Source organism: Candidatus Limimorpha sp., from assembly GCF_056203535.1.
This window is the reverse complement of the sequence record NZ_JBADWU010000009.1, coordinates 1-57,671: the sequence shown is the minus strand read 5'-3', so window position 1 is coordinate 57,671 and position 57,671 is coordinate 1. Positions and strand designations below refer to the sequence as shown.

The window sequence follows — 57,671 nt, the reverse complement described above, 5'->3', positions numbered from 1 at the left end:
TTCCAAATGGTTCAATTAAAAGTTTCCTTTTTGACTTCCTGAAATTGCCAATACGCAGTTTCAATTCCAAATGGTTCAATTAAAAGATGGTGGAAAAGTCAACCCTTGTGGCTTGCTCCCGTTTCAATTCCAAATGGTTCAATTAAAAGAAAACCTTGCAATTCTGTTTATCTTGCTGTTATAAAGTTTCAATTCCAAATGGTTCAATTAAAAGTGTTGAAAGTCAGGCTTTTTTGGTCGGATTACGGTAGTTTCAATTCCAAATGGTTCAATTAAAAGCTTGGGCTTCTTGCTTATGCTCGCATTTATTATGATGTTTCAATTCCAAATGGTTCAATTAAAAGGAAATTTGATTTCTTTACTCCTTCTGCTGATAACTGGTTTCAATTCCAAATGGTTCAATTAAAAGACTTAAAACGGCGATTATTGATTATGAATAATAGTGTTTCAATTCCAAATGGTTCAATTAAAAGCCCAAGAACGTGAATTTGCACAGCAGGAATACCTTAGTTTCAATTCCAAATGGTTCAATTAAAAGGACATAAATAGAATTTGTGACAAACTCATTAAATGAGTTTCAATTCCAAATGGTTCAATTAAAAGAAAATAACGAAACGAAATGACTATTCAACCATACATGTTTCAATTCCAAATGGTTCAATTAAAAGGAAACACTGGAAGCAGGAATATCAATGTTACGGCTGGTTTCAATTCCAAATGGTTCAATTAAAAGTGCAAACTGGGAGACTGTAAGCCCTAAGCTGGTGGTGTTTCAATTCCAAATGGTTCAATTAAAAGCGCGACAAATGGGCTTTTATTTAGTCCATTCAATTCGTTTCAATTCCAAATGGTTCAATTAAAAGCCGCCAAAATGAAAAACAAGCATTGCTGATTCTCAAATACTTGTTCCTCATTTTGACGGCACAAAACTATAGAAAAATCGTCAATGTGCAATAATAAAAATTCACTGGAGCTTCGACAATCATTTATTTCTCTGATTTTCAACATGTCAAAGAACACAGGTCTTTATTTTATCCTTTTTTAAGGCACAAAATAATATCTTCGACAACTTTCACCTATAGGAAATTGTCCAAATCATTCAGCTCCTTCCCCACTATTTCCTTGTTCATCCAATGGGTGTTCTGACTCGAAAAAACGATCATGCTGTCGCTCTTCTCGTCCATTATTTTTTTCGCTTTTCCCTTCAGCTCCATCAGCTTCACCTCGGTAATCTCGCCTTCGAAAACCGAATTCTGTATCCAGTTCAGATACTGTCGGCACAGCTTCAGCATCTTCCCCACCCTTTTCTCTCCTATGTCGTAAACCAGAATCACATACATCTTACCACCACATTTTGAAAGGTTTATATTCCTCGATGCCAAGCAGATGCTTGCTCAGCTTGTAACATTCCAACTTGATCAGATGACGGTAGCTGACGCTTCTGTTCAAGGTTCGGTGCTGTATGGTCTCGTTCAACTTGTCTTCAAAATTGCGGACAAAGATTTTCTTCCCTTCTTCGTTCAGAATGCAGCGGTTCAGTTTCTTGTCGAAATGCTTTTCCTGCAATTCCTTTTTGTTCAGCACCTTGAAAATGACCCTGTCAACGATTATTGGCTTGAAGATTTCCGATATGTCCAGACAAAGCGAATAGCGTCTTTCACCCGGCGTGTGTAAATAACTGATGGTCGGATTCAATTGGGTCTGATGGATGGCGCACAGACATTGAGTGTAGCACATCATGTTGCCAAACGAAATCAAGGCATTCACCTCGTTTTGGGGCGGCTGCTTGCTACGACCTTCCATCTGGAAATCATTCAAAATCAAGTCAAAAGCCTCGTAATAGCAGTTTCTGATGTTGCCTTCAATGCCCATCAGTTCATCGACTTCGGCAGTTTCCGCAATGCGTTCCGCCAGTGTTTCAATGCGCCCGATGAAAGGCTGCATGTCTTTTCCTCGCTTGTCGTAATATTTTAAGTTCTTGACCATGTTGAAAGCGGCACCTTCAATGAATTTCTGAGCAATGGCCACACGTTTTTTCTTGTTCTGGTAATGGCCGACCTGTTCAATCAGCATTTTGCCCGAAAGCAAGGCATCGCGCGGCATGAACGAACCGGTGTAGTTTTCGTAATAATCGAAGAAATGGACGGCAACGTCTTTCTGTCCAAGGAAATTGAACAAGGCACTGTTGGCCCGCAACGAACCGAAGGCATAAAACTCACCGACATCCTCAACGGGCAGATAGCGAGGTTGCCCCGGATTGACAAACTCGCCCATCGCATCTTCTTCGTAAGGCGTGAATTTCAAAGTGTTGTCACGGCGTTCCAACACGCCCGGATTGAACAGATAATAGGATTTCTTCATATTTCTTCCTCCCCTGAATAACAGAAATCGAAATAGCTACAGTTTTTGCAAATGCCTTTCTTGGCCGATGGCGGGCAGGTCTCGCTTTCGATAATCCGCTGAATTTCAGCCGACATTTCAACGATGGTTTCACGGTCGATGTCGCTTAACACGACTTCCTCGGTCTTGCGCAGTTTCGGATATTCCAGAATGCCAGTCACACCTTCAATGCCGTTTCTTTCAAAAACATAGAGGTAATATTTCAGTTGCCACTCATGGGCTTTCTCCACTTTGTCCGACTTCTTGATTTCGTGAATCACCTTGCTTTTCGCATCGTAATAATCGACCTTAATGCCTTCAACCTCAACTTCTTCGTAGCGGGCCGAGCGTTGCGGATAGCTTTCTTGGTGAATCAGTTTGCCTTCGTACACCAAATCGGAGTTCTGCTCCATGTTGATGCCATTGGCAAAAAGCCACAATTTGCGGTGACAAAGCTGATAGTAATTGAAATGTGTGCCGGTGATTTGCATATAACTAAGGTTTTAACAGTTTCCTTTGCTCTTCCTCAAACTGCTCAATAAAATGAATTTCAACAGCCGAAAGTTGGTATTGTGTTCTTTCCTTGAACTTTGCGTATTCCGAATCAGCCTTTTCTTTTGCTATTTCCGCCGAAATCGTTCCCGCATGAGTCAATAGGTCTTTACCCGACAGCTTCAGGAAATCATCGAGTTTGGCGATCCAATCTTTCATATACATTGGCTTGTGTTCCTTCGCCTGCAATTCGGCAAAATCGAGATATAAACTGACAATACGGTTCAACGTGTCGATTTCATCTTCCGACAGGTAATTCTTGGCAAATTCAGCATCACTTTTCTTGGGCATTACGCCAGTCCATGTGGTCAGACCCATAAAATCTTTCTGAGCATCCGCCCGATCGTAAATTATTTCTGCGGCCGTATGTCCGTGGACGGCATAGTGCATTTTGTTTTGTACCGTCTTGAAAAACAATCGGGTGTATTCTGCCCGAGGGTCATAATCGATGCTGAGTGCATATATTTCGAGCACTTTCCTGTAGAACACCTTTTCAGATGAACGTATGTCTCTTATTCGGGCCAGCAATTCATCGAAATAGTTGCCCCCGCCGGCACGTTTCAGCAACTCGTCATTCATGGCAAAGCCCTTAATCAGATACTCTTTCAGGACCTTGGTCGCCCACATTCTGAATTGCACGCCACGATAGGAATTCACCCGGTAGCCTACGCTGATAATCATATCGAGATTGTAGAAAGCAATCTGTCTTTCCACCTCCCTTCCACCTTCATTTTGAACTGTTGCAAAAAACGCAACGGTTGAACTTTCGTCAAGCTCTCCGCATTCAAAAATGTTTTTGACGTGCCTCGAAATGGTCGATTTGTTCCGTTGGAACAGCTCGGCCATCTGGTCAAGCGTCAGCCACACGGTTTCGTTCACCAAGGTCACTTCTATCTTCGAAACGCCGTCAGCGGTTTGGTACAATAGTATTTCTCCTGTGTTTGACATAAGTCTGATTATTATGAATATAGATTCAACACCACCCAAAAAGTGCGGAAAATAATGTTGTTGGTTAGTTCTGAAGTTTGAGAGTTAGTATTAGACATAATCAACAAAATCTTTATAATGAAACATCATCGAAATCACCTGCATCTTCTTCATCAACGAGAAGGCCTAATTCCTTATCGTACTTTCTCCTTATCACAAGTACGTTTTTCTCTCCATTTTTGTAATCAGCGTATTCATAGCAGATTCTCTGCGAAACAACATCTTCATTCCGATACATATATTTAAACTTACTTTCCCGAATCTGTACCAATAAGCCATCAGCTTTAACAAAAGCACTATTCGACAATCTTTCCCGATATTTTTTCAACTGTGAGATTGGCAACACCTTAACGCCATCAAATTGTCGATAAAAATCTTCTTCCCTTTGCTCACTATCACGCAAAGGTTTCAAATAATTATCGACATCATATCCTAGAAGACCTCTAACACTTTCAAATTCTTTTTTCTGTTTTTCATTCCAATCAGGATAAACAAAATCTATCAATTCCTGCCATTCATCTTCCTGAATTATTCCATCATTTCTGCTTTCAATTTTCCTGATGCTTTCCAAAGTGCGTTCAATTACATCTTCATCATCGTAAATGAATTTGTCTTTAGCACTTCTTTCATCAAAAACAAAACACGGACAAATGCCTTTTTTGCGTTTTCTATTGACGCGCCCAAACCTTTGAATCAAAGCATCCAATGGAGCCGGTTCAGTATAAATCACATCAAAATCAATATCAAGACTGACTTCCACCGCCTGAGTGCCAACCAACAATTGGGTCTGCTCTGATTGTAAATCTCTTTCTTTCTCAAATCTGTCATCAGCATTAAACGATCCATGAAGCAACACTTTGTCGGCACACGACAACTGTTTATAAACCACTTGTGAACGTTCAACGGTATTGCAGACAACTAACACCTTTTTGCCATTATCAATGTCTTTTTGTATGACTTCCAAAGAATCAAGCAATTGCCCTTTCAGGAGCCTAACAGAATGTCTTGCAAACGATTCATATAATTTCTTATCAGCAACAATAGATGTAAATTCGCCCAATGTCTTTTCCAATTCTTTTCTCAAAAAACTTGGCAATGTCGCAGTCATCACATACACTTTTACCCCAAGTTTCTTGACTGCAAAATCTATCAAGACAATTATTTGCGCAAACGTACTTGCGTCATAAGCATGGATTTCATCAAAAATAAAGTAGCCTCCCGACCATTCAAATACGCCTTTTTCAAAACCTTTCAAACAAAACAGATGTTTCAGCAATTGAAATGGAGTTACAATTTTTATTGGAGTGACTAAGGTCTTAAAATCTTCCATCAATTGTTTTTTCATCAAATCCGAATGAACAGAATCGTCAGAATCCATTTTGTTTTCCAAATACTGAGCCAACTTTCCATGAATCATTCCGACTTTCACATCATTCGAAGCCATATCTTTACTCAGTCTCTCATACATGGCATTGATTGAAGCTGTATAAGGCAAAATATAAAAAGTTCTGCCTTGACCATTTGTATCAATTTGATTTTTCAGCCACAAAAGCGACGATTCTGTTTTTCCAGAACCAGTCGGAGCAGTCAAAATCACATTTTCTGCCGTATGACACGATTTTTCCTGATGGGAATAAAATGGAAATTTGAATAAAAAATCGAAGTCCTTTTGCTCCAATTTGTGAATGGTTTTGATTCCTGCGGAAGCCAAATGGTCACATTCCTTCAAAGCACCAACCAACAATAATTCCTGTTGGTCATAAATCTGATTATTTTTGGAAATCGAAGAAACATATCTGACAATGTCAAAATCCGAACATTCATTCCTTCTATATCCAAACGATACTATCAAATCCCAAAGTTCCTTTTTGTCAATCTTACAAAATTCATCTTGGAAAGCGTTTTCTTCTCCAACTAACTTATAATTATCCCGAATAAAAGAACGCAATTGGTGAAAACATTTATGATGCCCAAAAACAGCAAACATCACTTGTTCCTTTTGCCTTTGAGGTATGTCAAGTTGATTTATAAAAGGAAGAGAAAATAACTCATGGCGTTGAAAACACCATGAGTTATTCACATGTAATAACATTTTCTGAAATTCAGGATGAGCTTTGCCCAAATCGTGAAATACAACGCTTGTCCGTAGCAAATCCCAAAACACGTTTTTTTCACCAATCGGAAGATTCGGGATGCTCTGCTTTAATTGATCATAGATTAACAGGCAATCTTTGACATGCTGTGCAAGCGTAATTTCAGGCTCAGATTTTGCCAAAATCGGTTTATCATTCAAAGCATTCATTTTTGAAATCCAATTTGTGAAAATAAATGTCAACTTCCCTTCCATCAATCACATCTCGATATGCAGTAAGATATGTCTGGAAATCATTTGAATTGTAAGGTATTACAGAATAAGCTTGTGTTCCAATGTTTCTACGCACTCGAGTATTAGTAAAATATTGAGGAAGAGGCTGTATTATTCCTGGCAAAAAATTCCCCATAAAAGGAATGATTTGTCCTTTTATTTTTGTACAATTCACTATTTGCTTCATCTCAACCTCACCCAAATAATGAATAGTAGCTAAATCCGAACTTCTGCCCAACAACAATTGATAATTGGGAGACAACAAGCTTCTAACAACTCTTTCATCAGTAAGATAAACAAACAGATTACAGTCGTATAAGAATTCTCTTCTGATTACATTTGACGTTCCATTTAATGAAGGAGCAGTGTTGTTCTTGCTAATCTTCTGAATTTGATATATTGTTTCTGTGTCAATAGCTTTTGTTGCAAATTTAAAGTAATAGCCGACAGATAAACCATTGTACTCTGAATACGAACCAGAAGCTGCATTAAACAATCCAAGAACAGTACTTAAAGGTGGAACTTCCAAAGTTGGTTGAAAACCAGAAATAACATTGGGGTATCGAAAACTTGATGTCCATGTTGTTATATGGAATTTTGATGCTTTCATTTAATCAATTTGCTAATCTCTTCACAAAAACTATCAATGACATTATTCACTGGTGAATAAAAGACCTTTTGACTTTCACCATTATACTCAAAACCATTGAGACTAATCAAATCACTATTGTATTCATTCCAAAAGCCACCTCTTTTCCCCACATACACATTTCCAATGAAATCATCTTTATATTCATTCAGCACCTCTTTAAAATCATCAATCCTAAAAATAGACTGATCATGATGAACAGGATCCGAAGAAACAATATGAGAAAAAGGATGATTCCCCGATTTCGTTATAGCAAGCACAATGAATTTCGGAGTAACATCAACCATATTATTTGTTTGCATTGCACCACCGCAAATGGTCTTTAATGCTTTTATGGTTTCAACAATTCTTTTCTTTCTTATCTCCCCATCCATTCTAAGAAGTTTTTCCTTATTTCCATCTTTATCAACGACAAAAGAATCCTCAATTGTGATGCAATCTTTTTGAATTTTCTGTGCCAAAGCGCTATTCAGGTTTTTGTACCCTGTTTTATTGTAATTTGAAAATGTTCCAACTTGTTCAATATCAATAGAGAACATTCCCTTCATTATCGCACTATATTCCTCCTTTCCGTATGGAACGGGAAAATCATTTTGTCTTGACATGCTGGAAAAATTTCTAGCGATCTGAGTATTTCCTATAGCAATCAAAGCAGAATTCTTCAAAGGTGCTATTCTTGTGACAGTTGCATCCTCCGTCTTTTCTTTTCCATTTTTTGCTTTTATAGGTTCTCCCTTTTCATCAAAAACGATTTCTTTGGCAGCTCGCATATAGCCAAACATATCATCATCAGGATACTTAAAAGGATTCGCCTCTGTATAGGCTACTCTTTTGTCCTTGTCATAAAACACTGGAGACAACTCCCAATTAAAATCATTTTGAAGAGTATTTCTCCACCAATAGCCCCAGGCTTGACCTGAAACATAAGGATACAACCTTCCTTCTTTGTTGATTTTTTTAGTTTCAACAGTGTTTTCAATTCCTGCGCGAGATACAACGCCAGCATTATTTAATGCAGCTGCATCAACATCAATCAAAATAAAACCTTGTACTTTCATCTTACTAATAATTAATTATTATTTTCTTCATTTAATTCTAACAATTCCTGTTCAGCAATATCAACCTTGATATTTTTTTCATGCAACTTCTGATATATGCAAATAAGAAACAAATCCCTGATTTCCGTCCACCCCGTTCCTTCGGGGAATAAATACTCCACAAACTCTCTCAACGTTACCAACGGAGTATTATTTTCATCCTTATAATTATGTTCTATTTGCTTAATGATAAAAGAACGTAATTCTCCACGATTCCCAACTTTTATTTTGGAAATCGTTGCACTGATATTATCATTATTATCAATGATATAATCTGACAATTTCTCAATTAATTCCAATGTTTTTGTATTCATATTTCTAATAATTATTTGATATTGTTTTACTATACGATAATCAAGAGGTTGACCAAACCCAGAAGGGTCCGTCCATTTAAGAATAAGCTGAATGATTGGCACACCCAACAACAAACGTTCATAAACAAGATTCTTCCACTTATATCTGACATTTTCAAATGAATAATCGAGAAAATAATCTCCGGTTTCCTTAATTACACCATTCTTTAACAATGATTTATTATTCGCAGACTCTTCCCATAACTTAAAAGCAGGATTTTTTTTCACATTATCGAACTCAGCCTTCTCAACTATATAACAATCCTGTTCTTTCTTATTCTTCTTTACGCCAAATTGATTTAATGACAGTTGAAGAGACTGATCCGACATTAATTTATCATATAACCGTTTTTCCAACAGATATACTTCTTTTGTATGTTCTTCATAATGCTGATTTTCGACATTGTACTTTGAATCATATTGATAAAACTTAACGTATTGAGCCTTCACAAAGCATTCCCATTGCCATCTATACTTTCTATTCATGCAAAAGCTATAAAAAGAGAAAACCCTTGATGGCAAATTATAAATATCAATATTTGGCTTTGCGGCAAAATTTGAAAAATGATATAAAGACAAAGAACACCCTTCATCATCCTCATCATCCAAAGCAGCAAGCGAATCATTAACAAAAGCAAAAAGAGCATTTGCAGGGTTTGAATATTTTGAACGAGGAGCAAATCTGAAATTAGTATTCGATAAAGCTTTACGGACATTCTCTTCAAAAAACAAATCAGAAACATTCTTTTTATTGCTAATTATCAACGCCATCTGATTTGAAACCAAACAACATGCCAGTGGTGCGAAAAAGAATCTTATTATCACTTCTTTTGAACAATACAATCCTTCTTCAAAATTGTGATGAAAATTCAAAAAAGTACTAGACCCCGTCAATATAGAATTATCTCTCCCTGCTTTGAATAGAACTGTGTATTTTCCAAGTATTCTACAAAACCCCTTGACAGAATCAGACTCTTCATTTATCAAACTTTTATAATATTTTCTAGTTTCTTCTTTTTTTTGTTGAGAATCAAACTGTCCCTGAGTAATTGTTGAATTCAAGAAAAACATATGCAGGCCTGCATTCCATCTATCAACATATATATCCATCGCCTTTTCTATCAATTGGAGAATATCATCATCCGGAAAACGCTTTGAAAACTCATTCAAGGCATACCCACCTGCATCAGCAAACGGATCACCCGTCGGGCAAGTCAACCAATCGTAATGTATCTTTTCTATTCTTTCATTCATATTTTATTATCTTTTTCGACTGCAAAAATAAATATATTTTCCAATATGTGATGAAGTTGAAAAAATTAATTTTTACACGCAAAAAAGCATCTATCAAAAAAAATGATTTATTTTTGCAATGCAACACCATTCACACACACATCTATTCAATTGAACCACAAGGAATTGAAAAATATGCGATGATGTTGCATTTTTCATTTACAAGCACTCCTAACGCACCCAAACCCCATACTGCACTCGCTCCCCACGCCACTTTCGTAGGCGATTTTCATCAGCTCCAAAGGTGCTTTCATAATGATACGGCACTGGTAGCCGATGACATAAATCGGGAACTGCGTATTGGCTTTCACTAAGACTTTCTTCCGTTTGGGTTCATTTACCAAATGGAAATCGAAATCTGCTACTGAGCCATCGAAAGGTTTGCCATAATAGGCTTCATACTTGCTTAAAAGAGCATTTAAAACCAAAGGCTTGGCATGCTCATCATCGGGCTGCAAGTATTCGTCGCCTTTGTCAGACTTGCTTTTCAGGCAAATCGGCGACATCGTTTCAAATGCCATCGTTTCGGCATACTCTGGCACCGGCATGACCTCAACATTGCACACCCAGAACTGAACCACATGCTGCTTGTCGCCAATCTCAAAAACCTGGTTTTGGAACAGACCTTCGATGAATTTCTCCGTAGTCTTTTCCGGCATGAACGAAATCTGCCATTCCACCGTATCCGACAATATCTGTATCAGATTCCGATCCAAAAGCACCCTCCGCTTTTCTATCTTGAACGGAGAATAAGTGAAAAGTTTAAAATGTTTGCCGCTTTCCGCGACAAATCCATTTTCGTGAAGCCATTGCGCATACTCCTCATTGGCACTCGCCAACAACCTATAAATCAATGCCGATTGCTCATATTGATAGTTAATAGGCAACAAGTTGCCAAAGGCTTTTCTGTTTACTTCCAATGTCAGTTTGAATCTCATATTCCAATTGTTTTTCAGGCTTCAAAAATACCAAAATTTCTTCAAATCAGCAAATCTGCAAAAAGGCTTCTGTTTTATGTGAGAATTAAAAAATAACCTGTAACGATAATAATTGTTTTTTCGCTTCGCTAAACGCAAATTATCGTAAATGAATCATAAATTATGAAAAGTTATAATTAAATGTATATCAGTTAATTCACACTAATTTTTGATAATTTGTGACAATTTGCGTTCAACAGGAAAACAATTGCTAACTTTGAAATGTGTTACAACTTATTTTTTTAGCGTTACTATATCTACATTCATAATTGATTGTTTCGTAAAAACTATAAACCAACAAAGGCTGACCAAATCGGCCAGCCTCTGTTTTTCATTTTGCAGGACAACATCAATGCATCACGGTGAAACGGCGTGAAGCGATGCCGTTAGCGGTACGGATAGTGGCATTGTAGATACCCGCTTCGTACTGTGTGGTGTTGATAATCACCTGATTTTCGGAGCAAGTGATGGTTCCGATAATCTGGCCCATCATGTTGCTGATGACGACTTCCGTCATGCCTTCGGCCTGAATGGTCAGGTTACCATTGGCAGGGTTCGGGAAAATGTTCATCTCAGCTTCGTTTTCGCAGACAGAAGTAACGGTTGCCGTCACATAGTCGTTGCCATCGTTAGCCCAAGCCGGAGTCGATTCGCAATGGTTGCGGTAAGCAGTCACCTTATAATAATAGGTGCCAGCTTCAACTTCATCGAAATATTCGTGAGCGGCCTTGTCGGCTTCGCCAACTTCCGTGTAAGTCACATTATCGGTTGAACGGTAAATCTTGAAGTTCTTAGGTTCGTCGGCATATTCCCAAGTCAAGAGGGTACCGAAAGCATCGCCTTCATAAACATATTCTGCAGCCAGATTGTCAGGAGGCAGGCAGCCGCTGCAATCGTTTTCTTCGGTGGTCAGCACGCTCGGAATGTTGGCTGATGAACCTGAGTAGGAATAGACTGATTCATTTGATGAGTTCTTAATGTTGATGGTGATGCTTTGCACCGTGCTTGATGGGGCGACCCACTTGAAGGTGACATTGCCTTCCGGAACACGCATCTGATAGCTGATAGGTGTTGATGAAGTCATGGTCAATTCCTCAACGACATTGCCAAAAGAGTTGACCAACTGAATCTTACCATCATTCCAGCCTTGGAAGTTGGTGGTCTGACCAACGATTTTCCAATAGCAGGTAGGACCATACTGGTATCTGTATTCAGCCACACGGCCTTTCATGTTGTTGGTGATGTAATAGACGGTGTAAACATAGCTGTCGAATTCCGGCACTTCATCGGTGAAAGACATGGTTGCGCCGGCAGCAACATTTTCCTGTGCAAACACTTGGACGCCATTGCGTTCGATGACAATCTTCTCGATGTTTTCAATGGTTTCACCACCATAATTCACCGAAGGATTTTCCCATGTGATGACACCTTGCTTTGAATTGGCATTGATGGCATTGATGTTCAGTTCAGGAGCTGCAACATAACCATCGTAGATATAATCAGGAATAAAGTTGAAGACAGCAGCATTGTACTCATTGAAATGGGAACCTGGAGGATTCACAGCATCGATGGCATAATAAGAATCGCCATAGCCGCTCCATCCGAAATTGAAGTGGAAATAGCGGTCGTCACGATAGCCGTCGCAAACGTAAGCGTGACCTTCGTTGCCATCAACACCTGAATAATAGAAAGGTATTCCACGATCCAAACTTTCGATGAGTTTGTCTTCCCATTGCGTTCTGCTGTATGAATCGCGGTAGAGAAGTTCGGCAGCCGAAGTGTATCTGAAATAGGTCGAAATAGCACCAGGGACATCACCCGACTGGGCACCGCTACCATTGTAACCATATTGCATGTCGATTGAAACGCCGCAATGCCACATCAGGCGTGCAACGGCATCAATCTGAACAGCCTGTGAGCCATTGGTGATTTGGATTGGCATGTTGTTCCAATCGTAATAGGTGTTTTCGAAATCGGCGGTCTGCATCGGGAAACCCTGTGGCGTGTAGGAATATGTTCCGGCACCATGATCAGGCCAGTTCCAGTATTTCATCACCATAGCCATGGCATCGGCAGCGCATCCGGCATAAACGTGGCCGCCAGGACCATAGTTGTGAGCCGGGCACAAACGGTTGTAAGGGCTGTCCTGGTTCCATTTCAGGTTAATCAGCGGATTGACGCCTTTTTCGCCTGACTTTTCGGAAACGCTGCCATCTTTGGCGAGACGCATCCACTGTTCAGCAATCTGAGTTTCCTGTTCCATACCGGTTTCAACGGCATAACTGATTTCTTTGGTGTAAAGACTCAGGAAATCGCGCATACCGTCAGGCATGTTGGCGGCATCGAAACTGCCCTCTTCGGAGAAAGCGAGGATAGGCTGCGCCACGTCATCGGCGGCGACAACCACAAAACCGCCTTCAAAGTTGAAGACATAGAGGGCTGCATTGCCATTGGCCTGCATGGAAGTGTAAGCCAAATTCAGGTTGCTGACTTGTTTTGCAACGGCGAGGTTGCGGTTGGCGAACTTCAAGCCGTATTCCTTGGCTTGGTTCACATCGACTGGTGAGGCCACGACTTGCGCAAACGAAAGCGCCAAGGCCATCACGAAAAATAATGTTTTTCTCATTTGTTATTAAGTTTGATATTGAATTTCCAATTTGTTGCTTTTGGCTTTTAGCCTTTAGCTTCTGGCTGATTATTCATTTAAACAAAACCATTATTTAATATAACGATTCATCATGCCAATAGCCATTTTGCATAAAACCCATATTTTCTAATTACTTCATCACAGAAACACGCTGTGTGGTTTCGCCGTATGCCGTGACAATCTTAACGAAATAAATGCCCGGCTGCTGCTGGCTAAGGTCAAGATTCAAGGCATCGCCTTCGCAAGCAATGGCATAAACCTGCTGACCGACAAGGTTGGTGACCGTCACCGATTTCATATCCTTTGCCTCAATCATGACGCTGCCGTTGGTCGGGTTAGGATAAATCTGGCAGTTGATTGTCAAATCAGCGACACCGGTATTGAAGTAACGGAGGAAATCTTCGCCCGTTGCCGTCAGTGCAAATTCCGATTCACATTCGGCATAAACGGCCTTCACCTGGAACTTGTAATCGAAGGCTTCTGTCATCGGACCAAAATCGAAACTGGTTTCGGCGAGGTTTTCGGTGACAACGACTGCCCCGCTTTGGGTGTCGGTAATGACCAAAGCATAACCGTCAGGAACTCTGTCAGCTGGAGCTGTCCATTCCAAATGGACTATACCGCTTTGCATAGTGCCATTGAAAGCAGTTGGAGCCGAGCAAGGCAAAACGGGTTCGCCCGAAACCGTGGCGCAAGCCTCATTAGTTGGTTCTGATTCCACCCCTTCCTTCATGGCGGTCACCTTATAACAATAGGTTTTGCCTTCTTCGACGGATTCATCCGTGAAGGTGTTTTCCGTAAGGTTTTCAGCAATGAGAACGCCATCGCGATAGAGCTTGTGGCTTTCAGCCAATGCAGCGTAATTCCATGCCAATTGGACACTATCCGTATTATCAACTACAACCAAACCATCAGGCGTGGCGGTCTTGTTATATTCCACAAAGAACTCATCCGGATTATACAAAGCCGCTGCATAGGCCGAAGTGCATTGAATGTCGGAATACATGGCTGTAATGGCATAATAGTACTTTCCTTCAGCAAGGCTGGCATTGTCCTTATATTCCAATGCCGTAGTAGGCTTTATCAATTGGTAGTTTTCACCTTCGGCCTTACGGTAAATCAGATAACCATTCGGTGTGCCGCCTTCAGGTGCTTCCCAATGGATAAATGGACGGCCATTGCTCTGGATTGTGAGATAGAGTCGCATAGGCGGTTCGCAACCCGAACCCGAATTGGCGCAATATTCGTTGGAAAGTTCCGATTCACCACCACTGCAAAGTGCCGACACACGGTAGCAATGGCCACCAATCGAAGTGTTTTCATCAAGGAATTGTTTCTCCGACGACATCTGGAAAATGAAGCCATCGCGATAGATGCAGTAACCAAATTCAGGCGTCACGTCTGATTCCCATGTAAGCAGAATGTTAGTATTGTCATCCTGTTGGGTGACAGCCTTCAAGTTGAAAGGTTCGGTGCAGATGTTTTCGTTGCCACAACCATTGTTGATATTGGCGATTTCGCCCGGTGCAAGTTGAGCAGAAGAACCGTTGTAACTGAACACCACATTACCATCGGCATCCTTGATGGAGAAACCGACTTTGCTGACAGCAGTTTCAGGTTCAACCCAAACAAACGAATTGCGACCCAAAGCCACCTGAATGTTCTCAACGGCGACCGATGACGAAACCATGGTCACAAAAGCCGTTTCGGTACCTGAACCATTTCTAACGGAGATGCCGCCACCATTCCATCCCTGAAAATCGCCGCCCGAAAGCACCACTTTCCACTGGCAATATGGACCGTATGAAACCGTATTATAGACAGGACGGCCATCCATGCCTCCATTGACCAGAATGACGGAATATTCAAATTGGTCGAAATACGGTACTTTGTCGGTATAGCTCATGTTAGCGCCGGCAGCCACATTTTCCTCTTCATGAATCACGAAACCATTGCGTTTGACAATGACCTTATCGAAAGTGGAAACCGTTGCACCACTGACCGTCACCGTCGGATTGACCCAAGAAAGCGTTCCAAACAGGGATTCATCGTTTTCAACAGTGATAACCAATGTGTCAGGTGCCACAGGCATTGCCGAATACAAATCTTTCGGAGCCATGTCAAGGATGACACCCTGGCCGCTGCTGTATTCAAAATCATCGCCATCGATGACAAAATAACCGTTACTGGCGCCGCCCCAACCCCAATTGAAATGGAAAAGATAATCAACGTCATAACCGTCGCAAATAAAAGCATGACCACCGTCGGCACCTGCATAGCCCGAGTAATAAATCGGCATATTCTGGTCCAAATTTGCACGGAGCATATCTTCCCAAACTCTTGTCGGTGTACCACCCTTTTCAACATAACGTGCTTCAGGAGCATAGCTGAAATATGTCGCCATGTCGCCTGGCACAGCTGGCGATTGAGCACCGCTGCCATCGGTAGCATAATCCATGTCGACGGCCACACCGCAATGATACGACAGAATTGCCACGGCATCGATTTCTTCATCTGTCGACTGGTTGCCCAATGACATAGGCATGATGTCCCAATTGTAAGTGGTTCCGCCAAAATCAGCCGACTGCTCGCCATAAACAGGATGCATATAACTGTGTGAGCCAGTGCCTTGTGCCGGATAATTCCAATACTTCATGATTTGGGCCATAGCAGTTGCCACGCAGCCAGTAGGTGTCCCGGGAGGGCAATATCTGTTGTACAATGGCGACTGATTCCATTTGGTCTGAATCAACGGGCCAACCACAGGAACGTTGCTGCCACGCGAAATGTTGCCATAGTTTTCAAGCTGTTTCCATTGTGCGGCAATGTCGGCAGAAGCATGGCTGCCTGCCTGAACGGCCTGAGCAATGCTTTCGGAAATTTCACCAAGGAAACACTTCATGTTTTCCGGACCGTTTTCGTAATCGAAAGCGCTTTCATCGGAATAAGCCAAAACGGGACGTGCGCAATCGTCGGCGGCAATGATCACAAAACCATTGCCAACGTTGAAGGCGTACATCGTGGCCATGCCGTTAGTGCCCCGGAGCGTGTACGACAAAACTGCCTCGTCAGCCGAACGCGAAAGGCCCGAATGATGTTTTGCAAAACTTGTTGCAAGACGTTGAGCCTTAGCAACATCGACAGGTTTTGCCTGAGCTATGCTCACACCCAAAAGGGCGATAATCAAGAAGAGTAAATGTCTTTTCATAGTTATAAGTTTGATGTTTCTTAATAAGGGGTCAAAAATAGGAATTTTATCAATAGTGACCAACATAAATTTCGATGGATTTTGTGTTAGTGATAATTAAAAAAACAACCTGTAATGGTAATAACTGTTTTTTCGCTTCGCTAAACGCAAATTTTCGTCAATGAATCATAAATATAAACCATAATTAGAAGTATATCAGTTAATTCACATTAATTTATGAAAAATTTGTGGCAATTTGCGTTCAACAGGAAAACAATGGCTAATGTATAGATTTGTTACAACTTATTATTTAAGGGTTACTTAGCAAAAATCCATGTCGCGTTTCATGCTTCATCAGCCTGCTCATAATAATATGAATAATCAATGCCTTTCATAAATATCTCGCGACTATTGATGTCGTCAGTCAAAGCCTTTTGAATCAAGTTCTTAATGGGTTGTGCATTGGTTGTACTTGCCTTCATGGCAGCAAGATAGTCTTTCTTGTCAATTCGGCTCCAGTCCACACACTGCTTCAGATTTTTTTTGAAAATCAGGTCAAGCCAGATACGGGTGCTGCGTCCATTGCCCTCCATGAATGGATGCGCCACATTCATCTCCACATATTTGTCCATGATTTCATCGAAAGTATTTTCCGGCATCTGTTCTATTTTCCTGAGATTCTCATGGAGATATTCGGCTCGGCAAAACAAAGTGCCATCTTTCCAAATCGTTTTTTGCCGTATTTGTCCTGCAAAATCATACAGACCTCCAAAGAGATAGGCGTGAATTTGTTGCAATCCTTGCACCGTACCAACGGGAATGGAATCCAGCATATTGCTCTCGAAAAGCGTGTAAGCCTTCTTCCTACTCTGGCCATCGATGGTATTGTCGCTATATGTGAGCCAATCAAGGAATTGGATTGCCCTTGCATTGTTGATGCTTCTTGCCAATTGAGCAACGCCATCAGCATTGAGCGTATCGGTGGCATATCTTTTGCCATCCACAGCCCTCAACTTCAGTTGGTTAGTGGCACTAACCAACTCAGGTTGTTCGCGTTTGAGTTTCGTTTTCAGATACTTCCAATAGTTACGATTCTTAGCATAGTCATCTTGCTGATTGATGGCACCAATGACATCCAGTACCGAGAAAAACCACTGCTGTTTTCCTGCATCCCACACAGCCCTGACTTCGCGGTCGTTATAAAAACGTATGGATATCTTATTCGTCTCGTTCTCCTTCATCATGCTTGATTTTTCTTCTGACAAAAAAACAAATCAAAATCACGTCTTCTGTTCTTTTTTCTTAGCCGCAGGAAACAAAATATTGTTCAGAATCAACCTGAAGCCTGGTGAATTGGTGTGCATTTCCAATTCCGTTGGCGGGTCGCCGACAATGTGGCGGTAGTCCTCGGGGTCGTGGCCGCCGAAAAAAGTCCAGAAACCGTTGCCGAAATTACCATGAATGTAACGGTCCTCATTCAATGCGGCATTATCGCCCAAAACGATGACCGAAGGTTTGACGTATGCCTTGTTGAAAGCCGTTGTCTGTCCCATGAAACCCTTAATCAGCCTTTCGTGGCATTGCGTGAGCATGGTTGGCACAGGATCCCACTTGGCGGAGAAATCGAAAAGCAGGAAATAGTCGTTCTGTTCCTGCACCATACGGCTGCGGCCTTCAGTGACATCAATATTGGAAATTTCGTATTCCTGAGGATTTGTCGAGATAGTGAAATCGGTGAATGCGAAGCAATTATCATAATTCAAGCGTTTGGTATCGCCGGCATGAATCGGGTCGCCATCGAACATGTAATCGCAGATGTCGAGACCATCGGCAGCAAGAGCCACATCGAAACTGTCGGGGGCAGAACACATGGCAAACATGTAACCGCCACCTGCCACAAACTCACGGATTTTCTTCGCCACAGCTAGTTTCAGTTGCGACACTTTCTGGAAACCCCATCGGTGTGCCGTTTCCTCCTGTAAGCGCACATCTTCCTGATACCAAGGATAATTGCGGTAGCGCGACCAGAATTTGCCATATTGTCCCGTGAAATCCTCGTGATGCAAATGCAGCCAGTCGTAGGTAGGCAATACGCCTTGCAAGACTTCATCATCGTAAACCACATCGTAAGGTATTTCTGCATAGGTCAGCACCATGGTCACGGCATCGTCCCAAGGCAGATTGTTTTTCGGTGCATAGACCGCAATGCGCGGCACTTTCTGTAACTTCATCTCGTCCATGTTCACGCCAGGATCAGCGATTTCGGCCAGGATTGCATCGGCCTGCGCATCAGCAATGACCTGATAGCTGACGCTGCGCATCTTGCACTCGCGCTCAAACATTTCGTGATACGGAATCAGATAACTCCCGCCTTTGTAGTTCAACAACCAGCTGATTTCCACCTCGCGTTGCAAGACCCAATAAGCCACGCCATACGCCTTCAGGTGATTGGTCTGGGTGTTGTCCATCGGGATAAGAATGTAGGCGGCTTTCGATGGAATTGTCAAAGCCAACAGTAATATTAAGATTAATCCAAATTTTTTCATTTCAGTTTAGTTTTTTACAGCAACTGCCAACAAAACTAATTCTTTACGATTTTCTGCATTGTCACGCTGCCATTTCGGTCAATGATTCTCACCAAATATAAGCCTGAAAGAAGACTCGAAACATCAACGATATTCGTTTCTTGGGCTACATTCCTCACCTTTTTCATGCATCTTCCCTGTAAATCAAACAATTCAATGGAAAGAATTTCGTCATCATCAATATGCAAGACATTCGTAACAGGATTAGGGAATACTTTCACGGATTCCGTTTCAAGTTCATTCAGTTGATCCCAAGGCGCACTGAAACGGGCTACAAGTGCCACATCTTCAGGAGCATCGAAACTATAAATCGGTTCCTCCGAGACACAAAGTGCGCCATTATACCAGCCCACAAACTCGGCATCTTCAACAGGAGTGGCTTTCACTATGGACAAGACATCATTGCACGAAGGCTGCCTGAGGATTTCAGCCACACCCGAAGTAATATTATTTGAAGCGACCGAAACCTCTGGGGAGACCGATTCGTAATGCGAAAATTCGCTCCAGCCCAAAGTGTTACGATAGATTGCTTCCGCCTCGCAAGGAACGTGAATTGTGTAAGGAGAAGGATTATAGAAAAAACAACTTTGGATATATGGCGGATAGATTGACTTGACATAAATGTCGGTCAGTTCGTCACAATAAGTGAAAATATCTGTTGCCATATTACCCACTCGGCTGCCAATAACCACCTCGGTTAAATTTGAGCAATAGGAAAAGGTTCCCGAAGGAATAGACTCCACCCCATTGCCTATGACACAACGACGCAAACTTGTACATTCCGTAAAAGCATCTTTGCCAATCGTACGCACCGAATTTGGAATTTCCAATTCAGTCACATTATTGCAAAAATAAAAACTTTTTTCGCCGATGTGCAAAACGCCTTCAGGCATATTGAGCGTCTGAAAATTACATTCCTCAAATGCTTTGTCCGGAATACGACGCACATTGCCACCCACATTGATTACCGAAACGCCATCACAATACCAGACAACGGGATCTGCTGACATACAGTTGATTGCATTATAGTTCACTGTTGATAATGCATTACAGGCAGAAGCAATCGATCCTTCGAAATACCTGACATTTTCACCGATGGTCAATTCCGTTAATGCGTAACACATATCGAAAACATCACCGCTATTGTCGCGGCTGTTATAAACGACATCATATACGGCTGTTTCTATCGCATTGCAAGCATAAAACACACTCGACCCAACGTATTCAAGATAACTGGGAAGCGTTACAGAATGTAAGCCATGACAGTTTTTGAAGACATAGTCTCCCAACTCGCGCATACTCTCAGAAAACACAATTTCCGTAATTCCAACACATCCGGAAAAAGCAGAATTCCCAACGCTGACGAGATGAGGCGGAAAACGAAGCGGTCCTGTCAGGCCAGAGCAGCCCCAAAAAGCAGAAACTTCAATCACTTCCAAGGATTCCGGCAAATCAAAACTGCCTGTCAGGTTACTAAGGTTTTTCAACAAGTTCTGCGGAATGCGCTTGACATTATCACCGAAAATGACCTTCTGCAAATTATCACAATAATCAAATGGACTATCTCCATAGTTGCCAACATTATGGCAATCTATGGCGTTATAATACAACGTGTCGAAAGTGTTATCGAACACACCGCCGCCAATCTCTTCCAGAGTTTCGGGTATGGTGATTGAACCGCTCAAGGCGCAATATTTGAAAGCCCAATCATCAATACGTTTCACCCTATCGCCAATATGCAAAGACGACAACGAATGGCATGAAAAAAAAGCCTGCTTATCCAAAGTATCGACATTGATTTCAAGATGACCGGCAATTCCGCTATACGCGAAAGCATGTTCTCCAATGTAATGCAAATTCTCACCAAATTCAACAGTAGCCAATGCACTGTCACTTTGGAATGCCTCCTCCCCGACTCGTTTCACCGTAGGCGGCATCGAAACTGAATTCAATTGTTCACAACTATAAAAAGCATGGTCGCCGATTGCCGTCACAGTATAAGCCGTTCCTTGAAAAAAAACTGTTGATGGAATCTCGACATCGCCCATAGGCTTGTCAAATCCCTGCCATGGCGCATAATAACTGAAATTCGGACATTCAATGGAGACATAATGATGTTCAGCATCGATGATGCTATAATATAAGACCTGACCCGTAGGGCACGCTGCCGAAAAATCGTAGGCGTAAGCATCCACGAAAAACACGACTGACAGCAATACAGTAACAAATAAACTCTTCATGACACTTTCATTATGTTTTACGGTTGAACAACTGCATCTTTTTCACCTTTCGCCGGAACAAAATGACCGACAACTTCTATATTTTCATCGACAGTGATGAACAATTGAGGATTCCTTGAGACAATGCTTCCGTTTTTTGTCCAATGCGAAAACCTCATGCCATCGTTAGGCTCAGCCAGCAACACTGCTTGGTCATCCTGACAATCAGGCTCATGCTGAATCGTGACAGTTCCCCATGCTTCATGACTTGATGTTGCCAAAAACTCATACACAAACTCTCCTGAAATCCGTTCAAACACATGCCAATAAGGATGATGCTGATACAGGTACACGATACCACACTCCACATGAACAGGAATATCGAAAGGCATACCCTCAAAAGAATCTTCCACAATTTCAGGTGGAATATGCGATTTGACATAAATTTCAGAGAACGGGCAATTCAAAAAGGCTTTTCCAAGCACCTTTTTCAAAGCTGTAGGCAACACCAACTGTCCCGACAGACCCGTGCAACCGCTGAAAGCCTCGTCCCAAATGGAAGTAAGATGTTCTGGCAGAACCAATTCGCCTGCAAAACTGACACAGCCCTTAAAAGCCCTTCGGCCTATGCTTTCCAAGGATGCAGGAAAACCAGATGGAATTTCGAGGCCTGAACAGTTCATAAATGCCTCATCATCAATTCTGGTGACTGTATTCGGCAAATGCAACTCACCCTGAAGTCCTGTACAGCCAGCGAAAACACCAGATTGGATTTCATAAAGATTGCACAAAATGGAAAGTCCCGTAAAACCCGAACAATTTTTAAAAGCATAATATTCAACATCGTAAGAGCCTTCCGGTAACACTAATTCCCCTATCATTCCTGAACAATTATAGAAACATCGTGTTCCTAACCTACTCAAAAACGGAGGTAAGGAAAGACTTGTGAAACCAGAGCAGTTCTGAAACGCTGACGATTCGATATATTTCACTCCATTTGGAATAATCAACGGACCTGTAAAACCACTACAGCCTTCAAACGCTTCGTTATCGATTTCAAACAATCCTTCCGATAGCGTCAAAGTGCCAGTAAAACCAGAGCAACCTTGAAAGGCATTAAAGCCAATGCCCTCCATAGTCTGTGGCAAGGTAAGGCTGGTAAAACCGCTGCAATTCAAAAACGACTCTCCTTGTATATAATTCAGATTTTCAGGAATCACCAAAGCACCAGTAAAACCCGAACATCCCGAAAACGCTTCACAATCAATTCCCACAATAGAACTCGGCAAGGTCAACGTGCCGTTAAAGCCCGAACAATCTTTAAAAGCCGAATCACCAATATCTCTTATTGTTGGCGGAAGTATGAGCGAACCTGTCAAATCTGTGCAATTCATAAAAGCATAATATCCTATCCGAACCACCGAATATGTCACGCCATTGTATTGCACTGAAGAAGGAATCAGCATCTCTCCTGCTGGTTTTTCATACCCGACCCAGTTATCCGAAGGGCGGACAACCGAGACCCAATTATGGTCAAAATCATCAATAATTCCATAATATAATGTTTGCCCTGTCTCACATTCCAGATAAAAATCATACTCATCAGCCCAAACCTTTGTATAAGGCAAAACTGAAACAAACAAAAATAAAAATAGTATTCTTTTCATTTTTCTATAAATTAAAACTTAACATACGATTCCAACATTGGGTTTAGTTCTCCGGCATTTTTCGTCACAGTTTGCAATTGCGCCCAGTTCTTAATCATGCCCTTTGTGTCGCGGTGCTTGAAAATGGCCTTCACCTTATCATAATCCAGATATGGATGATTGACCAGTGTCTTGAAATCATCGCGGTTGATGTCAACTTTCTTTGTTTCAACGGATTGGAATTGCAGATACGGCAAAACGGCCTGATAATGCACCGAATCCATGCCTTTCACTTCCAACAATTGTTCCAAATTCAGGAATCCGCCCAACTTATTGCGATAAGTCACGATTCGGGCTGCCAAATACGGACTGACTTTTGGCAACTGTCCGAACAAAGCCGAATCGGCAGCGTTGATTTCAACCATTGCAATCACCTTTGTTTCAGTCGGTTTCGATTCTTTTTCGGCATTACCTTTATCATCGTATTGGCGGTTTGAGTGGTCGTAAATGCTGCGGTTCATAGGCGGAATGACGATGAAAGGCTCCAGTTCCGCATACTCTTCATCGCTAATCGAATACATTTTCTTGACATCGTTTTTCGAGTAAAACTTGCCTCCTTTTGCCTCATAATTCTTGATGGTGCGTATCTGACGGTCGGTCAAACCCATTTTGCGCCATTCTTCCTCTGGTAAACCGTTGGGATTGAATGGAAAAGGCGTCAAATGCGGTTCATCGGCAACAACCTCCGAAGTCGGTTTCTCTGTTTGCGCATCCATGGCATTTTGGCGCGCCGCAATCAATGAATCCAAGGCATGAAATCCGTATGGTCCTGTTTCCTGATGAAATGGTTTCCAAATACTTAACACTATTAGAATGACAATTGCGGCAGCCAACGAAATGATGGCAACACGCTCGCCTTTGCTAAATCTCAGAAAACCATCGTTAAATTCGTCCATGACAGCATTATTTGAACAGCCCCAAACCACTGACGAAAATCAAGGCAATGGCCAAAGGAGCCACAAACTTGATAATGAACAGGATAACCGGCTTAATGCGCATTTTCAGTTTACCTTCGTTGGTGATTTCATCATAGAATTTCTTTTTGCCCAGATACCAGCCCACAAAAATCACAATCAAGAAGCCGCCAATCGGAAGTAAAATGTTGGAAGACAGGAAATCAAGGCCATCGAAAAACGTTTTTCCGCCAACCGAAAACGGCGTATTGTCCATCAGGCTCAAAGAGGCGAAAACGCCCAGGCTCATGGTTGCCACGCAAGCAAAGACCGTAGCCCATTTGCGCTGAATATGCACTTCTTCAACCAGATAGGCCACCATCACTTCAAGCAGAGAAATCGTCGAAGTCAAAGCCGCAACAGCCAGCAAGACAAAGAAAATCAGGCAGAAAAGATAACCTCCAGCCATTTGGTTGAAAATCAGAGGCAAAGTATTGAACACCAGTCCCATACCAGCCTCGGGCTGAATGCCAAACGAGAAGGCTGCCGGAAATATGACGATACCCGCCAAAATTGCAACCAAAGTATCAGATAACGTCACCGACAAGGCCGTAGTAGTCAGATTATCATTCTTTTGAATATACGAGCCGTAAGTTATTAAAGCACCCATGCCCACACTCAGCGAGAAAAACACCTGACCGAGCGCACTGATGAGCACTTCACCATTGATTTTTGAAAAATCGGGATGGAAAAGGAAGGAAAGGCCATCTTTTGCACCAGGCAAGGTAACGGAACGAATGGCCAAAACTATCAACATCAGTAACAGCATGGGCATCAGTATCTTGGAATATTTTTCAATGCCTTTCTTAATGCCTTTGAAAACGACAAAACCTGTCAAAAAGATGAAAATCCCTTGCCACATCACGTTTTTCCAACCCATGTTGTGAAAATCGGAAAACTCTTGTTCCAAAATGGTCAAATCCTTTCCTTGGAAGCCGTTTATCAATGACTTGTAGATATATTCCAAAGTCCAGCCTGAAATCGTCGAATAGAATGACAAAATGATGAAACCGCAGGCAACTCCCATGTAACCTACTATAGGCCAAGCCGTTTTGGGTGCCAGTTTCTTGAACGAACCGACTGCATCGGATTGCGAGCGGCGCCCGATGACCAATTCGGAAAGCATCACCGGAACGCCCAGAACCAGCACGATGATAAGGTAAACCAATAGGAAAGCGGCGCCGCCATTATCGCCCAATTCGCAAGGAAAGCGGTAAATGTTTCCCAAACCTACTGCCGATCCAGCCGCAGCAGCAATAATACCGAATTTTGATCCAAAACCGTCGCGTTTTATTTTTACCATGTGTGGGGTAATTTAAGGATTTAAGATTTAAAATTTAAAGATTTAAGATATAAAGATTTGGAGAGGAACTGTCACATTACATTTTTTCGCCAAAAGCCAAATCGCCGGCATCGCCAAGTCCAGGAACAATGTAAGCATGAGCCGTAAGTTCCTCATCCACAGCACCAACCCAAAGCGTCACTGGCATACGCGAAAGCATACGTTTCACATATTCCAGTCCTTCGGAACTGGCAATGGCCACCACAATGTGTATGTGTTTCGGCTGCATTTCATCGTTCAGCAAACCGCGTAATGTCTTCACTAACGATTCGCCCGTTGCCAGCATCGGGTCGCAAAGAATCAAAGTGCGGCCATCAATGTCAGGCGTGGAATAATATTCCACCTTGATTTCAAAATCCTCGTTCTTGTCGTATTTGCGATAGGCGGCAATGAAAGCGTTGTCGGCACGGTCGAACACGCTCAGAATACCATTGTGAAATGGTAGTCCGGCACGCAGAATCGTGGCAATGACGGGTTGCTCTTTCAGCACACGCATTTCCTTGATGCCTAATTGTGTCGGCACGTCAATCTGTTTATATTCAAGCGTTTTGCTGATTTCGTAAGCCATGATTTCGCCCAAACGTTCCAAATTGCGGCGGAAACGCATACGGTCTTTCTGAATTTCAGCATCACGGATTTCGGACAAAAACTGGTTGAAAACGCTGTCTTGCAGGCCTAAGTTGTTTACTTTCATCATGATTTGAGTTTTTAGGCTCCAAAAATAATAAATAAAGGTAAACAAAAGGCAGATTTGGTGCCAAATGCCTAAATTTTCTTCCAAATGTGCAGCAAGGAACGTCCAAAAAACGACATTCTGTTGACAGAATAGCCCGAATATGCGAAATTTTCGCCACCGAAACCTTCGTAAAAACGTGCCAGATTTGCATTATCGGAACCTTCAAAATCGAGGACGTTCTGTGCATTGCAAAACTCGCGAATTACGCTGTCCAAAAGGAAAGTCATGGCTTGCAGCGACTTGCCTTTTTCGCCACAGCCCGAAAACAGAAAAGTGATGCGTCCTTTATTTTTCATGAACAATGCACCGCACACAATCTCATCGGACTCATCGGAATCGGGAGTTGCGACGCCATAAGTGAAAGCGCGATTCCGTTGCAAAGCCACAGCCGAAAGACATTGCAGACGCGCATATTCGGCATCGCCCCAAGTGCTTACACTTGCTCCACGATTGGCACGGAACAAATCGATAATATCCTTAATATCAATATTTTTCACCAAACGGAGATGATTGTTTTCGGCCTTGGCCAGATTGCGTTTCGTGTTGGTGTGATAATGGTTTCGCAGGAACTCGTATGGCGCATCAAGGAACAGCAGGATATTGGTGTGATTTTCCACGCCATTTGTCGCAGGCGGCAAAGCATTCAAGGCATTGAGTCTGATTTCAACAAAACGGAATTTTGCGGGAATAGCTTCAATGAATTCATTGTCTTTCAGATTCATACATTCAGGCGAAAAAATGCCCAGCTGTTGTGCAAAAAAAGGCTGAAACAGATAATTGACACCGAATTTCCGGCCCCCTGTGAGCGGCATGACGGCAGTGTAATCGTCTTTCACCAATGCTTCCCAATCGGGATGAATGACATCCAAATACCATGAGTAGGCATACACCAGACTATTTTCCGAGTCGTGGATGCAAGCGTCCCATTTTTCCCTGTCGATTTCGTTATGGCGCAAATACCTGATCATTTCATTTCAAGCAATACTGAATCAGTTTTTCATACATTTCGGGCCAGCCGACCCAACGCTTTTCACCACCAAGCGTTTCATTATGAGTAAGATAGATGAATATCCCATTGACTGCCTTCACCTCGTCCACCAAACGGCAAGCCAACTCAAACGAATCGTCAAGATTCAGGTTCAGGTAGTCGCGCATGGTGCCGTCCATCAAAGCGAAAGGATGCACCACAAGCGGTGTGACGACATCATTTTCCAAATCGAAAAACGGAAAAGCATCGGCAATGCCAGCACGGAAACCTGCCTGCGATGCGAAACCCATTGTGTAATCGTCCTTAACATCCAACTCGATGAGTTTCTGATAACTGCGTGGCAAATTCATTCTCAGGAAATGCTGACGGCCCTTGGTGACATCGCGGTTCAGCACCGATGAAAGACGTTCCAATTCCACACGCAGTTTCTCCGAATCGAGATAGGATGCAAACGATGGATGAATGCCCACATCGGCATAATCGCCAATGCGTTTGATCAAGGCCTGAAAAGCATCGTTGCGGATGGAAATGCTCTTGTCGTTAGTGTCGTAATCGCCACATAATATGAAGAAAATGGGGTGCAAACTGTATTTTTTCTGCAAATCGAAAAGCAAGTCGAATGAATCGAAAGGATCACGCCGATGACTGAAAAGCACCTGATGACGCTCCTTTATCAAATCAAAATCGTGAGCGGTCAAATTCTTCAGAAAAGATGCCGAAGTGCGCAAAAAGCCCTTGTGCTTATAGGCCCACGCCGCATCAACATCGTATGTCGGAAGAAAACTGAATTTACGTTTTTTTAGCTGTAATTCAGGATATTGTGATTGCAGTCTTTCGCCTAATTTCATCGTCCAGATGTTCACCAAAGGCTTTTGCAACATGCCATTCTCGAACATCCAGGTCGATTCAGCCTTGAAACGGCCAAACTTATCGCTCACATGAGGCAGATATTCCTCATAACGCGAGACCAAATAAAACGAAGCCGCAAAAAAATCGAAAGGCAGCAGATTATCCTTGCCGTAAACGGGGAACAGCGCTTTAGTGCCCTCAAAATCTATGGTTTTGAGGTCCTGTTCCACAATATTGCGTTCAAAAAGCAGATTCACAGCCTTTTGCAGAGGCTCCTGTCCTACCCTTTCACAACCGTAATTCAGTTTCGGACCTTCAACCGATGCGAACCTTTCCGGATTGGTATACAATTCAAAATCAATGCCTAACAAATCGCCAAGCATCAAGTCGAAAATATATCGCAACCTATCGGTCTGCTTCGGGACTAAAACGGAGAGTTTCATAAGACAATCATTTTTTCTTCAAGACAATCCACTTGCCATAACGGTCAGAACCTTCACGCTTAATGAAACCATTCTTTTGCAAAAACGACAAGTTACGCTCAACAGTACTCAACGACACCGACAACATTTCCGTCAAGTCTTTTGCCGAAAAAACACCATTGCGAGATAAGATTTCAAGCAAATTCGACTGTGTTTTATTAAGTTTGATTTTTATCTCTACACCGTCATTTTTTATTTCTACACCCTCATTTTCGGATTTTATTCCGACATTTTCTATTTCCACACCGTCATTTTTCATTCCTACACCCTCATTTTCGGATTTTATTCCGACATTTTCTATTTCTACGCCGTCATTTTCCAGTTCTACACCATCATTTTCAGATTTTATTCCGACATTTTCTATTTCTACATCGTCATTTTTCAATTCTACACCCTCATTTTCGGATTTTATTCCGACATTTTCTATTTCTACACCGTCATTTTTCAATTCTACACCCTCATTTTCGGATTTCATTCCGACATTTTCTATTTCTACACCCTCATTTTTTAATTCAACACCGTCATTTTCCAGTTCTACGCCGTCATTTTCGGATTTTATTCCGACATTTTCTATTTCTACGCCCTCATTTTTTAATTCTACACCGTCATTTTCCGATTCCATCCTAGAAAAAATAATGGAAAACATACCCTTAGTATTAAATACAGGATCAGGAAGACCCATATCATTCATCAAACGACACATACGCGGAATGCCCGAACCCACCTGCTCGACCAAATGCATACGCGTAAACATATCAAAAACAAACGGGTTGCGCGACAAACTGCGATGGCCAAAATCATCAGCGACCTCCGACAACAAACCACCCGGATTGGAAATCACCACCCTATCATCGTAAACGGAAATCACAACAACAGCACCAGCCTCATAATAATCACGATGGCTGAGCGCATTCACCAAAGCCTCACGCAAAGCATCCTCAGGCAATTCAAGAATCTCCTTATGTGGCCCCGCATCATCGACGACAATTCTCAATTCAAGTTTGTCAATCAGCCAGTTAAGCGACTGAACATACTGCTGATAAATCGGGCCGAAATACCGCTTGTCATCCAAAATCATCACATTTTCCTTGCCCTTGAAACGCACACAATGCACCCACGACTGCGGGAAACGGTGTTCAGGATGCTCTGCAAAAAACATGACAGCACCAGCCTTGGGACAGCCTGAACGAGTGTCGAAAACATTCAGATTGCGCAAAACCTGCAACGGCTCAACATCATCGGAAATACGCGCCTTGCGACAAAAAACGCAGAAATTCTCCTTATCTAATTCCGCCATCAAATCGAAATTGGAAACAGGCGCACTGTCGAAATGCAAACTATTACATTCGCGGAAAAAATTCATCATTTCATCGCGGCTTCTCAATTTCCGGCAAGTCGCCCCCTGACGCACAAAAACGCTACCCGAATAAATGTAAGGCAAATTGTTGCCCCTCGGCACTTCAACCACCCAGACCTCAATTCCTCCGACAGCCAAAGGATAAAACTCAAACGGCAACTGAGGCGTGATTTCGCCCAAAGAATCAATGACAGCCGAGCGTTTTGCGTTATCAATTGACGCGCCAACAATCTGATTATCATCATCAACACCAATAAAGACAAAACCGCCCTCTGCATTGGCCAAGCCACACACCTCCTCCGCCAGTTCGCGCACCTTTGACGGCAAACTGACCTTAAACTCAACCTGTGAGTCTTCACCTTTTCCTACCAATTGCAAAAACTGCTCAACACTCAGCATTTTTCCAAAACGTTTTCATGCAGGCAAAAATACAATTTTTTGCAAACAAAAAACAAATTACAGATTCTTATACTCGAAACTCAGTTTTTCACCGCAATTCACAATCAAGTAACTCGGATCGTCATCTTCTTCATTCAAATTGTCAGTCATAACGTAGGTAACGCCATTGAACTGACGCTGCTCGCAAGCATGGAAATGTCCCATGACAACCAGAGAAACATTGTTATCACTCATCAAATCCATGAAATCATATTGCTCATCTTCAGGAAGATTGGCCGCCGGTGTCGTTGTGTAATTGTAACTCGTGCGGAACAGCCAATTGTGACTTACGACAATGCAATTGCGATATTCGTTGCGATGCGAGAGTTTTTCCTTGAGCCAATCCAACTGACGCTTGCCATGGGTGCCATTGCCGGAATCCAAAAAAATGAACAAATCCTGATGACCGCCTACGGTTTTCACTGTCACCGAATAAGTTGAAGTGTGAAAATGCTGCTTGTAGAACTTTGCACAATCGAAATAAACATCATGATTGCCGATAATCGCAAAGCAAGGATCGTTTTTTAACTGTTTCTCAGCATTATAACGAATCGCATTTTCAATCATCTTGTAAGGGGTTTCACCGCTTTCATTTGCCAAATCACCAGCAATAATGGAGAAAATTGCAGTGCTGTCATTGCGTTCCGCCGTGACATATTTGAACACACGGTCGTTTTCACCTTGAGGTGTAATATCATCTCTATCAGAATAATGCGCATCAGAGCAAGAATAAATGCAATAATTGTCGGGAACATTTTCAAAGACCGGTTCGCCATTTTGTTCATCATAATCTAACCAATCGTTCACGCGATCTTCCACATCGCTGCGGTTGATAATCATTCCGGCAATATCCAGGCGGTTGCAACTTGCTGAAAAAAACATGAATGTTGCAGCGGCAAAAATGTATAAGTTTCTCTTTTTCATAGTATTCATTTTTTAGGTTTCCAAATTAATCCGACATTTACAAAGCCACCGTTTCGCTGCGCCGAAAGATTAAGAACGCCAGCAGGATGCAAGCCTGCCTCAGCAGTAAGGCGCAAACCATTTTCAAAATCGTAATAGCCATTCAGACTATAAAAAAACAAGGTGACGCGCTCCATGACAAAATCGCGGTAATTTGAAATACGCGCACCGACATTCCAAGGATTCGACTGCTCAAACAAATTGCCCTCAATGCAAAACGCGACATTCATAGGCTCGAAAATCGTGCCCATGCCGCCGTCTTGACGGAGCGGAATTTCAGCCATGTAATGATTGAACAATCCCAACTGGAAATTGAAATGGCGGTTGCGCCATCCCAAATCCAACAAGGCATTGAATTCCTGAGTCTTATACTTTGGAAACAAACGGTATAGGTATCGGTTTTCCAAATAGAGAGTGCCACTTTGCGCTTTCAGCAAATCGACTTGCCAAAGCAAATTCAAGGAATAACGGCTTGCGGTTGTAGCTTGCAAACCGACACCCATCTGGAAGTTGTCGGCAAACCGATAATTGCACTTCAAAGCCAAAGACGCACTGTTACCAATCGTACGGTCGTGGTCAAATTCGCCATAGGTCTGAAATGACCATTGCGCTTGTGCGTAACAAATTGAAAGTAATAAACTTATGGTAAAAATAAACCTTTTCATAAAATGTTGTTTGTGTGAATAATTATTTCCGTGCAAAAATAGTAAAATAACCTACTAATCAAAGTAATTCAAAAAATGTTGCATTGAAAAATCAAACAAAAAACAGAAAAATGATGTTTTTGGCTTATTTTTGCATGAAAAATCATTATAAAATGAGAAACATAAATCTGATAATTTTAGCTTTGATTTTGCTTGCATCATGCACCAACACATCAAACGGGCCAACTGAAACCATTGAAAACGATACGGTTACGCAAAACGAGCTTGTCGAATGGCGCAATTCTCACTTTGGAATGTTCGTGCATTTCGGCATTTATTCCGAATTGGGCGGCGTTTGGCAAGGCAAACAGATACCTTATTATGCCGAACAAATCATGAACCATGCAAGGATTCCGATTGTTGATTATGAGGAAGTTGCACATCAATTTAATCCGACTGAATGGAATGCCGACACGATTGTGAAACTGGCGAAAGATGCCGGCATGAAATACATCGTGTTCACGACGAAACATCACGACGGATTCTGCATGTTCAAAACGCAAACCACTGATTACAACATAGTTGACTTTACGCCATTTGGCAGAGATGTCTTGGCGGAATTGGCCGAAGCCTGCAAAAAGTATGACATGAAACTCGGCTTATATTACTCACTCCCCGACTGGCATTTTCCAAAAGGCATCGCCCGAATGGAACCCGACACCACGACCGACTGCACCGAATTTGTCAATCAGGTTTACTCACCATTGGAAATCATCACGCCCGAACTGGAAGATTATATCGTGAGCCAACTCACTGAATTACTGACAAATTACGGCGAAATTGAAACCATTTGGTTCGATATGGGATTACCGACAGCCGAACAAAGCCAACGTTTCCGCGAAACGGTGAAAACACTTCAGCCTCAATGCCTTATCAGCGGACGTATCATGAACAATTACGGCGATTACCTCACCTTGCCCGACAATGGCGATGTGGTCGGTTACACTGATGTCTTTTGGGACAATCCGGCATCGCTTTACGCTTCATGGGGCTACAAATCGTGGATAACGCGCCCAGACATTAATCAACAAATTGAAAGACAATTGGATAGATTATTCAGCACAGTCAGTCATGGCGGCGTTTTCCTACTCAACATCGGTCCGAAAGGCGATGGCAGTGTCTTGGATTATGAAAAATCGGTTTTGCGAGGCATTGGCACTTACCTCGCCGCCCATCCCGACACGTTAGATAAGATTACGGTCAAGCAACCCGAAGCGGAAATCATTTCAGAAAATGACAACTGTTTCATTCTCAACGATGAAAACGGCCTCACTCACGCTGCTTTCGATGCCACGACCTACATGACAACCCAAGCCGATTCATGGAAATCGTGGAAAATTGCGGTTTCGGAAACGGCTGATTATGATGTCTTTATCGAATACTTACCCGAAAACGATGCAAAAAAATACGTTTTCCGTTGTGATAATCAGGAATTTACAAGGATTCTTCCTGGTGTCGACAGAATGTATCAGACGGCTTACATCGGAAAAATGAAACTTGGAAAAGGCGAGCACGATTTCATTTTGGAACAAGCCGAAAAAAACAATCCGCTTGAGCCAATCGGATTGAAACTCAAACGGATTGTTTTGAGACAGGTTGATTAGTCCAGTTGTTCAATTTCACTATTCATCAATTCTTGTCACTTCCAGAATGCCATCGATGCTTTCCAAACGATTCATTAATTGTTCAAGTGATTCGACATCAGGAATTTGAACGACGATTTTCCCATCAAAATAACCTTCCTTGTCGGAATTCAGAGCGATGTTCTTCATGTTCACTTCCAAATCTTCGGAAATGACTTTCGTGATTTTGCCCAGCAAGCCCATCACATCATGACCGTAAATACGAATCGTGGCCTGTGAAATGCCACTCTCAACGCCATTCCATTTCACATTAATGATGCGGTAGCCGTAGCGCTGCTGCAAGCTCTTGGCATTCGGGCAGTTGATGCGGTGCAAGGTGAGGTTGCCATCGTTTGTGACAAAGCCAAAGACCTTGTCGCCAGGAATCGGGTTGCAGCATTTGGCCAGCTTATAATTCACATTATCAATGTCTTTTCCAATCGAAAGACACTCTTCCGAATGTTGCAGCTCTTCCTTTTTTGTCACCGATTCAACCGTCACCTTGTCTTGATGCGCTTCCTTCTCGGCCAATTTGGTTTCCAACAGTTTCTTGACATCCGCCAAGTCAATCTGTTCGGTCGAAATCTGATGATAAAGCTGCAAGGCATTTTCCAATTTGTATTCCTTCACCAACAGACTGATGACATCCTCGTTGACAGGAATTTTCCAATTCTTCAGGCGGCGGTTCAGCATACCTTTTCCCTGTTCCGACTCCTTCAGCTGTTCCTCCATCAGGAAACGGCGGATCCTGTTTTTGGCTTTCTCCGTGACCACGCAGTTCAGCCAGTCGGCACGCGGTGACTGTTTCTTGCTCGTGATGATTTCCACCTTGTCGCCATTGCCCAGCACATAACGGATGGGCACCACGCGGCCATTCACCTTGGCACCATTGCAGGTCTCGCCCACTTGCGTATGGATTTCGTAGGCAAAATCCAAAACGGTTGAGCCAACCGGCAACTGTTTCAAATCACCTTCCGGCGTGAAAATGAATATCTTATCGGCCTTTGCAATGCGCTTGTAGGAATTTTCGAACGACACCAAACCCGGATTTTCAAGCACCTCACGCACATTCATCAGCCATTCTTCGGATATGTTTCGTTCACCTTTATATAAATAGTGCGCCGCCTGACCCGTTTCGGCAATCTCATCCATGCGCGTGGAACGGATCTGCACCTCGACCCACTGCTTGTCGTTGTATTTCACCGTCGTATGCAGCGATTCGTAGCCCGATGCCTTCGGCTTGGTAATCCAGTCGCGCAAACGGTCGGGATTAGGTTCGTAAAGGTTAGAAATCACCGAATAAACAATCCAGCAACACTCTATTTCGTCCTTTTCGGCACAATTTATGATGACACGCGCCGCCAGCAAATCGTAGACTTCCTCAAACGGCACATTCTGCGCAATCATCTTGGCATAAATTGAAGCAATCGACTTCAAGCGCCATTTTATCGTATAGCTGAACTTGCATTTTCCCGTCCTTTTCGCGCGGTCCATCTCCACATCCAACCCTCGCGTGATAGGCGCAAGAAAATCGTCCATGGTCTGCTGATAAGTCCCTTCCGTTTCCTGAATCTTACGTTCAATCTCGGCATACATCTCAGGATTTTCGTACTGCATCAGCATCTGTTCCAGTTCGGCCTTAATCTTGTATAAGCCAAGTCGGTGAACGATAGGGATATAGATGTATTTTATTTCGTGGAAATACTTGTCCAGACGGTCGGCATCGACATCGTTCTGGTTGCGCACATCGTACACGCGGTGCACCACTTTCAGCAGCACGACGCGCATGTCTTCAATCAGCGAAAGGAACAAGGTGCGGAAATTATCGGAATTGTAGGCGACTTTTTCCGTCTTCAAAGCCGAAATCTTGCCGTATCCTTCAACGATTATGGCAACCGTCTTGCCGAATTGCGCCTCAATTTCATCAATGCCAACGCCTTCCTTAAAATTTATATCATGCAGAAAAGCCCCGACGACAGAAATATAGCCCAAGCCAACTTCAACGACCGCAATGCGCGCCATTTCAATCAGATGGAAGACCGATGCCTTACCCGACAACAGATATTTTCCATCATATTTTTCAAGACAATAACGGTAAGCCTTCTCAATCAGGGCGAGATGCTCCGGAACATTCACAAAAGGATGAATGTCAACCAGCATTTTATCGTAGGCTTGCTGAATGCCACTTAATTCCTCAACTGAATAATTCGCCATAACTAACAAATTCTAAATCACTGAATACTAACATAAAGATGATGGTCGCACATGGCATCGTAATAAGGTTTCAACTCATCGAAGCTGCCGTGTTTGATGGCGCATTTGCCTTTGTAATGCGTAATCCAGGCGCAAGTTTCGGCCTGTTCAAAAGTATGTCCGCAAACTTTCATCAAAGTGTCGATGACATATTCGAAAGTGTTGTAATCGTCGTTATGCAGGAGCAGACTTTTCTCATTATCAATCTGTTCGTCTTCCAAAGTCAGCACCGATTCTTCTTCCTTGACCATAATTATCACATTTAATTCGTGGGTAAAATTACAACTTTTTTTTAGTTGAGACACAATCTGATAATATTTGTAGCAGAAAATTTCAACGAAACAATGTTTTCTAATAAGGAGACTACATTATAACGAAAAAATCGTATTTTTGTCAGTTTTAATTTGAAAAAAATGGAGAATTTTGTCGTATCTGCAAGAAAGTATAGACCAGCGACTTTTGACACTGTCGTGGGGCAAGAGTCCATCACATCGACCCTGAAAAACGCCATCCGCAACAACACTTTGGCACAGGCTTTCCTGTTTTGCGGTCCGCGCGGCGTGGGTAAAACCACTTGCGCCCGTATCATGGCCAAGACCATCAACTGCCTCCACCCGACCGAAACGCTTGAGGCCTGCAACGAATGCGAATCGTGCAAAGCCTTCAACAACAACGCTTCATTCAACATCTACGAACTCGATGCCGCATCAAACAACTCGGTGGAAGACATCAGAAGCCTTGTCGAGCAGGTGCGCATTCCCCCGCAAATCGGACAGTATAAGGTCTACATCATCGACGAGGTTCACATGCTTTCGTCGGCAGCTTTCAACGCCTTCCTGAAAACCTTGGAAGAGCCGCCCGCGTATGCCAAATTCATTTTGGCCACGACCGAAAAACACAAAATCATTCCTACCATTCTTTCACGTTGCCAGATTTTCGACTTCAAGCGCATCACCGTTGAGGACATTGCAAAGCATCTCGCTTTCGTCGCTTCGAGCGAAGGCATCACCGCCGAACCCGAAGCCCTCAACATCATCGCCCAGAAAGCCGATGGCGCCTTGCGCGACGCACTCTCCATTTTTGACCAAATGGTCAGTTTCTCGGGCAAAAACATCACCTACAAGGATGTCATCGAGAACCTCAACGTGCTGGATTACGACTATTATTTCAAAATCGTCGACGACATTCTGCAAGGCAACACGACCGACATTCTGCTCCTGCTCAACGACATCATCAGCAAAGGCTTTGAACCGCAGCATTTCATCAGCGGATTGGGCAACCATTTGAGAAGCCTCTTGGTGAGCAAGGATGCCGCCACCGTGCAACTATTGGAAGTCAGCGAACAATTACGGCAGCGCTACATACAGCAAGCCACCGTTTGCCAGATGCCATTCCTTTTGAGAGCCTTGGACATCAACAACCAATGCGACATCAATTACCGCAGCGCCAACAACAAGCGTCTGCATTTGGAAATTGCCTTGTTAAAAATGTGTTCCCTCTGCTCGCAAGCCTTGAACATGCCCGAACCAACGAACAATGCGAGGCCTGCTATGAATCCATCACAACCGCAAGCAAGACCTGCCGTTACCCAACAACCTACACCACAACCGCAAGCTCAGCCAATGGCTCAGCCCGTTCAGCAGCAACAACATACGCCGCAACCGACAGCGAACCAGCAACCCGTTCAGCAACCTCAGCCTGCTCCACAACCAACTGCTGCACCACAAGCGCAAAGCCAGCAACCTACGACAACGGCAACCCGTCCGAGAGGCATCAGGAGTTCCATTTCCATCATGGGTGCCATGGAACAAGCTGCAAAGAAAGAGGAAGGTCCGGAAGAGACTTGGAACAATCCTTTCACGCAAGCACAATTAGAAACAGTATGGGCTGATTTTGTGGAAAAACACAGAAACGTTTCACCGAGTTTTGCTGCCAGCATTGGAAAATACAAACCCACTCTGGGAGCAAATTTCGAGATTCATTTTCCTGTCGATAACATGCTTTTCGAACGCGAAACCGATAGCATGGTTGCCCTTAAAACACATTTAAAGAACACATTACATAACAATCAATACAAACTCATTCCAGAAGTTCAGGAAAAGCCCGCCGAGATTGATGCTTATACCGACAAGGACAAATTCGAGAAAATGGCGCAAGCCAACCCGATGCTGCGCATGATGCAGGCGGAACTCAAACTTGAAGGAGACCTTTAATTTGAAAAGTGGAAAGTTTTAAAGTGGAAAGTAATAAAGTTAGGAGTTAGGAATTAGGAGGAAAGAGGAAAAAGTTTTAAAGTGGAAAGTTGGGATGCACCGAGTGCGTCCGTGAAGATGAAAAGAGCTCACGTCCGCCCTGAAAGGGCAGTCTATCAGAGCGAAGGGCAAAGTGAGCTTGCGAACGGCACCTTTCGCAAATTAAAAATAACGACAAACAATTCAATTAAATTATAATCAAATGAAGAAAACATTAGCAGCCATGATGATTTTATGCACAGTGGCAACAGGTTGCTCGCAGAAGGGCAACGAGCCGGCTGAGACCAAAGTCCCCGCCATCGACACAGCCAACATGGATTTGAGCATTAAGCCGGGAGACGACTTCTTCCGCTATGCCAACAACAAGTGGTTACAAAACAACCCGATTCCTGAAGAATACACCACCTACGGTGCATTCACCGAACTCGACCAGCGCAACGAGTTGCAGATTCAGGAAATCATCAACGAAGTCTCCAACGACAGCACCGCCGCCGAAGGCAGCGTAGCACAGAAAATCCGCGACTTCTACAACGCAGGCATGGACACCGTGGCCATCGAAGCACGCGGCTACAGCGAACTGCTCCCATACTTTGAAAAAGTCGATGCCATCACCGACAAAGCCGACTTGGCCGAACTCATCGGCTATATGCACACGCAAGGTTTCGGCGGTTTCTTCCACGCTGGAGTCGGATCTGACGACAAAAACGCCGACATGGTTATCATGCACGTTTACCAAGGCGGCCTCAGCCTGCCTGACCGTGACGACTACTTTGACGAAAGCTCAAAGGAAATGCGTGAAAAGTATGTTGAACACGTTGCCAACATGTTCAAGCTCATTGGCACCGATGCCGAAACAGCTGCAAACATGGCCAACAACATTCTTGCTTTTGAAACCCGTCTCGCCGAAAAATCACTGACCCGCGTCGAACGCCGCGACCCAGACCGCACCTATAATAAAATGACGCGCGTTGAGTTGCAAGCAAAGTCACCAGTCTTCAATTGGGATGACTATTTCAATGCTCTTGGTGCCCCAGCTTTCGACAGCCTCAACGTCGGTATGCCCGATTTCATCGTCGGCCTCAACAGCAACATCCTCAACACTGACCTTCAAGTCATCAAGGATTATTTGAAATGGAAACTCCTGCACGGCGGCGCAAGTTCAAGTGCACTCAGTTCCGACCTCGACAATGAAACTTTTAATTTCTACAGCAACTATCTCTATGGTCAGGAAGTGCAGCAGCCGCGCTGGCGTCGCATCCTCAATGCCACATCAGAGTGCCTGGGCGAAGCCATCGGCCAAATCTATGTTGAGAAATATTTCCCGGCAGCCTCCAAGGAAAGAATGGAGGACCTTGTCGCCAACCTGAAGACCGCCCTCGGCGAACGCATCAAAGTCCTTGATTGGATGTGTGACGAGACCAAGGCCCTTGCCCTTCACAAGCTGGACTGCATGAACGTGAAAGTCGGCTATCCAAACAAATGGGAAGATTACAGTGATTACACCGTAACAAGTGAATCATACTTCCAGAACATCTGCAATGCCTGTGTCTTCAACAACAAGAAAGACATGGCCAAACTCGGCAAACCTGTCGACAAGGAAGAATGGTTCATGCCTCCGCAAACCGTCAACGCTTATTACAGCCCTGACAGGAACGAAATCGTTTTCCCAGCTGGCATTCTGCAAGCACCTTTCTTCAGCCAAGATGCTGACGATGCAGTCAACTACGGTGGCATTGGCGTGGTCATCGGTCACGAAATGACTCACGGTTTCGATGACCAAGGCCGTAAATACGACGAAAAAGGCAATCTCAACGACTGGTGGACTGAAGAAGATGCCGCCAATTTCAAGGAACGCACGCAACGTCTCGTCGAACTTTTCAACGAATTCGAACTCCGTGGCAATCACATCAATGGCGAACTCACCCTTGGCGAAAATATCGCTGACCTCGGCGGCCTGAACATCGCTTGGGACGCTTACCAGATGACCGAAGAAGCACAGCGCAACGAAAGCATCGACAACTTCACCCCTGCCCAGCGTTTCTTCATCAGCTATGGCACCATCTGGCGTAACAACATCCGCGACAAGGCCCTCGAACGCCGTATCAAGGAAGACGTACACTCACCGGCGGAAGCCCGTGTCAACCGCGCACTCGGCAGCATGCCTCACTTCTACGAAGCATTTGAATGTGTCGAAGGCGACAAGATGTATATTGCTCCTGAAAACCGCGCAAAGATCTGGTAATGAGCATCAGAAAAGCAATAGGAAAATTTGGATTATGGGTTGGCGGCTGGAAAGCCGTCAACTCCATACCCAATGACATCCGCAAATGCGTCTGCATTGTTGCGCCGCACACTTCCATCGAGGATTTTTTCGTCGGGTGGGCTTTTTTCTGGTCGCAAGGACTGCATTTCAAAATGATGATGAAAGCCGAGTTTTTTAAATATCCGATTATCAGAGGTTTGCTGCTGAAACTCGGTGCAGTTCCAGTCAATCGTGGCCATCGCAACAACCTCGTTGAGCAAATGATTAACATGTTCAGCAAGAACGATGAAGTGTTTCTGGTCATCTGTCCCGAAGCCACGCGCAAGAAAGTCAACCAATGGAAACGCGGTTTCTATTTCATTGCCGAAGGCGCAAAACAACCCATCGTCTTAGGATTTGAAGATTTCCAAAAGAAAAGATGCGGTTTCGATAAAGTGATGATTCCATCGGGAAATTACGAAAAAGACTTGGCCGAAATTTGGGATTACTACAAGGACATTAAAGCGAAGTTCCCCGAAAAATTCAATCTTGACGAACAATATCGGTGAGAAAACGTTAATGTGGAAAGTATTTAAGTGGAAAGGTGAAAAATAGCTCCCTGAGTTTGTCGAAGGGACGTTTCAGAGTTCCAAAGTTTCAATAGATAACTGATAACCGAAAACCAATAACAAGCCCACGCATGATTGATTTACAGACTAAAATACACGACAAATTCACCTTGGAGTTTAAAGTCGGTTTCATTGCGAAGAAAAATCAGAACATTCTGAATGTCAACGATTTCGTAATGAATACCTGGATTTTCGTGCCCAACAGTCTCGACATCAACAAAAGCAAATATCCGAAAGAGAATTTCTATCGCGACATCAAGTCGGGCGTGAGGCTCATCACCCCGAGCTACCTATTACACGATTTGGCCAACAACGACACGCTTCTTCCCTACCAGTTGCTTGAGACAAACATCAAGGAAATTCAAGCCGATGCCGAAAACCATGACACTTTGCTTCATGCCGTCAAAATGTATTGCGCCATTTCGAAAAGCTCGACACGCGAAGCCTACAACACCATTACAAAAAGCAAAGATTCAAATCTATGTTCACAAACAATTGATTTCCTGAATGATGCGTCAAAAGTTCTTTTAAAATTCCGCAACCTTAAAGACCAGCTTGATGAAAAGACTGACCAACAGATTCTGCAAGCCTTCCGCTACGGCGATGAGTTTTTGAGCAACATCATGGAGCAATACGGCTATAGGTTGCGCGAGTTTATCCGCCTTAGACATCAAACTGAATACCAACAACTTGAACCGATTTTCAAAAAGGTACTTATCGCTGAAAAAGAATACAAAAACGCACGAAACTACCTTCGCATACATCGCGAAAGCGAAGACGGCAACGGTCGTTTCGTCTACCATGCCAGCCTGCTGAAAAAATTCGCCGAGAGCGACCTTTTCCTTCAGGCCAACAAAAGCCACAACACCTTTCTCATCGAGCAGATTTTCTACAGTGCAGCAGCCGGCATCGCCATGATTTTCGCCACCGTCACCTCGTTCTTTTTCCAGCAGAAATACGGTAATTTCACTTTCCCATTTTTAGTCGCCTTGGTCATCAGCTATATGTTCAAGGACAGGCTAAAGGACTGGCTGCGAATGATTTTCGCAAAACATCTCAGCCAGAAAATTTATGATACGAAAACCGTTTTCCGCATCAACAAGCAGAAAATCGGTTGGACCAAAGACAGCTTCGATTTCGTTGAAGGCGACAAAGTACCCGAAGAAGTGCTCAAGACGCGGCAACGCACCCAGCTTTTCAGTATGGTGAGCGGCAACGACGAAAAAATCATCCTTTACCGAAAGAAAGTGCAGTTGCACCGCGACCAACTTGCCAAGGCAAGCCCTTACCCACTCAACGGCATCAATGACCACATTCGCTTCAACATTACGGAATTCCTGCGCAAAATGGATAACCCCAACATCCCATTGCAAGCCTCATGGGAAGACACCAACTATTCCGAAATCATCGGGAAGAAAGTGTATTACATTCATTTTGTAATCCAATGCACGTTTGAAGGGCAGACCGAATACAAGCACATTACATTGGCCTGCAACCGCGATGGCATTGTGGATGTGAAGGAAATGTAAACCAGAATAAACCAAAAAGTTGATAAATATAAAAATCTGGAGACAAAAAAGGTTCAAATCAAAGACACAAACTTTTTCTTGAAACAAAGCGGTGCTTTTATCAACAAAAAAAGGTGACCATCCGGCCACCTTTTAATATTCGGATAAAAATCATTACAGCAAGTGACAGCTTACGGTCAAGCCAGCCATAACGATGGAGACCATGCTCATCAGCTTGATAAGAATGTTCAGTGAAGGACCTGACGTGTCTTTGAATGGGTCGCCAACGGTGTCACCGACCACGGTTGCCTTGTGGCAATCGGAACCTTTGCCGCCGAAATTACCTTCTTCAACATACTTCTTGGCATTGTCCCAAGCACCGCCTGAGTTAGCCATGAAGACTGCCAGAACGAAACCAGCCGACAGACCGCCAATCAGAAGACCAAGCACACCAGCCACACCAAGGATAAGACCTGTGAGAATAGGAACGACGATAGCCAGAATTGAAGGCAGCAGCATTTCGTGCTGAGCGCCCTTTGTGGAAATGGCCACGCAACGCTCGTAGTCAGGCTCGGCCTTGCCTTCAAGGATACCCTTGATGGTGCTGAACTGACGACGCACTTCTTCAACCATCTTCTGGGCAGCACGGCCAACGGCATTCATGGTCAGGCCGCAGAAAACGAAAGCCATCATGGCACCAATGAACACGCCAACCAAAACGATTGGGTTCATCAGGTTCACATTATAATAATTCATGAAATCGACTAAAGTAGCCGAAGCGGTATCAACGAAATCCTCACCGATTTGAAGTGTCGTTTCACCAACGCGCACCAAAGCAATCTTGATTTCTTCAACGTATGAAGCCAACAGAGCCAAAGCCGTCAAAGCAGCCGAACCGATGGCGAAGCCCTTACCTGTTGCAGCAGTCGTATTGCCGAGAGCATCCAGAGCATCGGTGCGCTGACGCACTTCTGGTTCAAGGCCGCTCATTTCGGCATTACCGCCAGCATTGTCGGCGATTGGACCGTAAGCATCGGTAGCCAAAGTAATGCCCAAGGTTGAAAGCATACCGACAGCAGCGATGCCGATGCCATACAGACCTAATGAAAGGTTTTCCGCAGTAAATGCAATGTTGAAACCATTGGCGCACAAGAAAGCGAGCACGATGGCAACACCAACAGTAACGACCGGAATAGCCGTTGAAAGCATACCGAGACCCAGACCAGAAATGATTACGGTAGCAGGACCCGTCTTTGAACTTTCAGCCACCTTTTGAGTTGGCTTGTAAGTCTGCGAAGTATAGTATTCAGTTGATTTACCAATGATTACGCCAGCCACAAGACCGACAACCACTGACAGTGAAACCTGCCACCACTGGCTGCTTTCGGTACCGAACAGCCAAGCGAAAATGCCGAATGTGGCAACTGCAATAAGAATAGCAGCCGTATTCGTGCCACGGCTCAAAGCGCCAAGCAACTGTTTCATGCCAGCGTTTTCCTTTGTCTTGACTAAGAAAATACCGATAATGGAAAGCACGACACCCACGGCAGCGATGAGCATAGGAGCCAAAACAGCTTTCATCTGCATACCTTCGACGGCTGATGTAGCGAAAGCAGCAGCACCCAAAGCCATGGTAGCCAGAATAGAACCAGCATACGATTCGTAAAGGTCAGCACCCATGCCGGCAACGTCACCGACGTTATCACCGACGTTATCGGCGATAGTGGCTGGGTTACGCGGGTCGTCTTCAGGAATGTTGTACTCGGTTTTACCGACGAGGTCGGCACCGACGTCGGCAGCCTTGGTGTAAATACCGCCACCCACACGGGCAAACAAAGCCTGAGTGGAAGCACCCATTCCGAAGGTCAGCATGGTGGTGGTAATGGTAATCAGGTTGGCTTCAGCACCGACAGCAGCCAAAAGGTTGGTGCCATTCAGCACGAGGAACCAAACGGAAACGTCCAGAAGGGCGAGACCAACGACTACAAGACCCATGACGGCACCCGAACGGAAAGCGACCTGCAGACCGCTGTTCAGCGATTTACGGGCGGCATTGGCTGTACGGGCCGAGGCGTATGTAGCCGTTTTCATACCAAAGAAGCCAGCCAAACCGGAGAAGAAACCACCGGTAAGGAAAGCGAACCACACGATGCCATTCTGCAAATCGAAGAGCGACATCACGAAGAAAATGAGAGCCAGAACCACAAAAACGATGATGACCACCTTGTACTGTTGCTTCAGGTAGGCCATGGCGCCTTTGCGGACGTGTGCCGCGATTTTCTTCATCAAATCAGTTCCTTCATCTTCCTTCATCATTTGCTTGTAGAAGATGAACGCGAATGTCAGCGCCAGAATCGACGCCACCAATACGCAGTAAACAATAGCATTTGTCATAAATGAACCTTATTTTTAGTTAAACATTAATTGATTTCATGCCTAAAAAACGGACAAATATAGGGTTTTATCTATTTGAAAAATTATCTTTTCTTTAGAAAATCGCGAAAAAGCAACTTTTTTTTGCTAATCCGAAAAATGTCCGTATTTTTGACGATTGAAGGAAGAAGGTTTTATTTTGTAATAAACGCCTAAAACGCAACAATTTTCGCAAATGAACAAGGTAGCATTGGAAATCATGGGCATGTCCTACAGCGAGTCGCAGACGGGGGCTTACGTCCTCATCATGGGCGACAAAAACTCGCAACGGAGGTTGCCCATCGTCATCGGGAGCAACGAGGCGCAAAGCATCGCCATGGGCATTGAGCGCCAGAAAAACAGCCGTCCCCTCACCCACGATTTGTTTCTGAATTTCGCAAACAGCTTCAGTATCAACATCAAGGAAGTCGTCATCAACCGTTTCCGCGAAGGCGTGTTCTATGCCGTTCTGGTCTGCGAACATCTCGGCGAACTCAGCATGATTGACGCGCGTCCGTCCGATGCCATCGCCTTGGCTGTGCGTTGTGGTTGCCCAATTTTCGCCTACGAATCGGTCATGGACGAAGCCTGTATCATCATGGACGATGAAAACCAAGTTATGGACAACGACGAGGGAACCGAAGACACACCTATTATTAATAATGAAGAATCCTTGCAGCAACTGAGCGAAGCGGAATTGGAAGACCTGCTCCAGACCGCCATCGAGGAAGAGGATTATGTGAAAGCCGCCGCCATCAGAGATGAACTAAACAGCAGAAAATGAGAATGGAAAGCCTATCACCTAAAGAAGAACTGCAATATAAGGAAAATCACCACATTGTGGTGGATGGTGTGCTTTATGACAAGGAAAAAGGCATTTTCACCTTCGATTTCGGAAGCGACAATCAGTCAAACAAGGTTGAATTACTGCCACAAACCCACAAAATTGATGCTTTCGGACGCTGTTTCTATTACAGTTACGAATTTTCGCCCGACTTGGATTCCGCTATCAGAACACAATTCATCAGGCACATCAAGTTTGAAGAGGATTTCAGCAACACGGATGATTTCAAATGCTTCATTAACAACGCCGTAGACTCATTGGATAAGGAAGTCTGTCTTCCTTTGTTCAAAGCATTCATTTATCCCAAATCGATGTCGGAACTCAACAGAAAACTTTTGTCGAGCCTTTCGCGTCTGTCTTCGCCCGATGTGATTGAAATTGAGATGATTAAAGAGTTGCCGCAAAACATCCTCTTCGACTACGAAAGATACCGCGTCGAAGTCCTTGATGCCCTGCAACCTGATGGCAGACCGAGATTTACGGAACAAGCCAAGGCCGAAGCCATAAGCATCATCAATGAAATCATGGATGACATTCACAAGAAAGACTATTTTTCCATTGCAAGGGATGTGAAGAAAGCCCGCTACAGAAACTACATCAAGAACTTCTACAAATTTGAAAATGAGTATTTTGAATCCATTTATCGGAGCATAATCAATTCAAATGTCCTTCTTTTCGACGACATCGTAACTACCGGAACGACCATTTATCACTTACTCAACTGCCTGAGATGCGTGAACGACAGCAACAACATCGCCATTTACAGTCTCATTGGCAACGACAAGGTGAAAGACCTGTTTTAGCATAATCAATCTATCTAATAATGAATCAATCAATGAAATGGTTATCGGTTTTCAGTTATCGGTTATCAGTTTTCAGTTATCAGTTTTCAGTTTTTTTAAAAGTTCAAAATTGTTCAAAAAGTCTAAATGTCCAATGGTCAAATTATCCAAAAGTCTAAAATTCAAATCTTTAAATCTATGAATATTAAATTTTAAATCATACAAACACATGAAAGCAATCAAGTTTCGTTTAATCGTGATGAATTTCCTCATCTTTGCTGTATGGGGAGCTTACCTGACCTCCATGGGAAGTTATCTTGCCAACGCTGGCTTGGGGGCAAAAATCGGATGGTTTTATTCAATTCAAGGCATCGTCAGCTTGTTTATGCCAGCTCTTATTGGAATCGTAGCTGACAAACGAATTCCCGCCAACAGATTATTAGGCGTCTGCCACTGCATAGCCGCCATCTGTATGGCCATCACCGGTTACATCGGCATGACATACGGAAAAGATGTCACATTTGCACAACTTTTCATACCATACACTATCAGCGTTGCATTTTTCATGCCGACCATCGCACTCGGCAACTCCGTCAGCTATACGGTACTTACACAGGCCGGTCTCGACACCGTCAAGGCATTTCCTCCAATCCGAGTGTTCGGAACTATCGGTTTCATCATCTCAATGCTGCTCGTGAATTTCATCAAGGCAAACGGCATTTCGTTCCAAATGACTTACAATCAATTCTTTGTCAGCGCCATCTGGGGCATAATCCTTGCCGTTTACGCATTCACCTTGCCTACCTGCCCTGTCAACCGCAACCAAGGCAAGACTTCACTTGTCGACGCATTGGGTCTCAGAGCTTTCAACTTGTTCAAAGACAAGAAGATGTGTATTTTCTTCATCTTCTCAATGTTGCTTGGCGTTTCATTGCAAATCACCAATGGCTATGCCAATCCTTTTATCTCAAGTTTCGCTGCCAATCCCGATTTCCAGAATCTGTTTTTCACCAAGAACGCGAATCTGCTCATCTCCCTCTCCCAACTGTCAGAAACGCTTTGCATTCTCTTGATTCCATTCTTCCTGCGCAAATACGGCATCAAGAAAGTCATGCTGATTGCCATGTTAGCATGGGTGTTGCGTTTCGCTTTCTTCGGATTAGGCGACACTGGCAGTGGCGTTTGGCTGCTCATCCTTTCCTGCATCGTTTACGGCGTTGCTTTCGACTTCTTCAATATCAGCGGTTCGCTCTTTGTTGAAAAAGAAACCGATGAAAACATCCGTTCCAGCGCACAGGGCGTTTTCATGATGATGACCAACGGCTTCGGTGCCACCATCGGCACCCTGAGTGCCCAAGCTATCGTGAACGCTTTCACGCATTACGAGGAAGTTGAAGGCATTGGCTACACCGTCGGCAATGCGGCCAATTCTTGGTCGACCGTGTGGTATATCTTTGCTGCATTTGCTTTGGTGGTTGCTGTTACATTTGCCATAGTTTTCAAGTATAAGCACAATCCAACGGCAGAAAAATAGTTCAAATAGTTTATAGTTCAAAATTGTTCAAATGCGCTACGCGCGATAAAAAATCAAATCATATAACACACAATTATCTATGAAGCAAGTCCGATATTTTGAAGACCTTGAAGTTTGGCAAGCTGCACGCATATTCGCAAAAAGAATATTCGAAATAACCGATTCTGAAAAGTTCAAATGGGAACACAGGCTGACGGAACAAATGCACGCCTCATCTGGTTCTATCATGGATAACATCGCAGAAGGTTATGAAAGAAATGGAAATAAAGAATTCATCAATTTCCTATACTATTCAAAAGGTTCATGCGGTGAGATTAGAAGTCAACTGACAAGATGTCTCGATGTTGGACTTATTTCCGAAGACGATTACAAAATCCTGAGACAGCAAGCTATTGAAATATCTGTTGCAATATACAATCTCATCAATAGCATTTATGATTCTGGCTTCAAAGGAGTTAAATATTGTCGTCCAAATGAAAAAGCGCAGTAAAAACAATCATAATAGTTCAAATGCGCTTCGCGCTATAAAAGACGAAATTGTTCAAAACAGTTCAAATCATTTTTCGGCGAAAATTTTTTGAACAATTTTGAACAATTTTGAACTTCTTCAAACCATATTTTTCCACCCTAACCTCTCGCAATGAAGCAATACATCGACCTGCTGCAATACATCCTCGACCACGGCATTCAGAAAGGCGACCGCACGGGAACCGGCACCATCAGCGTGTTCGGCTACCAGATGCGTTTCGACCTTCAGGAAGGATTTCCGCTTGTGACCACAAAGAAAGTCCATCTGAAATCCATCATCCACGAACTGCTGTGGCTTCTGAGCGGCGACACGAACATCAAATATCTGCACGACAACAAAGTGAGCATCTGGGACGAATGGGCCGACCCAAATGGTGACCTTGGTCCCGTTTACGGTGCCCAATGGCGCAACTGGAACAACGAAGGCATCGACCAGATAAAGGAAGTGATTGAAAGCATCAAGAGCAATCCGAACAGCCGCCGCCATATCGTAACGGCATGGAATCCATCGGTTTTGCCTGATGAGCATGAGAAAGATTTCTCCGCCAACGTCGCAGCCGGAAAAGCCGCACTTCCACCCTGCCATGCATTTTTCCAATTCTATGTGGCCGACGGAAAACTATCGTGCCAACTCTACCAGCGCAGCGCCGACGTGTTTTTAGGCGTGCCTTTCAACATTGCCTCCTACGCCCTGCTGACCATGATGGTGGCACAGGTCTGTGGCTTGCAGCCCGGCGATTTCGTCCACACCTTCGGCGATGTCCACATCTACAACAACCTGATTGAGCAAGTGAAGACGCAGCTTTCGCGCGAACCGCGTCCATTGCCGACCATGAAACTCAATCCGGAAATCAAGGACATCTTTGCCTTCAAATACGAAGATTTCACCCTTGAGAATTACGATCCTTATCCGGCCATCAAAGGAGAGGTTAGTGTGTAGGATTTGAATTTATACCTATTAATTAATGGTTTTCTGTTATCGGTTATCAGTTTACAGTAATCTGTTGACTTATAACCGAAAACTGAAAACCGAAAACCAACAAGAAAATGACAATATCCATCATAGTAGCGTTAGCCGAGAACCGTGCCATTGGAAAAAACGGTGATCTGATTTGGCATCTTTCAAACGACCTGAAGCATTTCAAGCAAATCACAACGGGGCATTCGGTCATCATGGGCTACAAGACTTACCTGTCGTTACGCAATCACAAGCCTTTGCCCAACCGCCGTAACATTATCATTTCCACGCGACTCGACGAAGCTCCCGAAGGATTCGAACTAGCACCATCCATTCCCGATACCATGAAATTAGTGGAAAACGAGGAAGAAGTTTTCATCATCGGCGGCGGACTGATTTATGCGCAATTTTTACCAATTGCCGACAAGCTTTATCTGACGCGCCTTGAGAAGTCTTTCGAAGCCGACACCTATTTCCCATACATCAATTTCGACGAATGGAACCTGCTTGACATGGAAGTCATCGACAATGACGAACAGGCCGATTTCATTTACCGTTTCGAGGAATGGGAACGCAAGGTGAAATGACAATAGTTTTGATTTAGAGCAATAACAGAAAAAGCCGTCGCAAGCGACGGCTTTTTCCATTTATTTCAACTTGTCTTTAAAGTTCGGCCTTGACAACCGACTTGCTTATCATGCCGTTATCAGTCGTAATGCGGACAATGTAAACGCCAGCATCGAAACCCGAAAGGCTGATTTGAGCCGACTGGACATCAGCAGGTTCGGCATCGTAAACCACCTGACCCAAGGTGTTCATTATGGTAACATGACGCATACCATCGCAAACCACATTCAGCACATCGTTAGTTGGATTTGGAAACAGCTGAATTTCCGGTTCGGCAAACGAATTCACATTTAGCGTTTCGCTGAAATATGCCGTAAGGGTGCGGTCGGCGGTTGCCTCAAAGCTGTACTCAGCCTCTGTCGAGACCTGCGCTCCGTTTTCCATCCAGTAATCGAACTTATAGCCAGATTTTGGTGTTGCCAACACTTTGCAAATTCCAGTCTCGCAGTCAGGTAATTGCGTTATTGCTACGCTTCCCATTGTTTCGTCTGACGAGAACAGGGCAATGTCGTAAGGGTTGAACTCATGAAAATTGCTGAAATAGTTCCATGCTTCAGCTTGGCTGTATGCTTCAGAACTACCGCAAGGAACATATACAGGAATAGAATCATTCAAATGTATAAATACGCCAAAAAACAATCCATCACTATATGACGCCGGAGGAGTTGACGTCATGGAAATAATGGATGCAATGCCTCTGCAATGATAAAAAGCATCATAACCAATTTCAGCCACGGAATTGCACATGATTAGAGTTGTGAAACCACTACACTCAGAGAATGCCAACTCACCAATTGAAGATACGGAATTGCCGATTTTAAGCGAGCCGTTGAAACCACTACAACCATTAAATGCATTTCCACCAATTGAAGAAACGGAATTGGGAATAATCAGAGAGCCAATGAAACCGCGACAGCTTCCGAAAGCCCACACTCCTATTGTTGTCACAGAGTTGCCGATATTCAGCATTCCATTGAAACCTGAACAGCCTTGAAAAGCACAATTACCAATTTCTATTACCGAATTACCAATGTTCAGCGACCCCGTAAAGCCATAACAATCAGAGAAAGCACCATCTCCTATGATTGTAACAGAATTGCCAATGTTCAGAGAACCGCTGAAACCACTGCAAGCAGAAAAAGCATGTTCGCCAATTGTAGTAACGGAATTGCCAATGTTTAACGAGCCAGTGAACCCTCTGCACAATTCAAAAGCACATTCGCCAATTGAAATCACTGTATTTGGAATGTTTAATGAACCAGTTAAGCCATCACATTCTTCAAAGGCATAATCACCGATTTCAGTCACCGTGTATGTAATCCCATCATTCGCCACCATTTCCGGCAGCACAATATCACCAACAGGCTTTTGGAATTCATCCCAAATGGTGTAATCGTCAGGGCATGTCAATTTCACCTTGCGTGCGTCCTCGTCAATGATTTTGTAGTAAAGTGTCTGCCCCGTACTGCAAACAGCCAAGAAATCGTAATCTTGCGCCCAAGCGACACCTATGCCCGCAAAAAGGGCGAGAATCAATGTAAAAATGCACTTTTTCATTGCGTTTTAAATTGTTGTTATTAAATGAATAAATATGTCATCACGATAATGAATTTCTGTTGTTATTTTGTTGCAAAATAAGGCAAATTCCATCAATATTGCAAGAACAAACAGAAAAAGCCGTCGCAAGCGACGGCTTTTTCATTAATCGAAGTTCAAGCTTACTCACTTAACCCTAGCTTTCATTTCTTTTTCCAAGGCTTTTTCTCCTTGGTCCAACTGATACAGCGGATTGTATTTTCCGCGTGGGAGGTCTGTCAGGCTGAAACTGTTGCATTTACGTGCTGCCACGATATTATCTGTGACAGCCGTGTTAATCAAAGTCGCGGTAACAGAGATAAGTTGGCCGACCAGCGAACTATTGCCCGAATCAACCGAGCAATCCAAGAAGTATTCACAACTTCTGTCAAACAGGATTTCATTGGTATGGGTCGATTTGATGACATAACTGATGTCGGTCTCAATGCCAAAGCCTTGCTTTTCCCATTTGTCGATTGTGGTGAAAATCACGGCATCAGCACCGAATACTTGACCAAACATCCCAACATTTTGCTCAACGAACATCTCAGCATCGTAAGCGCTTTCGGCCTTGAAAATATCCATAGCCAAATGCGGAGAAACGACATAATAGCCCATTTCGACCAACGGACGGCTAATGGAAGTGTAAAGGAACTCCTTGGCATCAACGCAAGTCGTGTTGTTAATCGGAGGCATCACCAATATGACGAGCGGCTTTTCTTCATAAAATTTCGGATACTGCTCGCCTCTTGTGAGACTACTTGAAGACCCACATGAGGCAAATGCCACACATAACACGATAAAAAACAATAATTTAGCTGTTTTCATAATTAATTACTCATTTGTTTAATAATTGGTGACAAAAATGTTGCCGACTCTGGGTACAATTCCATTTCCCGCTCTAACAATTCCAAACCTCTTTCGTGGAAATAAGAGGAATAGTCATCCATATTGCCGAACACATTCTTCTGCTTTGCAGTTGCATACTGAAGGAACATGCCTGCGGTTTCGGGCTTGAGCAGAAGATAACCATATTCAGCGCAAATGCCTGGTGGTATGACATTTCTGGCTCCACCAGGATTCTTAATCATGTATTCGTAAAAGCACAATAACTCGCACATGCTTTCAGGCGACTGCTTGTCGAAGGAATTATAGGACAATTCATCATATCTGGTGTAATTATCACTATTATGCGGTCTTCCCCAATTGTAGAGATTGCTCGGCCCTGAACAAGAGGCAAATAGCGCAAGAAAAAGTGCAGAAATCAATAATTTTTTCACAGCTCAATGATTTTGGTTTCAGAGGTAGAAATGACAACTTTCTTTGAATAGACTTCCTTTCCGTCCTTAGTCACTTTCACATCGTGAGTTCCAGGTGTAGTCGTAATCAGATATTTTGCCGTTTTCTTAATGTCTCTTCTCGTCTTGTGGGCGATTTTCTTGACTGTGAAAGTATCGTATGTCGTACCATCAACCGTTACGACGACCGGATATTGCTCATTGGCTTCAAGGCTGATGTATGCGACATCGTCACGACCAGAGCTGACGCTATAACTACCCACGCCACAGCTTGAAAATGATGCCATGATAAACAGGCAAACCATTGCTAAAAAGAACTTTTTCATATCACTTTTCCATTAAATAATACATTTCAAGATTCTCTTTGTCGAACGAATCACCCGAATAGGTGCAGAATGAAATTTCCGTTTCAGGGGTATTGCCGCTATTCATAATGACAGTCAACTCGCCAAGTTTTGTTCCCGGAAGCTCGATATTCATGCCGTTCTGAGGATTTTTCACCACCTTGCCTTTTTTATAAAGATAGAATTTCGTGCCTGGAATTACACCTTGCGATGCGCCGCCCGAAATGACATAATTATCATCATCACATGAAAGCAGATAACCTCTCCAAGGATTATCCATACATTTATTAATCACGTTTTCAACAAGTTGAGTCAAAGCAGCCGAAATAGCCTTGTCGCTTAAAGTAGCATCATAACCGGCCGAACCACCAATACCCATAGTGGTTTTAGTAGTAGTTTCGGCATAACCTTTAGCCTCGTCAGAATAAATGATCAAACCTGACGCAACATCGACAAGGCGAATGCTTACACCAGCTTCAACAGTCTGAGTCTTCGTGCTGGAGAAAATCTTGTTGTCGCCCTCAACCTTTCTTCCGAATTCAGTGATTGAGCCTAAGATAATGTAATCCGCACCGATTTTCTGCATATCGGCGCCAGCCTCTTCGACCAAGACATCCAAATCGTCTCTTTCCAAAAGGATGAATTTGCCGCTTGAAGCCAATTTCGACGACAGAATGTCCATCGCTTGTTTCCTCATCGGGTCGTTTTCCCTGTTGTAAAACAGTCCCTTGCCATATTGGGTTTCGTTTGTGAAACGGCCAATGGCAACTTTTCTTTTCAATGTCTTTTCTCCTTGTTCGCTCTGCGCAAACGCTGCCGTGCAGAGAAATGCACACAACAGCATCAAAATGACTTTTTTGTTTTTCATATTTAAATAATTTGAATTGTTTTCAAGAATCTCAGCAAAAATAAACTTTTAAATCCACATGGACGAATAATCACAGGTAGTAATCTATCAAACCATCAGCCGGCGATTGAATGATTTTGCCCAAATGGAGACCTTTTTCATCGAAACAAGCCTTCAAAATGGGTTTGAAATGAAAAGCGACGGAACCCACAAAACTGACACTCAAATCACTAAAGTTATCATAGCGTTCAATAAAGACACGAATAAACTCATTAAAACTATCCGAACAGATTTTCCGAATATAAGGATGGTTTTGATGTTCGCCGGCAAATTTGCAGAAATCAGCAAGATAAAGATTCGGCTGAGGGAAATGATACAATTTGTCGATAAAATCCTTGTGGGTCAGTTGATAATAAGACTCAAAATCCTGCCTCAAATCGGCGGGCATAAAACCGTAAAAAAAGTCACGCAAAATGGTTTTGCCAATATGAGTGCCACTACCCTCGTCACCAACAAGATAACCCAAAGAAATTGCTTGATTGACAATATTTTCACCATCATACAAACATGAATTGGCACCTGTCCCCAAAATGCACGCAATTCCTTTTTCGTGCCCCAAAAGCCCATGTGCAGCAGCCATCAAATCGTGCGAAACATGAATTTCAGCCGCAGGAAAACGCCGCTGCAATGCAGACGACACAAGCTGGCAATTCTTTTCATTGCCGCAACCCGAACCGTAATAATTGATTTTTTCGACATCACCAGGGCAATCCGAAGGAAATTCAGTGTCAATAATAGCCGTAATTGTTTCCCAATCCGTATAATTTGGATTAAAGCCTTTCGTCAAAAAGCGCATTACAACCTGCTGTTCTTCAATTAGTATCCATTCCGTTTTGGTGGAACCGCCATCCGCTATCAAATACATACTCCAATTTTATTGTGCAAAGAAAATAAAAATAGAGATATAATTCAATGTTTTTTATAGATTTGCAGCGATTTTTGACACGAAAAATGCAATCGTGCGCAGTGAAAACCAACTTTGTAATTAACAATCAGTAAATCAAGCATTTGAAATGAGAAAATGGCGCATTGAAGATTCCGAAGACCTTTACAATGTGAAAGGTTGGGGCGGACACTATTTTTCCATCAACGAAAATGGTCATATCATCGTGACACCGAAGGAGGGCTGTGCTTCAGTTGACCTTCCACAACTTGTTGACGAGCTGGCACTTAGGGACGTTTCGGCACCTATTTTGGTGCGTTTCCCCGACATTATCGACGACCGCATCAACAAAATCGACTCCTGCTTTAAGGAAGCGGCTGCCGAATACGAGTTCAAGGGACAAAACTTTGTGGTTCTGCCAATTAAGGTGAACCAGATGCGTCCGGTAGTCGAAGAAATAGTCAGCCACGGCAAGAAATTCAACATCGGTCTGGAAGCCGGTTCCAAGCCCGAACTTCACGCCATCATTTCACTCAACACCGATTCCGACTCCCTCATCATCTGCAACGGCTACAAAGATGAAGAGTTCATCGAACTGGCGCTTTTGGCCCAAAAGATGGGGCGTAAAATCATCATCGTCATCGAAAAGATGAACGAGTTGAAAATCACGGCAAAGATTGCCAAACGCCTGAAAGTCACGCCAAACCTCGGCATACGCATCAAGTTGGCCAGCTCCGGCGCGGGCAAATGGGAAGAATCGGGCGGCGACGGCAGCAAGTTCGGCCTTACCTCATCGGAAATGCTCGAAGCCCTCGACTTCCTTGAGGAGCACAACATGAAGGAATGTCTGAAACTTGTCCACTATCACATTGGAAGTCAGGTCAGTAAGATTAAAAGCATCAATATCGCCTTGCGTGAAGCCGCACAGTTTTATGTGCAGCTGCACAAGATGGGTTACAATATCGAGTTTGTCGACATGGGCGGCGGATTGGGCGTTGATTACGACGGCACGCGTTCCTCAAGCCCAAGTTCGGTCAACTACAGCATTCAGGAATATGCCAACAACGCCGTTTTCTCCATCGTCGATGTCTGCGACAAAAACGGTCTGCCTCATCCAAACATCATCTGCGAATCGGGACGCGCACTCACCGCACACCATTCCGTGCTGATTTTTGAAGTGCTGGAAACCACCTCGTTACCCGAATGGGATGAAGATGAAGAACCCGCCGAAGACGATCATGAACTGATTCACGAACTCTACAATTCATGGGACGAACTGAACAAAAACTCATCATTGGAAATCTGGCACGATGCGCAGGAAATCCGCGAAGAAGCCCTTAACCTGTTCAGCCTCGGTTTGTTAGACTTGAAATCACGCGCAAAAATCGAGCGTCTTTTCTGGTCCATTGCACGCGAAGTGAACCATATCGCCAGCGAGCTGAAACGCGTTCCTGAAGATTTCTTGTCATTGCCTAAACTTTTGGCCGACAAATATTTCTGCAACTTCTCATTGTTCCAATCATTGCCCGACTCCTGGGCTATCGACCAGCTCTTCCCTATCATTCCAATCCATCGTCTGGACGAAAAGCCGACCCATCTCGCCACCTTGCAGGACATCACTTGCGACTCGGATGGCAAGATTGCCAATTTCGTCACAAAGACCAACCAGCACACCATTCCGCTGCACACCTTCGACGAGAAAGAACATTATTATATAGGTGTGTTTCTCGTCGGTGCCTATCAGGAAATCCTCGGCGACCTGCACAACCTGTTTGGCGACACCAATGCCGTTCACGTTTCGGTGGATGAAAAAGACTATTCCATCGACCAAATCATTGATGGCGAGACCGTTGCCGATGTCTTGGAATACGTTCAATATAGCCCAAAGAAATTGGTTCGCAGCGTTGAAGCGTGGGTCACAAACTGTGTCAAAAACGGTAAGATTTCCGTTGAAGAAGGCAAAGAATTCCTTTCAAACTACCGTTCAGGGCTGTATGGCTACACTTATTTAGAAAACTAATCCCAAGCATCTATACATAACGCCATTCATTTGAAAGAAAATCAAGAAGTTGAATATCAGCTTCTTGATTTTCATTTTTGGCATTTATATACCATTTGACCTGTAAAAATTTCATGATAGCCATTAAGTTATGATGGATAATGACGAATTTGCTTGACTTAAGATCCCATCCTTTATCCGTACTACATTCCCCAAAAATGTTAAATGTTAAAATGTTAAATCGACCTCCGAAAAAGTGCCGCATTTTGCGTTAAAACGATAAATTGACACTGATTTTCGCGTGCGTGCGATATATATAATGTAATTATGATTAATAGAAAGAAGAGAGAAAGAAGAGAAGTGCAAAATATTGAAATCCATAGTGTTGGGTTTTTATTGACGGAGTTTGGAAACGATAAATGTGTGCATTTAACGTTTTAACATCTTAACGTTTTAACATCTATCCTGCTGCATTGGAAAACAGCCGAATTTCATTTCTCTAACTAGGGAAATTTTTTTCTCTAACTAGGGAAATCATTTTTGACTTTCAGAGTGCCCGAAATGTTAAATGTTAAAACGTTAAATGGATGGTCTTCCGACTTCCGTGAAGCCATCGATTTTTCGGTTTACATCTATCACGTTAGGTCAAAAAGTGTATTATTCCCT

Annotated in this window: 44 protein-coding genes and 1 CRISPR repeat array (1 of these 45 running past the window's edge); of the genes, 12 read left to right on the top strand and 32 right to left on the bottom strand. The window is 43.4% G+C overall.

Annotation, left to right across the window (positions count from 1 at the left end; all coding sequences use genetic code 11):
* A CRISPR array of direct repeats spans positions 1 to 863; the repeat unit is 29 nt; unit sequence GTTTCAATTCCAAATGGTTCAATTAAAAG; it reaches 1,110 nt to the left of the window's first position.
* Positions 864 to 1,076: 213 nt separating this feature from the next.
* The 23 genes from cas2 to AC06MN_RS00950 all read right to left on the bottom strand — a co-directional run bounded on the left by cas2 (position 1,077) and on the right by AC06MN_RS00950 (position 31,769).
* A complete protein-coding gene (gene cas2 / locus AC06MN_RS01060; protein ID WP_475670507.1) occupies positions 1,077 to 1,340 on the bottom strand; it encodes a CRISPR-associated endonuclease Cas2 in 264 nt (87 codons plus the stop codon).
* Between the two features lies 1 nt (position 1,341).
* Complete coding sequence (gene cas1b, locus AC06MN_RS01055) at positions 1,342 to 2,361, bottom strand: type I-B CRISPR-associated endonuclease Cas1b (RefSeq protein WP_475670506.1); 1,020 nt, start codon at positions 2,359 to 2,361, stop codon at positions 1,342 to 1,344.
* The gene (gene cas4 / locus AC06MN_RS01050; protein WP_475670505.1) at positions 2,358 to 2,870 is read right to left on the bottom strand and encodes a CRISPR-associated protein Cas4; all 513 of its coding nucleotides are present in this window, start codon (positions 2,868 to 2,870) and stop codon (positions 2,358 to 2,360) included. The genes cas1b and cas4 overlap by 4 nt, the downstream gene beginning before the upstream one ends.
* A 4-nt stretch (positions 2,871 to 2,874) precedes the next feature.
* Positions 2,875 to 3,879, bottom strand: a complete 1,005-nt coding sequence (locus tag AC06MN_RS01045) for a virulence RhuM family protein (protein ID WP_475670504.1) — start codon at positions 3,877 to 3,879, stop codon at positions 2,875 to 2,877.
* 112 nt (positions 3,880 to 3,991) lie between these two features.
* Positions 3,992 to 6,220, bottom strand: coding sequence for a CRISPR-associated helicase Cas3' (gene cas3, locus AC06MN_RS01040; RefSeq protein ID WP_475670503.1), 2,229 nt, complete (start codon positions 6,218 to 6,220; stop codon positions 3,992 to 3,994).
* The gene (gene cas5b, locus AC06MN_RS01035; RefSeq protein ID WP_475670502.1) at positions 6,204 to 6,893 is read right to left on the bottom strand and encodes a type I-B CRISPR-associated protein Cas5b; all 690 of its coding nucleotides are present in this window, start codon (positions 6,891 to 6,893) and stop codon (positions 6,204 to 6,206) included. Before cas5b ends, cas3 begins: the two co-directional genes overlap by 17 nt.
* Positions 6,890 to 7,990 (bottom strand): type I-B CRISPR-associated protein Cas7/Cst2/DevR, encoded by a 1,101-nt coding sequence (gene cas7i, locus AC06MN_RS01030; protein ID WP_475670501.1) that lies wholly within the window; start codon positions 7,988 to 7,990, stop codon positions 6,890 to 6,892. The genes cas5b and cas7i overlap by 4 nt, the downstream gene beginning before the upstream one ends.
* A gap of 11 nt (positions 7,991 to 8,001) precedes the next feature.
* The gene (locus tag AC06MN_RS01025; RefSeq protein ID WP_475670500.1) at positions 8,002 to 9,636 is read right to left on the bottom strand and encodes a hypothetical protein; all 1,635 of its coding nucleotides are present in this window, start codon (positions 9,634 to 9,636) and stop codon (positions 8,002 to 8,004) included.
* A 194-nt stretch (positions 9,637 to 9,830) separates the two neighbouring features.
* Entirely contained in the window at positions 9,831 to 10,613 is a 783-nt protein-coding gene (gene cas6, locus AC06MN_RS01020; protein ID WP_475670499.1) for a CRISPR-associated endoribonuclease Cas6, read from the bottom strand.
* A 388-nt stretch (positions 10,614 to 11,001) separates the two neighbouring features.
* Complete coding sequence (locus tag AC06MN_RS01015; protein WP_475670498.1) at positions 11,002 to 13,278, bottom strand: C10 family peptidase; 2,277 nt, start codon at positions 13,276 to 13,278, stop codon at positions 11,002 to 11,004.
* Positions 13,279 to 13,429: 151 nt separating this feature from the next.
* Entirely contained in the window at positions 13,430 to 16,507 is a 3,078-nt protein-coding gene (locus AC06MN_RS01010) for a C10 family peptidase (protein WP_475670497.1), read from the bottom strand.
* 323 nt (positions 16,508 to 16,830) lie between these two features.
* Complete coding sequence (gene fic / locus AC06MN_RS01005) at positions 16,831 to 17,730, bottom strand: protein adenylyltransferase Fic (RefSeq protein ID WP_475670496.1); 900 nt, start codon at positions 17,728 to 17,730, stop codon at positions 16,831 to 16,833.
* Between the two features lie 36 nt (positions 17,731 to 17,766).
* Positions 17,767 to 19,032: an asparagine synthetase B gene (locus AC06MN_RS01000; RefSeq protein ID WP_475670495.1), complete on the bottom strand. Its 1,266-nt coding sequence runs from the start codon at positions 19,030 to 19,032 to the stop codon at positions 17,767 to 17,769.
* A 35-nt stretch (positions 19,033 to 19,067) separates the two neighbouring features.
* A complete protein-coding gene (locus AC06MN_RS00995; RefSeq protein ID WP_475670494.1) occupies positions 19,068 to 21,311 on the bottom strand; it encodes a leucine-rich repeat domain-containing protein in 2,244 nt (747 codons plus the stop codon).
* Positions 21,312 to 21,328: 17 nt separating this feature from the next.
* Entirely contained in the window at positions 21,329 to 22,957 is a 1,629-nt protein-coding gene (locus AC06MN_RS00990) for a leucine-rich repeat domain-containing protein (RefSeq protein WP_475670493.1), read from the bottom strand.
* An 11-nt stretch (positions 22,958 to 22,968) separates the two neighbouring features.
* On the bottom strand, positions 22,969 to 23,892 hold the full coding sequence (locus AC06MN_RS00985; protein WP_475670492.1) for a helix-hairpin-helix domain-containing protein: 924 nt from the start codon (positions 23,890 to 23,892) through the stop codon (positions 22,969 to 22,971).
* Positions 23,893 to 23,899: 7 nt separating this feature from the next.
* A complete protein-coding gene (locus tag AC06MN_RS00980; protein WP_475670491.1) occupies positions 23,900 to 25,252 on the bottom strand; it encodes a sodium-dependent transporter in 1,353 nt (450 codons plus the stop codon).
* A gap of 76 nt (positions 25,253 to 25,328) precedes the next feature.
* Complete coding sequence (gene upp, locus AC06MN_RS00975) at positions 25,329 to 25,985, bottom strand: uracil phosphoribosyltransferase (RefSeq protein ID WP_475670508.1); 657 nt, start codon at positions 25,983 to 25,985, stop codon at positions 25,329 to 25,331.
* Positions 25,986 to 26,056: 71 nt separating this feature from the next.
* Entirely contained in the window at positions 26,057 to 26,995 is a 939-nt protein-coding gene (locus AC06MN_RS00970) for a hypothetical protein (protein ID WP_475670490.1), read from the bottom strand.
* 1 nt (position 26,996) lies between these two features.
* A complete protein-coding gene (locus tag AC06MN_RS00965; RefSeq protein WP_475670489.1) occupies positions 26,997 to 28,307 on the bottom strand; it encodes a polysaccharide deacetylase family protein in 1,311 nt (436 codons plus the stop codon).
* A gap of 7 nt (positions 28,308 to 28,314) precedes the next feature.
* On the bottom strand, positions 28,315 to 30,102 hold the full coding sequence (locus tag AC06MN_RS00960) for an RNA-binding domain-containing protein (protein ID WP_475670488.1): 1,788 nt from the start codon (positions 30,100 to 30,102) through the stop codon (positions 28,315 to 28,317).
* Between the two features lie 57 nt (positions 30,103 to 30,159).
* Positions 30,160 to 31,065, bottom strand: a complete 906-nt coding sequence (locus AC06MN_RS00955; RefSeq protein WP_475670487.1) for a metallophosphoesterase family protein — start codon at positions 31,063 to 31,065, stop codon at positions 30,160 to 30,162.
* A gap of 5 nt (positions 31,066 to 31,070) precedes the next feature.
* Positions 31,071 to 31,769: a hypothetical protein gene (locus AC06MN_RS00950; protein ID WP_475670486.1), complete on the bottom strand. Its 699-nt coding sequence runs from the start codon at positions 31,767 to 31,769 to the stop codon at positions 31,071 to 31,073.
* A 152-nt stretch (positions 31,770 to 31,921) separates the two neighbouring features.
* Here AC06MN_RS00950 and AC06MN_RS00945 point away from each other — a divergent pair, with 152 nt between their 5' ends.
* Complete coding sequence (locus AC06MN_RS00945) at positions 31,922 to 33,412, top strand: alpha-L-fucosidase (RefSeq protein ID WP_475670485.1); 1,491 nt, start codon at positions 31,922 to 31,924, stop codon at positions 33,410 to 33,412.
* An 18-nt stretch (positions 33,413 to 33,430) separates the two neighbouring features.
* Here the strand turns inward: AC06MN_RS00945 and AC06MN_RS00940 are convergent, their stop codons facing one another.
* Positions 33,431 to 35,644, bottom strand: coding sequence for a RelA/SpoT family protein (locus AC06MN_RS00940; RefSeq protein ID WP_475670484.1), 2,214 nt, complete (start codon positions 35,642 to 35,644; stop codon positions 33,431 to 33,433).
* Positions 35,645 to 35,661: 17 nt separating this feature from the next.
* Complete coding sequence (locus AC06MN_RS00935; protein WP_475670483.1) at positions 35,662 to 35,934, bottom strand: ATP-dependent Clp protease adaptor ClpS; 273 nt, start codon at positions 35,932 to 35,934, stop codon at positions 35,662 to 35,664.
* Positions 35,935 to 36,096: 162 nt separating this feature from the next.
* Between AC06MN_RS00935 and AC06MN_RS00930 the strand changes: the two genes are divergently transcribed.
* The 4 genes from AC06MN_RS00930 to AC06MN_RS00915 all read left to right on the top strand — a co-directional run bounded on the left by AC06MN_RS00930 (position 36,097) and on the right by AC06MN_RS00915 (position 42,335).
* Complete coding sequence (locus AC06MN_RS00930; protein ID WP_475670482.1) at positions 36,097 to 37,896, top strand: DNA polymerase III subunit gamma/tau; 1,800 nt, start codon at positions 36,097 to 36,099, stop codon at positions 37,894 to 37,896.
* 241 nt (positions 37,897 to 38,137) lie between these two features.
* Positions 38,138 to 40,177, top strand: a complete 2,040-nt coding sequence (locus AC06MN_RS00925) for a M13 family metallopeptidase (protein ID WP_475670481.1) — start codon at positions 38,138 to 38,140, stop codon at positions 40,175 to 40,177.
* Complete coding sequence (locus AC06MN_RS00920) at positions 40,177 to 40,746, top strand: 1-acyl-sn-glycerol-3-phosphate acyltransferase (protein WP_475670480.1); 570 nt, start codon at positions 40,177 to 40,179, stop codon at positions 40,744 to 40,746. The genes AC06MN_RS00925 and AC06MN_RS00920 overlap by 1 nt, the downstream gene beginning before the upstream one ends.
* Before the next feature lie 131 nt (positions 40,747 to 40,877).
* Complete coding sequence (locus tag AC06MN_RS00915; protein ID WP_475670479.1) at positions 40,878 to 42,335, top strand: hypothetical protein; 1,458 nt, start codon at positions 40,878 to 40,880, stop codon at positions 42,333 to 42,335.
* A 153-nt stretch (positions 42,336 to 42,488) separates the two neighbouring features.
* Here AC06MN_RS00915 and AC06MN_RS00910 read toward each other — a convergent pair whose 3' ends face one another.
* Positions 42,489 to 44,708, bottom strand: a complete 2,220-nt coding sequence (locus AC06MN_RS00910; protein WP_475670478.1) for a sodium-translocating pyrophosphatase — start codon at positions 44,706 to 44,708, stop codon at positions 42,489 to 42,491.
* A gap of 214 nt (positions 44,709 to 44,922) precedes the next feature.
* Here AC06MN_RS00910 and AC06MN_RS00905 point away from each other — a divergent pair, with 214 nt between their 5' ends.
* The 6 genes from AC06MN_RS00905 to AC06MN_RS00880 all read left to right on the top strand — a co-directional run bounded on the left by AC06MN_RS00905 (position 44,923) and on the right by AC06MN_RS00880 (position 49,959).
* Positions 44,923 to 45,510, top strand: coding sequence for a bifunctional nuclease family protein (locus tag AC06MN_RS00905; protein WP_475670477.1), 588 nt, complete (start codon positions 44,923 to 44,925; stop codon positions 45,508 to 45,510).
* A complete protein-coding gene (locus tag AC06MN_RS00900) occupies positions 45,507 to 46,373 on the top strand; it encodes a hypothetical protein (RefSeq protein WP_475670476.1) in 867 nt (288 codons plus the stop codon). Before AC06MN_RS00905 ends, AC06MN_RS00900 begins: the two co-directional genes overlap by 4 nt.
* A gap of 208 nt (positions 46,374 to 46,581) precedes the next feature.
* Positions 46,582 to 47,886, top strand: coding sequence for an MFS transporter (locus AC06MN_RS00895; protein WP_475670475.1), 1,305 nt, complete (start codon positions 46,582 to 46,584; stop codon positions 47,884 to 47,886).
* A gap of 79 nt (positions 47,887 to 47,965) precedes the next feature.
* Positions 47,966 to 48,376 (top strand): four helix bundle protein, encoded by a 411-nt coding sequence (locus tag AC06MN_RS00890; RefSeq protein WP_475670474.1) that lies wholly within the window; start codon positions 47,966 to 47,968, stop codon positions 48,374 to 48,376.
* Positions 48,377 to 48,526: 150 nt separating this feature from the next.
* Positions 48,527 to 49,354 (top strand): thymidylate synthase, encoded by an 828-nt coding sequence (locus tag AC06MN_RS00885; protein WP_475670473.1) that lies wholly within the window; start codon positions 48,527 to 48,529, stop codon positions 49,352 to 49,354.
* 107 nt (positions 49,355 to 49,461) lie between these two features.
* Positions 49,462 to 49,959, top strand: coding sequence for a dihydrofolate reductase (locus AC06MN_RS00880; protein ID WP_475670472.1), 498 nt, complete (start codon positions 49,462 to 49,464; stop codon positions 49,957 to 49,959).
* A gap of 76 nt (positions 49,960 to 50,035) precedes the next feature.
* Here AC06MN_RS00880 and AC06MN_RS00875 read toward each other — a convergent pair whose 3' ends face one another.
* The 6 genes from AC06MN_RS00875 to AC06MN_RS00850 form a co-directional block, all read right to left on the bottom strand.
* On the bottom strand, positions 50,036 to 51,556 hold the full coding sequence (locus AC06MN_RS00875; RefSeq protein ID WP_475670471.1) for a leucine-rich repeat domain-containing protein: 1,521 nt from the start codon (positions 51,554 to 51,556) through the stop codon (positions 50,036 to 50,038).
* A 165-nt stretch (positions 51,557 to 51,721) separates the two neighbouring features.
* Positions 51,722 to 52,402, bottom strand: a complete 681-nt coding sequence (locus AC06MN_RS00870; protein ID WP_475670470.1) for a GNA1162 family protein — start codon at positions 52,400 to 52,402, stop codon at positions 51,722 to 51,724.
* Positions 52,403 to 52,404: 2 nt separating this feature from the next.
* Positions 52,405 to 52,854 (bottom strand): hypothetical protein, encoded by a 450-nt coding sequence (locus AC06MN_RS00865; protein ID WP_475670469.1) that lies wholly within the window; start codon positions 52,852 to 52,854, stop codon positions 52,405 to 52,407.
* Positions 52,851 to 53,198, bottom strand: a complete 348-nt coding sequence (locus AC06MN_RS00860) for a hypothetical protein (protein WP_475670468.1) — start codon at positions 53,196 to 53,198, stop codon at positions 52,851 to 52,853. Before AC06MN_RS00860 ends, AC06MN_RS00865 begins: the two co-directional genes overlap by 4 nt.
* 1 nt (position 53,199) lies before the next feature.
* Entirely contained in the window at positions 53,200 to 54,084 is an 885-nt protein-coding gene (locus tag AC06MN_RS00855) for a CsgG/HfaB family protein (protein ID WP_475670467.1), read from the bottom strand.
* A gap of 70 nt (positions 54,085 to 54,154) precedes the next feature.
* Positions 54,155 to 54,988 carry an ATPase gene (locus AC06MN_RS00850; RefSeq protein WP_475670466.1) on the bottom strand — a complete coding sequence of 278 codons (834 nt, stop codon included), beginning with the start codon at positions 54,986 to 54,988 and terminating at the stop codon, positions 54,155 to 54,157.
* Between the two features lie 148 nt (positions 54,989 to 55,136).
* Between AC06MN_RS00850 and speA the strand changes: the two genes are divergently transcribed.
* The gene (gene speA / locus AC06MN_RS00845) at positions 55,137 to 57,026 is read left to right on the top strand and encodes a biosynthetic arginine decarboxylase (RefSeq protein WP_475670465.1); all 1,890 of its coding nucleotides are present in this window, start codon (positions 55,137 to 55,139) and stop codon (positions 57,024 to 57,026) included.
* Positions 57,027 to 57,671 lie beyond the last annotated feature (645 nt).

What these genes read in the sequence shown, in the direction of transcription:
- AC06MN_RS01000 (WP_475670495.1), bottom strand. Translation starts at nt 19,032, where the DNA reads ATGAAAAAATTTGGATTAATCTTAATATTACTGTTGGCTTTGACAATT.
- cas1b (WP_475670506.1), bottom strand. Translation starts at nt 2,361, where the DNA reads ATGAAGAAATCCTATTATCTGTTCAATCCGGGCGTGTTGGAACGCCGT.
- AC06MN_RS00940 (WP_475670484.1), bottom strand. Translation starts at nt 35,644, where the DNA reads ATGGCGAATTATTCAGTTGAGGAATTAAGTGGCATTCAGCAAGCCTAC.
- cas2 (WP_475670507.1), bottom strand. Translation starts at nt 1,340, where the DNA reads ATGTATGTGATTCTGGTTTACGACATAGGAGAGAAAAGGGTGGGGAAG.
- AC06MN_RS00950 (WP_475670486.1), bottom strand. Translation starts at nt 31,769, where the DNA reads ATGAAAAGGTTTATTTTTACCATAAGTTTATTACTTTCAATTTGTTAC.
- cas3 (WP_475670503.1), bottom strand. Translation starts at nt 6,220, where the DNA reads ATGAATGCTTTGAATGATAAACCGATTTTGGCAAAATCTGAGCCTGAA.
- AC06MN_RS00870 (WP_475670470.1), bottom strand. Translation starts at nt 52,402, where the DNA reads ATGAAAACAGCTAAATTATTGTTTTTTATCGTGTTATGTGTGGCATTT.
- AC06MN_RS00980 (WP_475670491.1), bottom strand. Translation starts at nt 25,252, where the DNA reads ATGGTAAAAATAAAACGCGACGGTTTTGGATCAAAATTCGGTATTATT.
- AC06MN_RS00900 (WP_475670476.1), top strand. Translation starts at nt 45,507, where the DNA reads ATGAGAATGGAAAGCCTATCACCTAAAGAAGAACTGCAATATAAGGAA.
- cas4 (WP_475670505.1), bottom strand. Translation starts at nt 2,870, where the DNA reads ATGCAAATCACCGGCACACATTTCAATTACTATCAGCTTTGTCACCGC.
- AC06MN_RS00920 (WP_475670480.1), top strand. Translation starts at nt 40,177, where the DNA reads ATGAGCATCAGAAAAGCAATAGGAAAATTTGGATTATGGGTTGGCGGC.
- AC06MN_RS01010 (WP_475670497.1), bottom strand. Translation starts at nt 16,507, where the DNA reads ATGAAAAGACATTTACTCTTCTTGATTATCGCCCTTTTGGGTGTGAGC.
- AC06MN_RS00885 (WP_475670473.1), top strand. Translation starts at nt 48,527, where the DNA reads ATGAAGCAATACATCGACCTGCTGCAATACATCCTCGACCACGGCATT.
- AC06MN_RS00985 (WP_475670492.1), bottom strand. Translation starts at nt 23,892, where the DNA reads ATGGACGAATTTAACGATGGTTTTCTGAGATTTAGCAAAGGCGAGCGT.
- AC06MN_RS00930 (WP_475670482.1), top strand. Translation starts at nt 36,097, where the DNA reads ATGGAGAATTTTGTCGTATCTGCAAGAAAGTATAGACCAGCGACTTTT.
- AC06MN_RS00850 (WP_475670466.1), bottom strand. Translation starts at nt 54,988, where the DNA reads ATGTATTTGATAGCGGATGGCGGTTCCACCAAAACGGAATGGATACTA.
- AC06MN_RS00960 (WP_475670488.1), bottom strand. Translation starts at nt 30,102, where the DNA reads ATGCTGAGTGTTGAGCAGTTTTTGCAATTGGTAGGAAAAGGTGAAGAC.
- AC06MN_RS00970 (WP_475670490.1), bottom strand. Translation starts at nt 26,995, where the DNA reads ATGATCAGGTATTTGCGCCATAACGAAATCGACAGGGAAAAATGGGAC.
- AC06MN_RS00895 (WP_475670475.1), top strand. Translation starts at nt 46,582, where the DNA reads ATGAAAGCAATCAAGTTTCGTTTAATCGTGATGAATTTCCTCATCTTT.
- AC06MN_RS00925 (WP_475670481.1), top strand. Translation starts at nt 38,138, where the DNA reads ATGAAGAAAACATTAGCAGCCATGATGATTTTATGCACAGTGGCAACA.
- AC06MN_RS01015 (WP_475670498.1), bottom strand. Translation starts at nt 13,278, where the DNA reads ATGAGAAAAACATTATTTTTCGTGATGGCCTTGGCGCTTTCGTTTGCG.
- AC06MN_RS00905 (WP_475670477.1), top strand. Translation starts at nt 44,923, where the DNA reads ATGAACAAGGTAGCATTGGAAATCATGGGCATGTCCTACAGCGAGTCG.
- AC06MN_RS01025 (WP_475670500.1), bottom strand. Translation starts at nt 9,636, where the DNA reads ATGAATGAAAGAATAGAAAAGATACATTACGATTGGTTGACTTGCCCG.
- AC06MN_RS00890 (WP_475670474.1), top strand. Translation starts at nt 47,966, where the DNA reads ATGAAGCAAGTCCGATATTTTGAAGACCTTGAAGTTTGGCAAGCTGCA.
- AC06MN_RS00965 (WP_475670489.1), bottom strand. Translation starts at nt 28,307, where the DNA reads ATGAAACTCTCCGTTTTAGTCCCGAAGCAGACCGATAGGTTGCGATAT.
- AC06MN_RS00860 (WP_475670468.1), bottom strand. Translation starts at nt 53,198, where the DNA reads ATGAAAAAGTTCTTTTTAGCAATGGTTTGCCTGTTTATCATGGCATCA.
- AC06MN_RS00955 (WP_475670487.1), bottom strand. Translation starts at nt 31,065, where the DNA reads ATGAAAAAGAGAAACTTATACATTTTTGCCGCTGCAACATTCATGTTT.
- AC06MN_RS00880 (WP_475670472.1), top strand. Translation starts at nt 49,462, where the DNA reads ATGACAATATCCATCATAGTAGCGTTAGCCGAGAACCGTGCCATTGGA.
- AC06MN_RS00855 (WP_475670467.1), bottom strand. Translation starts at nt 54,084, where the DNA reads ATGAAAAACAAAAAAGTCATTTTGATGCTGTTGTGTGCATTTCTCTGC.
- AC06MN_RS01045 (WP_475670504.1), bottom strand. Translation starts at nt 3,879, where the DNA reads ATGTCAAACACAGGAGAAATACTATTGTACCAAACCGCTGACGGCGTT.
- fic (WP_475670496.1), bottom strand. Translation starts at nt 17,730, where the DNA reads ATGATGAAGGAGAACGAGACGAATAAGATATCCATACGTTTTTATAAC.
- AC06MN_RS00935 (WP_475670483.1), bottom strand. Translation starts at nt 35,934, where the DNA reads ATGGTCAAGGAAGAAGAATCGGTGCTGACTTTGGAAGACGAACAGATT.
- AC06MN_RS00875 (WP_475670471.1), bottom strand. Translation starts at nt 51,556, where the DNA reads ATGAAAAAGTGCATTTTTACATTGATTCTCGCCCTTTTTGCGGGCATA.
- AC06MN_RS00990 (WP_475670493.1), bottom strand. Translation starts at nt 22,957, where the DNA reads ATGAAAAGAATACTATTTTTATTTTTGTTTGTTTCAGTTTTGCCTTAT.
- cas6 (WP_475670499.1), bottom strand. Translation starts at nt 10,613, where the DNA reads ATGAGATTCAAACTGACATTGGAAGTAAACAGAAAAGCCTTTGGCAAC.
- speA (WP_475670465.1), top strand. Translation starts at nt 55,137, where the DNA reads ATGAGAAAATGGCGCATTGAAGATTCCGAAGACCTTTACAATGTGAAA.
- AC06MN_RS00910 (WP_475670478.1), bottom strand. Translation starts at nt 44,708, where the DNA reads ATGACAAATGCTATTGTTTACTGCGTATTGGTGGCGTCGATTCTGGCG.
- AC06MN_RS00995 (WP_475670494.1), bottom strand. Translation starts at nt 21,311, where the DNA reads ATGAAGAGTTTATTTGTTACTGTATTGCTGTCAGTCGTGTTTTTCGTG.
- AC06MN_RS00915 (WP_475670479.1), top strand. Translation starts at nt 40,878, where the DNA reads ATGATTGATTTACAGACTAAAATACACGACAAATTCACCTTGGAGTTT.
- AC06MN_RS00945 (WP_475670485.1), top strand. Translation starts at nt 31,922, where the DNA reads ATGAGAAACATAAATCTGATAATTTTAGCTTTGATTTTGCTTGCATCA.
- cas5b (WP_475670502.1), bottom strand. Translation starts at nt 6,893, where the DNA reads ATGAAAGCATCAAAATTCCATATAACAACATGGACATCAAGTTTTCGA.
- upp (WP_475670508.1), bottom strand. Translation starts at nt 25,985, where the DNA reads ATGAAAGTAAACAACTTAGGCCTGCAAGACAGCGTTTTCAACCAGTTT.
- cas7i (WP_475670501.1), bottom strand. Translation starts at nt 7,990, where the DNA reads ATGAAAGTACAAGGTTTTATTTTGATTGATGTTGATGCAGCTGCATTA.